The sequence below is a fragment of the Methylobacterium terricola genome, from assembly GCF_006151805.1.
Taxonomy (GTDB): Bacteria; Pseudomonadota; Alphaproteobacteria; order Rhizobiales; family Beijerinckiaceae; genus Methylobacterium; species Methylobacterium terricola.
Map to the genome: position 1 here is coordinate 172805 of NZ_VDDA01000008.1, position 56002 is coordinate 228806.

51 protein-coding genes and 1 pseudogene (2 of these 52 cut by a window edge) are annotated in these 56002 nt (G+C 68.9%); 31 read left to right on the plus strand and 21 right to left on the minus strand.

All coding sequences use genetic code 11. From position 1 onward, the window contains the following. Positions 1-806: the 3' portion of an HWE histidine kinase domain-containing protein gene (locus FF100_RS18770; protein ID WP_246102161.1), read on the plus strand. Its footprint begins 211 nt before the window's first position; the window shows 806 of its 1017 coding nt (coding positions 212-1017); its start codon lies off the left edge, out of view; its stop codon occupies positions 804-806. 321 nt (positions 807-1127) lie between these two features. Further along, positions 1128-1676: a metallophosphoesterase gene (locus FF100_RS18775; RefSeq protein ID WP_139037201.1), complete on the plus strand. Its 549-nt coding sequence runs from the start codon at positions 1128-1130 to the stop codon at positions 1674-1676. Here FF100_RS18775 and FF100_RS18780 read toward each other — a convergent pair whose 3' ends face one another. Together FF100_RS18780 and FF100_RS18785 are read right to left on the minus strand one after the other, a co-directional pair. Beyond that, positions 1677-2324, minus strand: coding sequence for an Nmad2 family putative nucleotide modification protein (locus tag FF100_RS18780; protein ID WP_139037202.1), 648 nt, complete (start codon positions 2322-2324; stop codon positions 1677-1679). 16 nt (positions 2325-2340) lie between these two features. After that, positions 2341-2844: a TIR domain-containing protein gene (locus tag FF100_RS18785; protein WP_342779013.1), complete on the minus strand. Its 504-nt coding sequence runs from the start codon at positions 2842-2844 to the stop codon at positions 2341-2343. Between the two features lie 264 nt (positions 2845-3108). On the opposite strand from FF100_RS18785, the gene FF100_RS18790 reads away from it, so the two are divergent. From FF100_RS18790 to FF100_RS18810, 5 genes are all read left to right on the plus strand, one after another. Next, entirely contained in the window at positions 3109-4302 is a 1194-nt protein-coding gene (locus FF100_RS18790; RefSeq protein WP_139037204.1) for a toll/interleukin-1 receptor domain-containing protein, read from the plus strand. Beyond that, positions 4299-5141: a hypothetical protein gene (locus tag FF100_RS18795; protein ID WP_139037205.1), complete on the plus strand. Its 843-nt coding sequence runs from the start codon at positions 4299-4301 to the stop codon at positions 5139-5141. Before FF100_RS18790 ends, FF100_RS18795 begins: the two co-directional genes overlap by 4 nt. A gap of 249 nt (positions 5142-5390) precedes the next feature. After that, entirely contained in the window at positions 5391-7019 is a 1629-nt protein-coding gene (locus FF100_RS18800; RefSeq protein ID WP_139037206.1) for a thymidylate synthase, read from the plus strand. Then, a complete protein-coding gene (locus FF100_RS18805) occupies positions 7016-7984 on the plus strand; it encodes a class I SAM-dependent methyltransferase (RefSeq protein ID WP_139037207.1) in 969 nt (322 codons plus the stop codon). The genes FF100_RS18800 and FF100_RS18805 overlap by 4 nt, the downstream gene beginning before the upstream one ends. Positions 7985-7998: 14 nt before the next feature. Beyond that, entirely contained in the window at positions 7999-9147 is a 1149-nt protein-coding gene (locus FF100_RS18810) for a nucleotide kinase domain-containing protein (RefSeq protein ID WP_171070246.1), read from the plus strand. Between the two features lie 42 nt (positions 9148-9189). Here FF100_RS18810 and FF100_RS18815 read toward each other — a convergent pair whose 3' ends face one another. Then, positions 9190-11739: a patatin-like phospholipase domain-containing protein gene (locus FF100_RS18815; protein ID WP_246102163.1), complete on the minus strand. Its 2550-nt coding sequence runs from the start codon at positions 11737-11739 to the stop codon at positions 9190-9192. Positions 11740-12046: 307 nt separating this feature from the next. Between FF100_RS18815 and FF100_RS18820 the strand changes: the two genes are divergently transcribed. From FF100_RS18820 to FF100_RS18850, 7 genes are all read left to right on the plus strand, one after another. Further along, complete coding sequence (locus FF100_RS18820; protein WP_139037208.1) at positions 12047-12625, plus strand: hypothetical protein; 579 nt, start codon at positions 12047-12049, stop codon at positions 12623-12625. 533 nt (positions 12626-13158) lie between these two features. After that, entirely contained in the window at positions 13159-15183 is a 2025-nt protein-coding gene (locus FF100_RS18825; RefSeq protein ID WP_171070247.1) for an AAA family ATPase, read from the plus strand. Continuing rightward, the gene (locus FF100_RS18830; RefSeq protein ID WP_139037210.1) at positions 15173-15445 is read left to right on the plus strand and encodes a hypothetical protein; all 273 of its coding nucleotides are present in this window, start codon (positions 15173-15175) and stop codon (positions 15443-15445) included. The genes FF100_RS18825 and FF100_RS18830 overlap by 11 nt, the downstream gene beginning before the upstream one ends. Before the next feature lie 698 nt (positions 15446-16143). Next, a complete protein-coding gene (locus FF100_RS18835) occupies positions 16144-16635 on the plus strand; it encodes a hypothetical protein (RefSeq protein WP_139037211.1) in 492 nt (163 codons plus the stop codon). A 76-nt stretch (positions 16636-16711) separates the two neighbouring features. Further along, positions 16712-18952 carry a transposase family protein gene (locus FF100_RS18840; RefSeq protein WP_139037212.1) on the plus strand — a complete coding sequence of 747 codons (2241 nt, stop codon included), beginning with the start codon at positions 16712-16714 and terminating at the stop codon, positions 18950-18952. Further along, positions 18949-20019 carry an ATP-binding protein gene (locus FF100_RS18845; protein WP_139037213.1) on the plus strand — a complete coding sequence of 357 codons (1071 nt, stop codon included), beginning with the start codon at positions 18949-18951 and terminating at the stop codon, positions 20017-20019. Before FF100_RS18840 ends, FF100_RS18845 begins: the two co-directional genes overlap by 4 nt. Further along, positions 20016-21908, plus strand: a complete 1893-nt coding sequence (locus FF100_RS18850; RefSeq protein ID WP_139037214.1) for a TniQ family protein — start codon at positions 20016-20018, stop codon at positions 21906-21908. The genes FF100_RS18845 and FF100_RS18850 overlap by 4 nt, the downstream gene beginning before the upstream one ends. A 48-nt stretch (positions 21909-21956) precedes the next feature. Here FF100_RS18850 and FF100_RS18855 read toward each other — a convergent pair whose 3' ends face one another. Beyond that, on the minus strand, positions 21957-22619 hold the full coding sequence (locus FF100_RS18855) for a hypothetical protein (protein ID WP_139037215.1): 663 nt from the start codon (positions 22617-22619) through the stop codon (positions 21957-21959). Positions 22620-22860: 241 nt separating this feature from the next. Continuing rightward, positions 22861-23307 carry a type II 3-dehydroquinate dehydratase gene (aroQ, locus tag FF100_RS18860; RefSeq protein ID WP_139037216.1) on the minus strand — a complete coding sequence of 149 codons (447 nt, stop codon included), beginning with the start codon at positions 23305-23307 and terminating at the stop codon, positions 22861-22863. 221 nt (positions 23308-23528) lie between these two features. Here aroQ and FF100_RS18865 point away from each other — a divergent pair, with 221 nt between their 5' ends. Then, a complete protein-coding gene (locus FF100_RS18865; protein WP_139037217.1) occupies positions 23529-23780 on the plus strand; it encodes a hypothetical protein in 252 nt (83 codons plus the stop codon). A 123-nt stretch (positions 23781-23903) separates the two neighbouring features. Further along, positions 23904-24836 carry a LysR family transcriptional regulator gene (locus FF100_RS18870; RefSeq protein WP_139037218.1) on the plus strand — a complete coding sequence of 311 codons (933 nt, stop codon included), beginning with the start codon at positions 23904-23906 and terminating at the stop codon, positions 24834-24836. Between the two features lie 104 nt (positions 24837-24940). On the opposite strand, the gene FF100_RS37175 is transcribed toward FF100_RS18870, so the two are convergent. From FF100_RS37175 to FF100_RS18890, 5 genes are all read right to left on the minus strand, one after another. Continuing rightward, on the minus strand, positions 24941-25111 hold the full coding sequence (locus tag FF100_RS37175; RefSeq protein ID WP_171070248.1) for a hypothetical protein: 171 nt from the start codon (positions 25109-25111) through the stop codon (positions 24941-24943). A 300-nt stretch (positions 25112-25411) separates the two neighbouring features. Beyond that, positions 25412-26617, minus strand: coding sequence for a multiple monosaccharide ABC transporter permease (gene mmsB / locus FF100_RS18875; protein WP_139037219.1), 1206 nt, complete (start codon positions 26615-26617; stop codon positions 25412-25414). A gap of 8 nt (positions 26618-26625) precedes the next feature. After that, a complete protein-coding gene (gene mmsA / locus FF100_RS18880) occupies positions 26626-28209 on the minus strand; it encodes a multiple monosaccharide ABC transporter ATP-binding protein (RefSeq protein ID WP_139037220.1) in 1584 nt (527 codons plus the stop codon). Beyond that, positions 28209-29273, minus strand: coding sequence for a multiple monosaccharide ABC transporter substrate-binding protein (gene chvE / locus FF100_RS18885; protein WP_139037221.1), 1065 nt, complete (start codon positions 29271-29273; stop codon positions 28209-28211). Before chvE ends, mmsA begins: the two co-directional genes overlap by 1 nt. A gap of 269 nt (positions 29274-29542) precedes the next feature. Then, complete coding sequence (locus FF100_RS18890) at positions 29543-30301, minus strand: SDR family NAD(P)-dependent oxidoreductase (RefSeq protein WP_139037222.1); 759 nt, start codon at positions 30299-30301, stop codon at positions 29543-29545. A gap of 248 nt (positions 30302-30549) precedes the next feature. Here FF100_RS18890 and FF100_RS18895 point away from each other — a divergent pair, with 248 nt between their 5' ends. From FF100_RS18895 to FF100_RS18905, 3 genes are read left to right on the plus strand one after another with little or no spacing between them, the layout of a single operon-like run. Next, on the plus strand, positions 30550-31269 hold the full coding sequence (locus FF100_RS18895; protein WP_246102164.1) for a FadR/GntR family transcriptional regulator: 720 nt from the start codon (positions 30550-30552) through the stop codon (positions 31267-31269). Next, positions 31266-32276, plus strand: coding sequence for an aldose epimerase family protein (locus FF100_RS18900; protein WP_139037224.1), 1011 nt, complete (start codon positions 31266-31268; stop codon positions 32274-32276). The genes FF100_RS18895 and FF100_RS18900 overlap by 4 nt, the downstream gene beginning before the upstream one ends. Further along, positions 32273-33148 (plus strand): SMP-30/gluconolactonase/LRE family protein, encoded by an 876-nt coding sequence (locus FF100_RS18905; RefSeq protein ID WP_139037225.1) that lies wholly within the window; start codon positions 32273-32275, stop codon positions 33146-33148. The genes FF100_RS18900 and FF100_RS18905 overlap by 4 nt, the downstream gene beginning before the upstream one ends. Before the next feature lie 50 nt (positions 33149-33198). On the opposite strand, the gene FF100_RS18910 is transcribed toward FF100_RS18905, so the two are convergent. From FF100_RS18910 to FF100_RS18920, 3 genes are all read right to left on the minus strand, one after another. After that, positions 33199-33573: a hypothetical protein gene (locus FF100_RS18910; RefSeq protein ID WP_139037226.1), complete on the minus strand. Its 375-nt coding sequence runs from the start codon at positions 33571-33573 to the stop codon at positions 33199-33201. A 270-nt stretch (positions 33574-33843) separates the two neighbouring features. Next, on the minus strand, positions 33844-34230 hold the full coding sequence (locus FF100_RS18915; RefSeq protein WP_139037227.1) for a hypothetical protein: 387 nt from the start codon (positions 34228-34230) through the stop codon (positions 33844-33846). A gap of 51 nt (positions 34231-34281) precedes the next feature. Then, a complete protein-coding gene (locus FF100_RS18920; RefSeq protein ID WP_139037228.1) occupies positions 34282-34962 on the minus strand; it encodes a nitroreductase in 681 nt (226 codons plus the stop codon). Between the two features lie 104 nt (positions 34963-35066). On the opposite strand from FF100_RS18920, the pseudogene FF100_RS18925 reads away from it, so the two are divergent. From FF100_RS18925 to FF100_RS18950, 6 genes and pseudogenes are all read left to right on the plus strand, one after another. Then, a pseudogene (locus FF100_RS18925) lies at positions 35067-36338 on the plus strand (NAD(P)/FAD-dependent oxidoreductase); the annotation flags it as partial. A gap of 169 nt (positions 36339-36507) precedes the next feature. Further along, positions 36508-37371, plus strand: a complete 864-nt coding sequence (locus tag FF100_RS18930; protein WP_139037230.1) for a transporter substrate-binding domain-containing protein — start codon at positions 36508-36510, stop codon at positions 37369-37371. 27 nt (positions 37372-37398) lie between these two features. Further along, positions 37399-38061: an amino acid ABC transporter permease gene (locus FF100_RS18935; RefSeq protein ID WP_139037231.1), complete on the plus strand. Its 663-nt coding sequence runs from the start codon at positions 37399-37401 to the stop codon at positions 38059-38061. Between the two features lie 11 nt (positions 38062-38072). Then, positions 38073-38864, plus strand: coding sequence for an amino acid ABC transporter ATP-binding protein (locus FF100_RS18940; protein ID WP_139037232.1), 792 nt, complete (start codon positions 38073-38075; stop codon positions 38862-38864). After that, entirely contained in the window at positions 38861-39607 is a 747-nt protein-coding gene (locus tag FF100_RS18945; protein WP_139037233.1) for an SDR family NAD(P)-dependent oxidoreductase, read from the plus strand. The genes FF100_RS18940 and FF100_RS18945 overlap by 4 nt, the downstream gene beginning before the upstream one ends. 56 nt (positions 39608-39663) lie before the next feature. Next, on the plus strand, positions 39664-40734 hold the full coding sequence (locus FF100_RS18950; protein ID WP_139037292.1) for an enolase C-terminal domain-like protein: 1071 nt from the start codon (positions 39664-39666) through the stop codon (positions 40732-40734). A gap of 115 nt (positions 40735-40849) precedes the next feature. On the opposite strand, the gene FF100_RS18955 is transcribed toward FF100_RS18950, so the two are convergent. The 7 genes from FF100_RS18955 to FF100_RS18985 form a co-directional block, all read right to left on the minus strand. Further along, positions 40850-41743 (minus strand): SGNH/GDSL hydrolase family protein, encoded by an 894-nt coding sequence (locus FF100_RS18955; RefSeq protein WP_139037234.1) that lies wholly within the window; start codon positions 41741-41743, stop codon positions 40850-40852. Next, a complete protein-coding gene (locus tag FF100_RS18960) occupies positions 41704-42801 on the minus strand; it encodes an OpgC family protein (protein ID WP_139037235.1) in 1098 nt (365 codons plus the stop codon). Before FF100_RS18960 ends, FF100_RS18955 begins: the two co-directional genes overlap by 40 nt. 154 nt (positions 42802-42955) lie before the next feature. After that, positions 42956-43339: a hypothetical protein gene (locus tag FF100_RS18965; protein ID WP_139037236.1), complete on the minus strand. Its 384-nt coding sequence runs from the start codon at positions 43337-43339 to the stop codon at positions 42956-42958. Next, the gene (locus FF100_RS18970; protein WP_171070249.1) at positions 43336-44892 is read right to left on the minus strand and encodes a S10 family peptidase; all 1557 of its coding nucleotides are present in this window, start codon (positions 44890-44892) and stop codon (positions 43336-43338) included. Before FF100_RS18970 ends, FF100_RS18965 begins: the two co-directional genes overlap by 4 nt. A gap of 158 nt (positions 44893-45050) precedes the next feature. Next, entirely contained in the window at positions 45051-45503 is a 453-nt protein-coding gene (locus tag FF100_RS18975; protein ID WP_139037238.1) for a DNA polymerase III subunit chi, read from the minus strand. A 52-nt stretch (positions 45504-45555) separates the two neighbouring features. After that, complete coding sequence (locus FF100_RS18980) at positions 45556-47385, minus strand: methylmalonyl-CoA mutase family protein (RefSeq protein WP_139037239.1); 1830 nt, start codon at positions 47383-47385, stop codon at positions 45556-45558. A gap of 102 nt (positions 47386-47487) precedes the next feature. Next, positions 47488-48291 carry an undecaprenyl-diphosphate phosphatase gene (locus FF100_RS18985; protein WP_139037240.1) on the minus strand — a complete coding sequence of 268 codons (804 nt, stop codon included), beginning with the start codon at positions 48289-48291 and terminating at the stop codon, positions 47488-47490. Positions 48292-48706: 415 nt separating this feature from the next. Here FF100_RS18985 and FF100_RS18990 point away from each other — a divergent pair, with 415 nt between their 5' ends. The 5 genes from FF100_RS18990 to FF100_RS19010 all read left to right on the plus strand — a co-directional run bounded on the left by FF100_RS18990 (position 48707) and on the right by FF100_RS19010 (position 52986). Further along, a complete protein-coding gene (locus FF100_RS18990) occupies positions 48707-49399 on the plus strand; it encodes a glutathione S-transferase family protein (protein WP_139037241.1) in 693 nt (230 codons plus the stop codon). A gap of 100 nt (positions 49400-49499) precedes the next feature. After that, a complete protein-coding gene (gene queG / locus FF100_RS18995; protein ID WP_139037242.1) occupies positions 49500-50654 on the plus strand; it encodes a tRNA epoxyqueuosine(34) reductase QueG in 1155 nt (384 codons plus the stop codon). A gap of 33 nt (positions 50655-50687) precedes the next feature. Continuing rightward, positions 50688-51524, plus strand: a complete 837-nt coding sequence (locus tag FF100_RS19000) for an SDR family oxidoreductase (protein ID WP_139037243.1) — start codon at positions 50688-50690, stop codon at positions 51522-51524. 302 nt (positions 51525-51826) lie between these two features. Next, positions 51827-52285, plus strand: a complete 459-nt coding sequence (locus FF100_RS19005) for a GNAT family N-acetyltransferase (RefSeq protein ID WP_139037244.1) — start codon at positions 51827-51829, stop codon at positions 52283-52285. 62 nt (positions 52286-52347) lie between these two features. Beyond that, complete coding sequence (locus FF100_RS19010; RefSeq protein WP_171070250.1) at positions 52348-52986, plus strand: NeuD/PglB/VioB family sugar acetyltransferase; 639 nt, start codon at positions 52348-52350, stop codon at positions 52984-52986. Between the two features lie 70 nt (positions 52987-53056). On the opposite strand, the gene olsB is transcribed toward FF100_RS19010, so the two are convergent. Further along, positions 53057-54058, minus strand: coding sequence for a l-ornithine N(alpha)-acyltransferase (olsB, locus tag FF100_RS19015; RefSeq protein ID WP_139037246.1), 1002 nt, complete (start codon positions 54056-54058; stop codon positions 53057-53059). A gap of 358 nt (positions 54059-54416) precedes the next feature. Between olsB and FF100_RS19020 the strand changes: the two genes are divergently transcribed. Then, positions 54417-56002 carry the 5' portion of a DUF4153 domain-containing protein gene (locus tag FF100_RS19020; protein WP_139037247.1) on the plus strand. 223 nt of this gene lie beyond the right edge of the window, so 1586 of the gene's 1809 nt are visible here — the first part of the coding sequence; its start codon is at positions 54417-54419; the stop codon falls past the right edge of the window.

Here is a 56002-nt window from a genome sequence, read left to right on the forward strand (position 1 = left end):
CGCTCGATCGGCTGCGCGCGTCCCTCGAAGCCGGCGAGGCCGCCCAGGGCGAGGCGCTCAACTATCGGAAGGACGGCACGACCTACGTGGTCGAATGGCTGATCACCCCGGTGCGGGACGCAGGAGGCCGCATCGTGCGCTGGGTCTCGGCGCAGCGCGACGTCACCGAGCGCCATGCGTCGGAGGAGCGCCAGAACCTGCTGGTCCGCGAGCTCCACCATCGCGTGAAGAACACCCTCGCCACCGTTCAGGCGGTCCTCAACGCCAGCCTTCGCTCCTCCCTTGGCCTGGCCGAGTTCCGGCAGGCGTTCACGGGCCGCATTGCCTCGCTCGCCAACACGCACGCCCTGATCACGGAGGACCGCACGCAGGTCGTTTCGTTCGAGGGGCTTCTGACCGCCGAACTCAAAGCCTACGACGAGCCGGGGAGAAGGCGTGTGTTCCTGACCGGGCCACCGGTCGTGCTCGCCTCGGACCTCGCGGTGCCGGTCGGCATGGCGCTGCACGAGCTGGCCACGAATGCCATCCGCCATGGCGCGCTCGGCGACCCGGAGGGACGCCTGGAGGTAACCTGGTCGGTGGAGGATGGAGCCGAGGGGCGGATGCTGCACTGGACCTGGAACGAGCACGACGGTCCGCCCATCGCGCTGCCGACGCGCGAGGGCTTCGGCTCGCAGCTCCTGAAAAGGGTGCTCACGCTTCAGGTGGGCGCCAAGGTCGACATCGCCTTCGACCCGGACGGCCTCAGGGTCAGCGTCGCGGTCCCGCTGCCCGGCCCTGCTCGGCAGGCTTCCGGCGCGGCCTGATACCGAGCTCCGCAGGCTTCAAGCCTGGCCGGACGATGGACCTCCAGCGCGGCCCGCTCCGCCACCGGCTCCGCCGCCTCGAAGGCCTCCTGCCGCGTCGCCATCGCCACACCCTCCCGATCCACAGGATCCTCGGCGCCGAGGGTTAAGGCCCACGCTTCTTTCGGGTAACGGTCGCACAGTATCGCTTCCCGCGTTCCGCGCCTCGGAGTCGCGCGCCCCATGCCCGGAAGGTCTCCATGAAACCCCACGGATCGCCCGCAACCCGCTGACCCGGAGCGCTCGATCCGCGCGATCGCGAGCCTCCGCCCTGGAGGCCCCATGCCCAGAACCCTCTTCACCGCCGATACGCACTGGTCCCACCGGGCCGTCCTAGGCCCGCGCCTCGGCCTGAACCGACCCTTCGCCACGATCGACGAGCACGACGAGGTCCTCGTCGCGAACTGGAACGCGGCCGTCGGCCCAGAGGACACCGTCTGGCACCTCGGTGACTTCTGCCATCGCTGCCCCGAGGAGCGCGCCCGTGCGATCTTCGCGCGCCTCAGCGGCCGCCGACGCTACCTCGTCCGGGGCAACCACGACCGCATCGGCGCGCGCCTGCCCTGGGACGCCGTCGTCGATGTCGCCCGCGTCGTCGTCCCGCAACCGGGCGGCACCGTCCAGGGCATCTGGTGCAGCCACTACGCCCACCGCGCATGGCCGCGCCAGCACCGGGGCGACCTGCATCTCTACGGCCACTCGCACGGCCGGCTGCCCGGCGCCGCCACAAGCACTGACGTCGGGGTCGACTGCTTCGGCTTCCGCCCGGTGAGCCTCGACGGCATCCGCCTCCGCCTAGCCGAGAACGCCCGGCGCGGCCCGATTGCCTGATTATAATAGCCGGTTTTTTTCTCGGGAGAACCGCCTATCACTTTGCCTCAATTGAAATGGATCACCGACTACGCGGTTCATCTCTCCGTTTGCTTGTTCAACGATCCAATTGAGAAACGTTGAACTGCGTTCGGCGGAGTACACGCGGTGCCCTCGGCCGTTCCTGTAACCGATCGACGCGATGACGTCTTGGGGGACTGTAGGAGCCAAGCTGCCAAAGTAGATGAAGTTCGTGGAAATCAAAACCCTATCCACGCTAACGTCATGAGTCGTGTTAAGTAGATCTTGGCTTCCGTCAGGCATGCTATGGATCGAGTTTTCCTGAAGCCAACCGCCGCCACCTGGAGCGTGCCTGTAGATATTGTCACCAACCATAGCGACACGCGAGCCGTTGCGCTTTGGCCGCTTTCGGATGTAATCCTCGTGACTCCAATATTCGTCGAATTTCATGGCAGACGAGACTTGCATTGCGTAGATGCACCTGCCCGTCGCTTTGAGGTCTCGGCCTCCCATACCAACAATCCAGTCGCCGACCTGTGCTACCCTCCGAATGATGGGCATGCAGCAAGCCAATGTGCATGTTCCCTGAAAAGGATTGGGAGCAAAGCCGAAATCGTACTTTACCACATATACATAGACGCGGGCCATTGACTCTTTAGCCCAGTTAGCAGCGTGAAGTAGACGAGCCGTGAACTGGCTCTCGCTCTCCCCCGCTAGGATCCTCGAAGGGATTGTCTTTCCCTGCGATCGCGTCCATCAGGCTTTTTGAATTCCAGTTGACGATGGCGCTCTGATAATCTTCGAGGGCAGGTGGAATGTCAGCCTTCGTGCCTCCGCGAGTGTAAATGCCAACAATTATTTTACCAAGCTCCTTTGCCTTCCTGATCTCCCAGTCAACCCAAGGCCGAGCGTGTGTATTGGCTCCCACCAGCACTACGACGGTAGACGCCCATGACATCTTTCTCCGCAGCAGACGCTTGAGAACCTCGTCCTTGATGAGGCCGTTCTTGAGCCGCTCCTTGTTGGCCGGCTTAGCGCGAATGGAGCTGTTTCGGATATCGTAGCCATTCCGCTGCAGCATGCCGGTCAGTCTGGTCACGTGGTCGTCATCCGCGTGATGGTGACTGATGAATACGTGAGTTCTCTTGCTCATCGAGCGGGCATCCATGGTTGGGGCGCCCCTGGTTTCGGGCAAGATTCAACCGATGTGAATGTGGCGATGAGGAGTTGTTGGATCAAGCTCCCATGCACAATCCTATCAAGCCCAGCGCGGCCTAGGTTCGGCCTCCCGGTAGCCCTGCAATCCGTGGTATGAAGCCCTCCTAGTGGAGCCTTGGGCCATGCCTCTCCGGGCGGTAGGGCCGACGCGCCTGTGACCCATAATGCAGCGGCGATTCTCCGGATTTCTCCTCTCATTGACGGCCTTAGATCCTTGCCGCACTCCACCCGACCTTTCCTCGCCGTCTACGTCGTCTGGCACCCCGCGTTCGCGGCTGGTCGGTCGATTGCCAAGAGCCTGTACGAACATTTCCGGCGCGAACTTTACGAGAACGTTGCGGGCGGAACCGGCTTGAGCGTCCTGTATCGCTCGGAGATCGACCCTCACATCGGCAATCTTCGGGACATTGACCTCGACGAGAGCGAAACCACTGCGATTGTGCCGCTTATTGACGCCCGCTTCGCGCAGGATGCGGCTTACATGGCATGGATCCGGGACCTGGCCTTCAGGACCGATCTGGCCGGTCTGCGATCGCGGATATTCCCGGTCGCGATCGATGGTGCCTTCGGAAGGACTGGATTGATGCAGCAGGCCGTGCGCTGGGACGGCTGGCGGCGGATGAGGCAGGCTGATCGGCGCCGGCGCCTCGTCTCCGACCTCACCTACCAGTTCGGTAGGATGCTCCGGGCCTACCTTGAGCGGCTGCGGCGGCCGGACGAGCCCGAGGACGAGCTGGACCGTTACTTACGCAAGGTCCAGATCTTCCTTAGCCATTCCAAGCACGATCCCGATGGCGCGCGCATTGCGCGCGCTGTCCGCGACGCTCTTTACAACGGGGACGGCCTCTCGACGTTCTTCGATGTCCACGACATCCCGACCGGCGTCCGCTTTGACGACGTCATCCTGCGGCAGGTGCGAGTTAGCGCGGTGGTGGCCATTCACACCGACGGCTACTCGTCCCGGGAATGGTGCCGTCGGGAGATCATCGAAGCCAAGCGCTGGAACGTGCCTCTGGTCGTGGCGAACTGTATATCCGAGGGCGACGAGCGCGGCTTTCCCTACATGGGCAACGTGCCCATCGTCCGGCTGGACCCGCACGCCCTCGACAGGATCGACCACGTCGTCGGACGGCTGCTCGACGAGGTCCTGAAGGACTTCCTTTGGCGTTGCCGGATCGAGCTCGCCCGGACCGATGCTGAGGACAGCGCGGTCTTCCTTCCCAGACCGCCCGAGCTCATCTCGCTCGCAGGGCTCGAAGATCGCGCTGATGCCGACGTCACGCTGATCTATCCGGATCCCCCCATCGGGGCGGAGGAGAGGCGCCTGTTCGAGGTGATTGCCCCGAGGGTACGGTTGCGTACTCTCACGGAGTGGCTTGCAGGCTGGGACGGCGAGGTGACGGGATGAGCCATCTTACCCCATTGAGTGCGCGGACCGTCGCCATCTCGATTTCCGAGAGTGCAGACATGGCGATCCTCGGACTCGCCGAAGAGCACCTGCGCGACGCGATGGCCGAGGTGGTTCGGCATCTTCTGGCCATGGGTGCCCGGCTCGCCTACGCAGGAGACCTGCGGGACGAGGGCTTCACTGCGCTTTTGGTCGAGCTCGTTGCCCGGCATCGCCGTGCCGCGCCGACCGACGACGAGCCCGCCGGCGTCGTCAGCTACCTGTCGTGGCCCGTTCACGCCGGGTGTCGGGGCCAGGATATCCAGAAGGTAGCACGGGAGTTGAAAGGCGTGGCGGAGGTGCGCTGCCTAGATCTCGACGGCCGAGACATACCCCTCGATACACTTGCCCCGGAGCCTTACGACGCCACCAGCGAACAGTGGGGTACCGGGCTCACTGCCATGCGCTCGGCCTTGACCAAAGCCACTGATGCGAGGGTCGTGCTCGGAGGCCGCGTGGCCGGCTACAAGGGGCGCATGCCCGGCATCGCTGAGGAAACGCTGTTCGCGCTCCATGCCAACCAGCCGATATTCATACTCGGAGGCTTCGGCGGTTGCGCACGGGACATCGCGGTGGACCTCGGATTGGTCCCAGCCGAAGGAGGTTCGTGCGAATGGGCCGGCCGCGAGGCTTTCAAGCGCATGACGCCGTCCTCACTGAACAACGGCCTCACCGAGGACGAGAACCGAACGTTGGCGCGGACTGCTCATATCGACCAGGCGGTGACGTTGGTGCTTCGAGGGATGCTCAAGCAGGCGCAGGTCCTTCACAATCAAAGCGTCTCGGTGGCGCAAGCCTAGCCCCAAGCCACGGCACGTAGGTATCAACCTCCGCCACACGCCAGCCGCTCCTGCAACACGCTCCTAGGGGGCGGTTCTGCCTGCACGTAAATGGCCGTGTGCCGCATGCGTGGCGCCGCTACGGTTCGACGCCACCTGCAAACCGTAATGAAGGCTGTCCAACGCGCTGGACGCCGCGCCTGCGGCATGTATTCTCGGTTCACCGTATGTTCCGATGCACCGGCCATGCGAGGAATTTAGGGGTCAGCCATGTCGCGCCCGTCGCGAAACGTCAGCTTCGCGACCGTCGATGGCCTTGAGGCCGTGATGCGGACCGGCTCCCCGGTCACAGTCGCCGGCAAGGCTACGCGGGAGATCCTTCACCGGGTCACGATCCTGGAACGGCCCCTGGAGCGGTTCGTATTTGTACCGGAGCGGCGCAATGATGCCTTCGCCCAAATGGCCGAGGCAGTCTGGGTCATAGCGGGACGCAATGACGTCGAGTGGCTCGGCCGGTACCTTCCCAGGGCCACCGATTTTTCGAACGACGGTGGATCGACGTGGCGTGGAGCCTACGGACCGCGCCTTCGCCGCTGGAACGGGTCCGTCGATCAGTTCGAGCACGTGCGGCGCCTGCTGATGCAGGACCGCTCAAGTCGCCGGGCGGTCATGAACCTATTCGACCCTGCGATCGACCTCTCCGCCGTCGACGACATCCCATGCAACAACTGGCTGAGCTGGATCCTGCGCAACGGCCATCTCCATCTCGCGGTGGCCGTCCGAAGCAACGACGCGGTCTGGGGGTTCTCTGGCGCCAACGCCTTCGAGTGGAGCCTGCTCCATGAGATCATGGCGCACTGGCTCGGCGCCAAGGTCGGTCGACAGACCTGGCTCGCGACCTCTTTCCACGTCTACGAACAGCACTGGCCGCGCGCAGAACGGATCCTGCGCTCCTTCCACGGTCTGTCGCCGTACGATTATGGCCTCGAAACGCCGCGCTTCGCCACGCCTTGGGAGACCTTCGCCGAAGTCCTTGGGGAATGGTTCGAGGTCGAGGCGTCGGTCAGCGCCGATCCGGAGGCGCCCCTTCCGGCATGTGCCGCGACGGCTGACCCCCTCCTGGCCTCGTGGCTCGCGGCGATCCGGATCCGCTGGGGAGCCCAGGGATGGCCCGAGGGCAGGCTGCGGCGTGAGCTGGCGGCGCTGCCGGCGACTGACGCCGCAGCCGCGGTCTGGGAGCATCAGTGCCGGGCTTTTCCGGAGCGCCTCGAAGCCCTCACGGATCCTCGGCTGGCCGCCTATTTCGCCGCGACCGCGGCCTCCGCCCCTGCCGCCGACCTGTTCAAGCAGGCCGTGAAGAGCCTCCACGCCCGCAAGGACCGCGCATACGGCGCTGCCTGGAAGCGCCGAGGCGAGCTTGTTAGCGTGCTGCCAAACATCGCCCGCAAGGTCGACCGGCTGCAGGTCGTCCTCGACCGGGGAAACGGGCCTGGCGAGGAGGCCGCGCTCGATACGGCGCTCGATCTCTATGTCTACGCCACGAAGTATCGGCTGCTCCTCGCTGAACAAGAGCCTTCCTCGGCCCTTCTGCCGGCCGACGCCCCACGACCGCTCAGCAATCACGAAGCGAATTTCGACGCGCTGGTGGACGCCGATCCGTTCCACGCGCCCGATGCAGATCCGGCCCTTTCCATACGAAACGTCGTGGACATCTTCGAACGCCTCTGGCCCTTGGCCGGCGACGGTGGGAACCTCCCGGCCGTGATCGAACTCGTGAACGACCTACGCGACGCGGCAAGGGCGGCCCTGGCGGCGATCGCCTCCAGCCAGCCGCGCGACGTCGCTGCCCTCATTGCCGAAGAGGCAGCGCTCTCGGCGGTCGGGAAAGGCGCGCCGTGAAGGCCGAGGACCTCGACAAGCTTCTCGACCAGTTGGCCGAGGCTCTCGCCGCGCAGCCGAACGCCCGCGTCGCGATCGTCGGCCGTGCGCCTGCGACCGCCCGCATCATCGGCTTCCTGGCATCGCTCGGCCTCAGCGACCGGTTGATCGGCCTGTACGCCCCTGACGGGAGTGACGCCCCGGACGCACCCGGGAAAGGTTACGCCGCACTAGGGCGCCTCGCGTCGGACCGCCCGGACGTCGTCATCGTGTCGGAGGACGCTGGCAAGGAGGACCTGCTGGTCGCTCTCGTCGCGCACGTCGCCCCGGGCGTCCGGATCCTGATAGGTGGCTACGGCCATCTGGCGTTCCGCGATCCGGTCTTTCACGAGGTGGTCCGGAACGCGCTCGTGCCTTCGCTCGCCAACGGCTACCCGAACTGCCTGATACACCTCTACCAGTGCCTCCAGCTGGCCGCACGGCTGGGACTGAGTGGCGTGGTCGCGGAGTTCGGATCCTTCCGCGGCGGGACCACGATGCTGCTTTCCCGCTTCGTCGAGACCGTGGGGGCCCGCTGGAAGGTCATCGGCTTCGACACCTTCGACGGGTTTCCGAAGGCTCGAAGCATCCTCGACATGTATGCCCATCATGATTGCGTGTTCCGTGACGAATCGGCGGTGCGGTCGTACCTTCGGGACCGCGATGTTGAGCTCGTGGTGGGGGACGTGGTGGATACCGTTGCACGCCTATCCGGGGAGGATGTCGTGCTGGCCTTCGTCGACACGGACAACCACACATCCGCCTCGGCCATTCTCGATGTCGTCGCCGACAGGGTCGTGGTCGGAGGGGCCATCGTCTTCGACCATTGGGCCGGCCGGAACCGGCACCTCTACACGGTCGGCGAGCGCATCGCCGCGAAGCGCCTGGCCGATGACCGGCGCTATTTCAACCTGCACGATACCGGCGTCTTCCTCAGGCTAGCGTGACGAGGCACAGAACCATGCAGGTCCATATCCGCCGCGCGCCGCCCGTAGCCCGCAAGGGTGTCTACGAGCTCTACTGGACGTTCGCATCGAGACGGCAGCGGATCTTCGAGCGACGCCTTGCCGCCGACGCTTTCCCTTGGTGCGAAGATGCCATCCTGAACACGTACAAGTTCTGCAACGTCTTCCGTGCGGCGGACCGGGTGTCGCAATACCTGATCCGAGATGTCGCCTACGCGTCGGATGCCGGAAGTTATGCCGATCGCGTGTTTCAGATCGTGGCATTTCGTACGTTCAGTAATATACGCACGTGGGACGGCATCCGGGCCGCCTTGGGGCGTCCGCCCACGATCGACGACCTCAGGTCCGGCCGTTTCGAGAAGGCCCTGGACCGCGTCAAGGCGGCCAATTCAGGCCTGTACACCGGCGCCTTCATCCTATGCGCCAACAAAGCCTACGGCTTCGACGAGAAACACCGCAACCATGTCGGGCTGTTCCGGCACATGTTCGTAGAAGGCCGCCTCGCCGAAATCATCCGAGGGGCGAACTCCTTGGAAGGCGTCGTCGGGGCACTCCAAGCCTTTCCGCTGATGGGGCCGTTCATGGCCTATCAGACTGCCATCGACCTGAATTACTCTGACCTTCTCGGTTTCGACGAGGACGACTACACCCAGGCCGGCCCTGGGGCCCTGCGCGGATTGAGCAAGGCCTTCACTAGCCTTGGAGATTACTCCCCGTCCGACGCCATCCTCTGGATGGTCGAGCGACAGGAAGAGGAGTTCCGACGCCTTGCGCTTCCGTTCGACGGTCTCTTCGGGCGCAGGCTGCACGCCATCGACTGCCAGGGCCTGTTCTGTGAGCTGGACAAGTATTGCCGCGAGGCCGTCCCCGAGCTCGCCAGCAACCGGTCGCGCATCAAGGCGCGTTTCGCCGCGTCGCCGGACCCCATCGCCTTGTTCTTCCCGCCCAAATGGAAGCTCGCCCTGCCGGCCGATGCTTCCGTTCCAGCTGCCGCGAAGCAGCCAGCGTCGAAGCAGATCGTGCTCGACCTCGGCGGGGCAACTTCGGGCGACGGTGACGACCGAGCCGTGGCCAGGGCCGCCCGGCGCCGGCGACCGTCCATGGGCCGCCCCAGCGGGCAAGCGGAGACGTTGCACCTCATCTGAGCGTGCCGGCGCCGCGCATCGAGCCGAGGCGCGGCCGTGGTATCAGAGCATGGCCCGCCCAAGAGCCTTCACCCAGTTCTCCAGGTCGACGTCGCCCGGCTCGCCGGCCGCTCCCACGATGGCCTTCAGGAACAGCTTTTCGCCGATGTGCTCGCCCAGCGCTCTGTAGGCCTCGAATTGCGGCTCCGTGAAGAATTGGTCCGCGGTCGGATGATGGGGGAATTCCGGCTCGTCATGCCGATACCGTCGGATGAACTCGTCCTCGTTCCCAGTCAGGGACAGCTTGAGATAGACGAGGTATCCAATCTCTTCTTCGCCATCAGCCGGGCCGGGATACTTGATCCGGCAGAACCGGAAGTGAGACCGGCTGAGCCCCTCTTCCCCCAATCGAAGGTCGTCAAGATCGATGTCCAGGACGACGCCGAAGTCGATGTAGGCCAGCCGCTGCAGGTTGGTCAGCGCATGGAAGGTCATCGAGGGGTCGTTCTCGCCGTCGACGGCGACGATGTACCGGCAGCGGCGCCGCAGCAGCTCGTAGACCCCCAGGTTCTCGATATGCCCCCCGTCCGAGACATGGGCGAAGGGGAGCGTCTCGTCGGCGGTCGAGGCGAACTCATGAAGGAGGTACCATAGGCGCGGGCGCTCCCAACCATTCTTATCCGGCCTCTTCAGCCAAGCGCCGAGCCTGATGTTCAAAAGGGTGAGCCAGAAGCCGGCCAGCCGCGTCGTGCGTAGCCCCATCTGAGGCGACACCGCGGCCCCGGAGAGGGCCATGGTGGTGGCCAGATCCAGGTCCGGATTGACGGCTTCCCAATCTCGGGTGGGTCGATGGCCCACGAGATTGGACCCTGTCGCCACCGGCGTGAACGAAAATACCTCGCAGAGCCGACCGCGCACCGCTGGGTTCCGGGATCCGGGAACGTTGAGGGCACAGTTGAGGATCGGGAAAGGCGTCCGGCTCGTGTTGATGGCGCTCAGCTTGGTCGGAGCCACGCTCGCCCCTTTCGGGTCAACGAGGAAGGCCGCGGCGAGCTTCGCTCGATAGTAGCGGTGCAGGGACGTCAGGTTCACGTCGATGAACGCGACCGAGCCGAGACCGACGGCCGTGAACGCGAGGAACGCGAACGTGCGCCATCCCAGTGACAGGCCGGCGAGCCAGGCGTACATCGCGTTCTCAGCGATGAGAGCGACCACGATCGTCGCGACCGCGACGGTGACGCTCCTGAGGCGCACGAAGGCCGTGATCAGCGACACGCCGACGGCGAGCGCCGATGCGAGAGCGATGGGGACCGTGAAGAGAGGATCCCATGCCCCTTCGATGGTCGACGACAGTAGGTGCCCCAGGCCGGCCCAGACCAAATGCGTCACGCCCAGAAAATACCAGAGCGGCGGCACAACGAAGAGGAGGCCGATCGCGATCTGGACGCGGCCGGGCTTCTCTCCCACGGGCTCCAGCCACTTTCCGACCAAGGCGAGGATACCCACGGCGAGGGCCGGGAGGGCGAGGGCCAGGATCGCCGTCGTCCATGCCGGGATCCACGGCCGGACCATGGTCTCGGCGAAGGCGAACCACCCGGTCGCGAGTAAGAGGATGACGGCGTTCACAAAGAGCCCGTGCGACTGCCTTAGGGCAACGGAGACACGCTCCCAGAAGGAACCGGTAAGGTAACGGGCCTTCTGGCGAAGGGTCTTGAGGATCGCCGATTCCCCTTCGGCCCTCAGGAACGGCTCCTGTTTCCGGCCCAACCCGATGCCGTCGTCCGTGGCCGAGCCGACGAGCTGGGTCAGGAAGGCCCCGGCATAGCCGCCGCCGGAGACCGTGGACAGATAATCGAATTGGGGAAGCAAGTTTCGCCTCGCCAGCGCTGCGAGCACCCCCGTCGCGAAGGTCGCGCTCCGTATCCCGCCTCCCGACAAGGCGATCCCTGCGGCCCAGTCCCGCGACGGGATGCCGTGTCGGGCCTGCCTTGCCCTCACGGCCTCCTTCTCCATCGCGCCCATCGAGCCGGGTGGAAGGGTCCCTGCCACGATCCCCATCGGACGCCACGTGACCGATCGAGCAAACTCGCTTTCGAGTTCGTCAGCGTCCGGTCCGGGATCGTCCGACGGTACGTAGCCTTCCGTTTCGAGAATGAGCCGCAGCGCAGCGTCCAACGCTCGCAAGGCCTCCTGCACCTTGCCGAGCTCCTCGCGAAACTCGTCCCCCTCGTCGAGCGCCCGGAGCAGTCCCGCCTCGCTGCGGGAGTGCCACTTCGCCGTGAACGGGGCGACGTGCACATTCAGAACATGCCAGACGAAGGTCTCGGTCGTCGCCGCCGCGCCATTGATGCGACTGATGTCCCTCGCCCGCTCGAAGAGGACATGCAAGCTTCGCAGGGCGCTCGCCTCCACCCCCTGCGTGTAGCCAAGACGACGTGTCGCCACCCGCGACATGAGCTCGACCCTGAAAAGGTGGGCTGCGACGCGATCGGGCTCCGTTGGCGACCATGATCGGTCGCCATAACGCGCAAGGAAATTCTGTCCGAGCGAGTCGAGCTCAGGCGTTCCGGACAGCGCTTCCTGCCACGATGGTGCCGCCGCGGTTTCTACCATAGGCGGTCATCCAGAGCCGAAGCACTACCGGACCGCTCCTCCTGGCGTGGACATGAGCGATTGCTTTGAGGGACCAAGAGCAGCTGGCCGATCGGCAATCGCCGTTCAAACCGCGAACCTCGCCACGAATTGCTCAAGCCACACCACCTTCGAGGCGCAATGATTGCGGGATCCAGACTCGATGAACAGATAAGGTTGGCCGTACGGGTCGGGAAGGGAGGCTTGGCTTTTTACAGCCGACCGAGCCGGTCCTCCGAGGATGTCTCAGACGTGCCGCGAGCGGTCACGAACGCGATGGAGAAGCACCTTGCCGCTGTTAACGGAAGCTGAGGTCGTGGCCGAGGCGAGACGCACTATCTTAGATAGGAGAGAAACAGCCCGCGAAATCCTTGTGGAAGCCAAGGCCCCGGAGGACACGTTTGACGTGTTCCTGAGCCATTCATCGCACGAGCCCGAACGCATCATACTGGGCATCAAAAGCTTTTTAGAAAAAGATGGTCTTAGCGTCTATGTAGATAAGTACACGGACCCGCAGATATCGCCGGACAAAGTCACCGTTGCGACAGCTGAGCTTCTACGACATCGCCTGAATTCTTCAAGCTCATTGATTTACATTTATAGTAGTCATTCGCAGCTGTCTCGATGGATGCCCTGGGAACTAGGGTTTATGGACGGACTAGGCCGCAAGGTTGGCGTCGCTCCGGTCCTGAAGGTGCGACGGAATGCGTTCGTGGGCGAAGATTTCCTTGGTCTTTACCCATACCTGAGTCGGTCAACAATAAAGGGAACGGAACGGGAAACGTTTTGGATTAAAAGAAGTCCTAAGAATTACGCGATGTTTTCTAAATGGATTAACGGAACCAGTGAAATAAGGCTTCGGCCATAGGGCTGCGCTGCGATGCAGCGATACATGGAGATATCTCTATTCGGATCGCATAAAATATCGGCAAAAGGAGCATACACCATCCTCAGAGCTAGACCCCAATTTGAGTCGGGCTACCCCCCAAAGGAACTGTGATGCCAATGATCGAAGGTTAACAGGCGATAAACATCAGCAGGCCGTCCCCGCTATCCACCGATCCCGAAAATCTGCTGTGAAGGCAGCAGTTTTCGTTGACCGCGATTCCTGCCGTTCTGTATGTGTTTCGTACGCCTCGACGGCGCCCCATGCGCTACCGGTCCGGTGCCGGAGCCCCATCCCGCCCTCGTAGCTGACGCTCGGGCGGACCCAGCCTGGAAAGCTCTCCCGATGCCCCTGCGCGCCCCGCGAAAACGGGTGATCCGCCGGCGTTTCGACCGGCCCGTGACGCATGTCGCCAAACCTGGCCCGCGTCGCGTCTCCCGCACCGAACCGAAACCTCCCGGGGTCTGACCGGGCCGCAATCGCGGCCGGCTGCCTCGCGCATGGAGGCAGCCGAAATGTCCAACTCCCAGAACGGGCGAAAGCCGAGCCACGGCAACGACGCCTTCGTCCCAGAGCTGATGCCGCGCGACGAAGCGGGATTTCCCGCCGATGACGCGCAGACGCCCTACGTCAGGCACGGCCTCGCCGGCCTGCGCGCCGCGCGGGAGGTGCTGCCCGGCGCCGCGCTCCTCGAAGCCCTCGGCCCGGCCGGCCTGCGCCGCCTGCGCGGCCCGGGAGGCCTGGCGGTCGTCGTCGAGGTTCCCACGGCCGACTGGTGCCAGCACGTCGGCAGCGCCCTCCGCGACATCGTCCCCTTCGTCCACGTCGAGGTTAGAGACGGTTCCTCGAAGACCCAGCACAAGCCGAGCGAGGGCAACGACAAGGTCGCGCGGCTCCTCTGCGAGGGGGCCCGCGTCGCCGGGGTCTCGCACGCGCCGGAGCGCTACCTGCCCGAGGCCCTCGTCGCCGCAGCCGACCTCGTCATCCGCATCGGCCCGCCTTCGAACCGTGTCGTCGCGGAGACGATCCGCGCCGCCACAGGCAAGCGCGCCCGCCGCATGCCTGTGGCGGTCGCAGGGTCGCTCAACTTCGATGCGCTGACCTCGCAGATCCGGATCGGCTCGACGCCCCGCGAGTGCATCGCGCGGATCCGCTCGATCGCCGAGGCGCGCTCGGGCATCGATCCCCAGCTCGGCGAGGTGCCGGACTTGGAGACGCTGCATGGCTACGGCAGCCCTGCGATGGAGTGGGCGAGGGATCTCGTCCGGGACCTGGACGCCTGGCGCGAGGGTCGCCTCGACTGGTCCGCGGTGCAGCGGACCGCGCTGCTCTACGGCCCGCCCGGGACGGGAAAGACCTCCTTCGTCCGGAGCGTCGCGAAGGCGGCGCGCATCCCGCTCATCGCAACGTCCGTGAGCGGGTGGTTCACCGGCTCGAACGGGTACCTCGACGGCGTCCTCAAGGCCTTCGAAGGCAAGCTCGCCCTTGCCGCGGCCCAGGCGCCAGCCCTGCTCTTCCTCGACGAGGTCGATGCGATCCCGAGCCGCGATGGCTTGAGCGCCCGCGGGCGGGACTGGTGGACCCCCGTCATCACCGGGGTGCTCGCCGCCCTCGACAGCACAACATCCGGAGACGCCTCGCGGCTCATCGTGGTCGGCGCGACGAACCACCTGTCGGCCCTCGATCCGGCGATGATCCGGCCCGGCCGGCTGTTCCCGCCGATCGAGATCGCGCGCCCCTCGGTCGAGGACCTCGCGGGCATCCTCCGGCAGCACCTCGGTGCCGACCTGCCCGGCGAGGACCTGATGCCGGTGGCGATGCTCGGCACAGGCGCCACCGGGGCGGAAGCGGTCGGGTGGATCAAGGCCGCGCGCTCCGCGGCCCGTGCCGAGGGCCGTCGCATGGTCGTCGCGGACCTCGCCCGTGCGGTCGCGCCCGAGGACGACCGGACGCCCGAGGAACTCGCGGTCTGCGCCCGTCACGAGGCGGCCCATGCGGTCGCGGCCCGGATCCGTGACATCGGCACGCTTCGCTCGGTGAGCCTCGCCATGAGCACCGGGACGGCCGGGTCGGTCCGCGCCCTGCTCCACGGTCGAACACTGATGACGCGGGCGCAGATCGAGGACCTCGTGATCGTTGCCCTCGCAGGCCGGGCGATGGACGCCTCCAGCGGGGCGGCGAACACCGGCGCCGGTGGTGGATCGGGCAGCGACCTGGCGAAGGCGACCGAACTCGTTGCCTCCATCCACGCGACGTTCGGACTTGGTGACGAACTCGCGATCCGCGGCGGCCCCGACGCGGCGGTCGCCGCGATGCGGGACGACCCCGCTTTGCGCCGGGTCGTCGAGCGGGATCTTCAGGCGCTCTACGCCCGGGCCGTAGCCTTCGTGCGCGACCACCGTCCGGCGATCGAGGCGGTGGCCGAGCGGCTCGTCGCGACCCGGGTCCTGTCGGGGGAGGAGGTCGAGCGCCTGATCCGAAGCCACGCCGGAACCCCGGCGCGGTCGAACCGTAACGGGAGGGCTCGCGATGCGCGATGACATGAACCCCGACGCCCAGGTCGGGCAGCTGTTCCGCCGGCTCTCCACAATGCGGGTCGAGCTCGGCGAGCCCGCCTTCGAGCGGACGATCAGGGACCTGCTACAGACGCTCGGCAGTTCCGCCATGCGCGAGGCCGAGGCTCGCGCCAGGGCTCTGGCCAGCCGCGGGGGACGGCACCCCAGTGACGTTTGGGTCCGTCCCTTCGCCGATCGCCGATCGTCCGAGGGCTGGTTGGACGAGGGGGCGTCCGACCTCACCTGACCGATGAACCCGGCTCCGCATGGTCTCAGATCGGGCTTTGCGGAGCCGATATTCGAACAGGTTGTCCACAGGGTCCTATCGGGTCCAGGGAAAAATTAACCTCCGTGTAGGTGTCCGCCGGCACTCTCCCCGGGCCGCCTGGATTTCCCGCGACGGCTCACGCCCAAGCCAAGATCGGAGGAAGACCGCCATGTCCTGCATGACCCTCTCCGCCTTCCGGTCGGGCGCCCTATCGACGGCGATCTCTCCCAGCCGGAAATGACCTTGGGCGTCCGCGGACGCCCATTCCTTCACCGAGATCGAAGGCGCGCCCGATCGCGAGGCGCGACGTCATGCCTGTCATCCAGGAGCATCGCCATGCCCGCACGCCACAGCATCATCGCGTCCAATATTCGAGCCCGTCGGGCCGAGCGCCTCGGGCACCGGGGCGTCATTCCCGCCAAAGGGTGACAGGCTGACCCTGCCCAAAGGGGGAGACCGGGCAAGCCGCGCAGTCGGCCACCGGCCTCGTCGGGTACGATGCCAGCGACACCAATCCGGACCGCTTCCCCAGGCCGAAGTGGTTCAGGTCGTCCGTCGGCACCGTACCCGACCCCTTCCGAGGTGTCTGGTACTACTACGAGAGCGAGGTCGAACGCGCGGTCCTGACCGTGCTGGCATCGCTGCCCGGAGTGGTCCGGATCCGCGAGCAGAGATCGGTGCGGTACCACCTCGACGGCGATCCGCGCGTCCACTTCATCGACTTCATCGTCGAGTGGGCGGACGGCAGGCGGGAAGCCTTCGCGGTCAAGCACTCCGAGGCGGCGGTGGCAGCCGACGGGGTCGAGGCTGTCCTGCGGGCGATCTGCGCCGAGCATGGGGCGGAGATCGCGGACGACTTTCGCACGGTCACCTACGAGACCCTCGATCCGGTCGCGGTCCTCAACGGGCGCCTCATCCTCCGATGCGGGCGGGATCGTGACCATGCCGCGCTGAAGGCGGTCCAAGCCGCGCTCACGCGGCTCGGACCGGGAACCACCTTCCGCGAGGTCGCCCTCGCCTCTGGCCTCGGCCAGCGGGGCGTCCGTGCGGCGGTGGCGCTCCTGCAGTCCGGGATCCTGGCCAGTCCACCCGGGGAGAGGCTCCACCTCGACTTGCCGCTGACGAACCGGGCCGCGAACGCGAACGAGAACGGTAACCATCGCCCTTAACGAGGCCGACAACTCGGCGCGCGAAGATCGACGCAAACGTCATCTTCGCGCTGCCGCACGTCCCGGAGAACATGAGATGGCGGTCGAACGCTATGCACTCGGGCTCAACGACCGCGTCACCATCGCGGGCGTGCGGTACCGTCCCGCGGGCAGGGAGGGCAAGGCCAACCTCCTGCGCCAGGTCGTCGACGACGCCGTGGTCGAAACGGCTCTCTCTCCCCTCACCGACGAGGAGTACGCCCGCCTCCGGGAGGCGAAGCGCATCCGGATTGAGGAAGGGTACTTTTCGCACGCCTACCAATTGCTCCGTGATCGCGCCGATGGCGGGGACCTGTCCGACCTCCACGACCTGACCGACGCCGAGCTCCGCGATATCGCGTGGAAGGTCGAGTGGTGCGTCCGCTTCCGGCATGCCTGGAAGGGGATCGCCGGACGGGCCAGCCGACTGAACAAGACGCCGAAGGACATCTCCAACTTCATCGCCGCCGAGAAGCACGCGATGCTTCAGTGGTATGTCGACACCTTCGGGACGACGCGGCCACCTGGCAGGAGAGAGGCCGGCGGAAGCCGCAAGACCTTCGACTATCCTGGAGCGACAACGCTCCTCGGCTGGCTCAATATGCTCGACGCGGGGGACGATCGACCCGGTGTCCTGCGGAGACAATACCATAAGTGCGGGAATCGCGAGCAGCTCGACCCGCGCGCACGCGGCATCGTCGACAAGCATGTGCGCGCCTTCGCCAGCGCGGCTCGGCCGAAGGTCACGGACATCCACCTCCGCATCGCGGCCGACCTCAAGCTACTCAACGATCGGCTGTCGCCGGCGGAGCGGGTCTCGGTGAGCGAACGCACGGTCCGCCGGCGCATCGCCAAGCTGCCGCCGATCCTCGTCGACCTGGCCCATCTCGGACACAAGCGAGCGCTGTTGAAGTACGCGCCGGTGGGCAACGGCCTCGTGTCCCTGGACGGGCTCACCAAGCTCGAACGGATGGACCGGGTCGAGATGGACGACTGGGAGATGGATCTCTTCGCCGTCCTGCAGAACAAGCACGTGCGGGCGACGCTGGGAGCCAACGCGAAGGCCGAGGAACGCAGGCTCCGAAAGAACCGCGTCGCGGTCCGTTGCACCGTCACCGTCGCGATCGACGTGGTCACGAAGTGCGTCGTCGGCCTGCAGGTGACGCCCTTCGCTCCCTCGGCCGCGGGGTCAAAGTCGGCACTGCGCAGCATCGTGGTCGACAAGGGGCCGCTTGTCGCCCTCGCCGGAGCTAAGAGCGACTGGCCGATGACCGCGCGGCCGACGGAGATCGCGACGGATGGCGGGCCCGCCTTCCAGGGCGATTTCCACAGCACCCTAGGCCGCCTTGACATCGAGCACCGCCTGCCCGGACCCGACCCCCGGCAGCGCGGGACGATCGAGTCGTTCTTCCGAAACATCAAGAGACTCTGCCGTCTCTACACCGGGCAGTCGTTCTCGAACGTCGTGGAGCGGGGCGAGTACCGGTCCGAGGAACTCGCGAGCTTGCTCGCCGAGGACGTCTACCTGCATCTGGTGCGGTTCATCGTCGACGACTACCACCACACCTCACACGCGGGGCTCAACGGGAAGCGCCCCTACCAGGCGTGGCATCAGGCGGAGAACAACCTCGCCCCACCGCCCGACCACTTCAAGCGCATGCTGAGTTTCGGCCTGGCTGTACCGAACAGGTTCCTCGCCGCCGACGGCGTCACCTACCTCAATTCACAGTACGTCCATCCCCTCATGGGGAAGCTTCGGGGACTGGTCGGCGGCAAGCCGCTGGTGATCGTCACGGACCCCGACGACATGGGCACCATCCTGGTGCGGGTGCCGAGCGAGTTCCGGGAGCAGTTCCCGGGTGACGGCTCCTACCTCCCCTTCGAGTGCCAGGACCTCCACGATCTCACGCTCGCGGAGGTCCTACAGGAGAACCGCGAGGCTCGGCGGTTCGCCCGGCAGGAGCGCCTGGCGGGCTACCCGTTCAAGCTCAATGCCCTCCACGACCTCATGAAGGAAGCCGAGGCCGCTCGCCGAAGGGCGGGCGTGCCGTCGGACGTCATATCCGAGGAGCAGTTCAACCGCTTGGTCAAGGCGGTCGAGCGCCGTGGGCTCGTGGCCGTCTCCAAGCAAGCGGCGCCAAGCGGCCCTCCGGCCCCGGCCGGATACGGGCCTGGCAACCTCGGTACGTCGGTCGCCGCACCGCCGGGGCGGCTGCCGCCGGCCGCCGTGACGCGCGTCGTCCCGGGTGCGGAGGAGCTCCTCAGGCCGAGCGACATGGACGACGAGGACGGACTATGAGCACCGACGGTAAGCGGCTCGGGCGCGGCCCCGCCTTCGACATTCCCACCGTCGACGATGACGCGGCCTACCGCCGCGCTCTCAGGGCACGCCTCCCCGAGAAGAGCCGGCAAGTCGTCGAACGCCTTGACCGCGTGCTGGCCGTCCACGTGGAGAGCCGCCGCGATACGCTGCTCGAAGGGCTGTTCTCCCGATACGTCGAGCACGTGGTCGCGACCCGTGAGGTGTCTCGCAAGGAGCCGGACATCTTCTTCGTCACGGGCGATAGTGGCGCGGGGAAGTCGGAATCGGTCCAGCGGGTCATGAGCAGGCATCCGATCCTCCAGCCGATCGAGACCTCGTTCGGCACCATCGAGCCTTACGTCTCGGTCAAGCTATCGGGCTACTCCCTCCCCCGCATCATCGCGAGGCAGATCATCGCCGCGGCAGGCCATCCGATGAAGCCCGACCGGGGGCAAGGCGACCTCTGGAGCGAGATGCCAGAAGCGCTGCGACGCAGGCGCGTGATGTTCGTCCACATCGACGAGATCTCGCACATCACCGAGAGGGAGAATAACGAGGTCGCGCTGAGGGAGCTGTCCACCGCGATCAAGGCGGTCTCGATCTCCAACGTGTGGCCCGTCGCCTTCGTGCTGTCCGGCTTGCCCAGCATCAGGAGGATCGGCATGGCCGACCGCCAGTACGAGCGCCGCGGGCGTTGGGTCCACCTGCCGCGCCTGAGAATTCCAGGTCAGCGCAACCAGGTCATTCGCATCATGAGGGACCTGTCGGAAGCCGCGGGCCTCGGCCTCGGGTCGCTGCCCGAAACCGACATGCCGGAGCGTGTGGCCCACGCCGCGGACTATGCGTTCGGCCGGATCTGCAAGGTCGTCGTGAACGCCATCCATGAGGCGCTGCACGCCCCGAACTGCAACGAGCTCCTCCCCGGCCACTTCGCATTGGCCTATGCGAATTGCTCGCGCACACGGGACCGCAACGAGCTGAACCCGTTCATGGTGGATGCCTGGGCGTCCTTGCCCTCTGGGCTCTACCTCGACGTGGAGGAGAACGAGGGCGCCGGACGATGACCTCCGCACCGATCGAGCCTTTGCGCTGGAAGTTGCCGCCGCATCCGCGGGAGCCAGCAGTCGGCTACGCTGCACGATTGGCGGCGCTGAACGGCCTCGACATGAACTTCTTGGTGCGCGCGAACGGTCTGTACCCACGCGGTATCTACAACGGGCACGATCGCGAAATCGACGGTGTGGCCGCGCTCGGTAGCCTCGACCAGTTGCAACTGGATGCGCTTCGACATCACACGCCTCGGCGACAATCCGATGGTCTTTTCACCGATCTCCAAGACGTGAGGCTCGCTCGGGGAACGCTCCTCTCGGGTTACTATCGCTTCTGTCCCCACTGCATCCGCCAGGACCTCGTCGAACCTCCGCATGACGTGCCGGCGGTGGCCCGACCTTGGCTCCGTGTCGAGTGGATGGTGGATCAGGTTCGTTCCTGCCCGGAGCACGGCGTTTACCTCGCTGAAACCAGCCGGGCCGACTGTCGCGGCTCCGTCGCGGATTTCTCGCAGGACATGCGGATCGAGGTTCTGCCGAACATCCGGCGCCTATGCTCCGTGGCGGAGCCCGCGGACCCAAACGCCTTCGAGGAATGGGTCCTGCGTCGCATCGGCGGCGAGTTGGATGCATCGAACTGGCTGAACGAGATGCCGTTGCACGCCGCGATGGTGGTCTGCGAGGCCATCGGCATCGAGTTTGCGGGGGTTGCCCGCAGCCGGTTGAGGTCACTCGCAGGCAAGGAGCGGGCGGCCGTGTGGCTGACAGGCTACCACATAGCTGCCGAGGGTAGGCCGGCGATCGAGCGGTTCCTTTCAACGTTAGTCGAGAGAAGCCATGGGGTCGGCCAGGTCGGGATGATGGGCATCTATGGCCACATCCTCAGGATCCTGGAAAGGAACGCCGAGGATCCCGGCTTCGACGCGTTCCGGGAGGTGGTGCGCGGGCATATCATAGAGAACGTGCCGCTTCCGGGAGGGTCCCTGGTTCTAGGCCAAGTCTTGGAGCGTAGGCGCCTGCACACGGCAACCTCCGCCGCCGCGGCGTCCCGGACCACCCGCCCCACCCTCAAGGTGATCTTTGCGAGGGCCGGACTTGGGTCAGCATTGTCCGCACCCGGTCGTAGTCGTTTGACCATTCGGGTCGACGAGTTCGATCACCTGTTACGGGATTTCGGTGAGGCAATGTCCTTCAGCGAGGTGCAGGCTGCGACCGGGATCCCGAAGAAGCATCTCGTCGAGTTTGTCGCTCAGGGACTTCTGCCGACGCTCTTCGCATCCACGACCGTTCGAAGGGCAAGGCACCGTGTGCCACGCGCCAAGCTCGCTGGATTTATGGAAACCCTGTTGGAAGGTTCGGTTTCGATCGAACGCCCGCATAGGGGCCAGCGCACCATCGGACGCGCCTGCTTCGCGGCGTCCACGAACTGCGCGGATTTGGTTCGAATGATCCTGGAGGGGCAGCTCACATGGAAGGGACGATTGAGAGATGGTCGCCGATACGACGACCTGCTCGTGGATGTCGATGAGGTGATATCGCATCTGCAACGCGACGCTCGGCCCCGGACTGGCTTGATGCTGAAGGAGTTGGCCACCGAGGTGCGGGGGCTGAGCTTCCCGACGATGCGCGCTTTGATCGCGACCGGGCATCTGACCGTCGCCCAGGAGTTTTGCCCGGTCTTCCGGCGCCATATCCCGGTCGTTACACGCGATAGCGTCGAGGCGTTCAGGGCGCGCTACGTAACCTTGAGCGAGCTCGGCCGCCTGCAAGGCCGCGATCCCCGGCTGGTACGCTCCGATCTAAAGCGGGCTGGCCGCAAGCCCGCCTTCGAGGTCAGCGAGATTGATACCTGGATCTACCTGCGTGAGGACCTCTCCCATGAAGAGGCAAGCACGAAGGAGTGAAACGCCGATAGGCAAACCCCTCTAGTTCGCGGGCGAAGGCGCCCTGCCTCAGCGCATCGGTGCGATCGCGGCAAGCTCATAATCGGCCATGACGCCGTCGGCGAGGGTGAACTGCCTCAAGCCCTGGGTACAGGCGTAGGCACACATCAGCCGCGTGAAGTCCTGAAGCTTGGCAGGCGCGGTCGCCAGCCTCGCGGCCGTCATGGGCTCGTCGTCGCAGATCACGAGGCGAAGCGAGGCGAGCTTGCCCTTCGCGATCTCGACCTTCTCCTCGTGAGGAAGGGCGCTGGCGGCGAGGGTCGGCAGGTGATTCGGGTCGACCCGCACGTCGAGGAGGTCAAACTTGAACCAGAGCTCCTCGGCACCTCCAGGCGGTAGGGGCAGCTTCTCGCGCCCGTCGCACAGCCTCAGCTGCCCTATGGCTTCGCGCACGGCGTCGACCCGGAGATGGAATGGCTTCGGAGTGGGAATCATCGACGGGACGCCATCGGGCAGCCCCTCGAAGACGAGGTCGGCGCACCAGCCATCGGGCGTCTCGTGGAGATGGACGCCGACGACGTTCGACAGCCGCCAGTGTGCCGACGATGTCGAAGCCGTGCGCGCCAACGTCGCGTCGAGCGCGCCCTCGGCGTAGGGGACCCGCCCCTTCAGCGTCGCCAGTAGCTCTGCGGCTCGCCGACGGTTCGCGGCGGCCTCGTAGTCGTAGTGCATCGAACCAGGCCCGAAACGGCCACGATGGCCTCTCCCAGCAGGATCGGCGCCGGTTGTGAAACCCACAATTGAGGGGCGGATCCTCGGTGCCGCTTGCCGTCCGAGGGAAAACGGAACTTCGCGTCCGTCGAACCCAGAACTTTGCGTCTCACAAGCGGCTATCCCGAGGGACGCGAAACAGAACTTTGGGCCGCGGGGCAAGAGGACCGGAGGCGGGCGACCGCCTCCGGTCCACCTGATTCTACGCCGTCTCGCCGATCAGCTGCGCGACCCGGCGCAACGCCAGCCCATACCCTTGCGTGCCCAGCCCCGCGATCACGCCATCGGCACGCAGCGAGACGTAGGAGTGATGGCGGAAGGCCTCGCGCTTGTGGACGTTCGAGATGTGCACCTCGATCACCGGGGCCTCGAAGGTGTTGAGCGCGTCGAGGATCGCCACCGAGGTATGGGTGAAGGCCGCCGGGTTGATGACGATGCCGCCGGCGGTCTCGCGCGCCTCGTGGATCCAGTCGATGATCTCGTATTCGCGGTTCGACTGGTGGAAGCGGACCTCCAGTCCCAGCTCGCCCGCGAGCGCCCGGCACGACGCCTCGACATCGGCGAGCGTCTCGCTGCCGTAGATGTGCGGCTGGCGCTTGCCGAGCAGGTTCAGGTTCGGGCCGTTCAGCACGTAGACGAGGCGGCTCATGGGGGCTCTCCAGGATGGGGCGCGCCGGGCGCGGATGCATGTCGCGAGGCCCCGTTTAGGCGCCCGTCCGCGTCGGTCCGTCAACCGCCGCGCCGGGGACGAGAGCCGGACGGCATCGCCACGATAGGCGAACGGCATTGGCCCGCTCAGGGGCGCGGGAGCGAGGATCCGGTCATCGAGCGGGACATTCCGCCTCCGCTGTCCGGAAAAGGGTTCCTCCGATGCGCAGCCTCCTCCTCGCCGGCGCCGTACTCGCGACCGTCTCGACCAGTCCCGCCGATGCCTGGACCCAGTCGCTCCTGCACCCCGAGAACCGGGACGCCGTCGCGACCGCGATGCCTGTGCCGCCGCGCACCACCGGCACCGGCGGCGGCCCACGGAGGCTGCCGCTCCGCACGACCCGCCCTCTCCGCCAGGCCGAGCCGACGCGCCCCTCGGATCCGCCGGCCTGGCCCTCCTGCCCATGGTGCTGACGGGGCGTCCCTGCCGACCCGTCCCGGCATCCGCGTTCCCGGCCGGCCCTCGCGGTGTTAGCCTCGCGACCGTCCCAGGTGGCGGGGCCCTTCGGTCCAAGGCCGATGCTGCGGAGGGCGGCGATGGAGATGCACCAGGTCCGCTACTTCCTGGCCCTGTGCGAGGAGCACAACTTCACCCGCGCCGCCCAGGCCTGCCACGTGACCCAGCCCTCGCTCACCCGGGCGATCCACTTCCTGGAACAGGAACTGGGCGGGGCGCTGTTCCATCGCGAGCGTACCGGCACGCAGCTCTCCGAACTCGGACGCACCGTGCGGCCCTATCTCGAGGAGGTCTACGCCAAGGCGCAGGCCGCGCAGGCCGAGGCCCGCGCCTTCGGCCGGCAGCGCCGCACCCGCCTGACCCTCGGGGTGATGTGCACGATCCAGCCCGACGCCCTGATCGGGCTGATCGGCGGTCTCCGGAGGCGGCACGCCGACCTGGAGCTCGACATCGTCGATGCCAGCGCCGGCACCCTCGAGGAGCGTCTGCTCGCCGGCAGCCTGGAGGTGGCGCTCTACTGCCTGCCGGGCCGGGATCCCGATCCGCGGCTCCATCCCGTCGCCCTGTTCCGCGAGCCGATGGTGATCGCCGTGGCGGCCGGGCACCCGCTGGCGGCGCGAGACGCGATCCGCCCGGAGGACCTCAGCGGCCAGCATTACGTCCACCGCCTCAGCTGCGAGTTCCGCGGCGTCGCCGGCCCGATCTGGGAGGCGCAGGGCTGCACCGATTGCGAGACGATCTACCGGAGCGAGCGCGACGACTGGATCCTGGCGATGATCGCGGCCGGGCTCGGATTCGGGTTCATGCCGCGCTCCTGCGTCACGCATCCCGGGGTGGTCGCGCGCCCGCTGGTCGACCCGGAATTCTGGCGCGAGGTCAACCTCGTCACCGTCCGCGGCCGGCCGCACGCCCCGGCGGTCGGCGCGCTGCTGCGCGAAGCGATGCGGGCGGAGTGGTTCGGCGCCCCGGCCCTGGCCGCCGAGCGCGAGCGCGCCCGGACAGCGGCGCCGTGAGGCCTCGAGCATTTTCCGACGAAGTGGATCCCGGTTCGTCGAAGAAAATGCGGCAAACCAAGGACTTAGAGAGCGTCGCGATGGCCACGCGATCGTGACGTGCTCTAGCCCTCCGCCTTGTCGCCCTGCCCCTGCTTGGCGCCGCCCGCCGGATCGGTGGCGTCCTCGCCCCCGGCCTCCGGCGCGTCGCGCCCCTGCGGGGTGAGCCGCGGCCGGCTGATCGCGTCCTCGTCGACGCCGGGCGGCTGGGTCTTGGTCGGGTTCGGGTCAGCCATGGAGTACTCCTGGGTAGTTCTTCCCGGGAGCAACGTCTGGCGGGCGATGGGGTTCGCACCACGATCGACCCGCGTCCCTCGCGGCGGGATCGCGGTTCTCGACGTCATCCTGGGGCCGCGCAGCGGAACCCGGGATGTCGTCGATGGCCTCATACCCTCGCGCTTTGGCATCGACACGTCGATGCCAAAGCGTCCGGCGCATCAGCGCCGACGCCCGTTCGGGCTTGCCTTGCGCCTTCGAACGGATCCGTTCGAAGGCGCGGCGGTATCAGACGCGTCCCTTCGACGAATCCCGGGCCCTCACCGCTTGCGATAATACTGGTCGATGCTCACCGCCCCGAGCAGCACCAGCCCCTTGATGACCTGCTGGTAATCGATGCCGATGCCGAGGATCGACATGCCGTTGTTCATGACCCCCATGATCAGCGCGCCGACCACCGCGCCCGTCACCTTGCCGACGCCGCCGGAGGCCGAGGCTCCGCCGATGAAGCAGGCGGCGATCACGTCGAGCTCGAAGCCGAGGCCGGCCTTCGGGGTCGCGGTGTTGAGGCGGGCGGCGAAGATCAGGCCGGCGAGCGCCGCCAGCACCCCCATGTTGACGAAGGTGAGGAAGGTCAGGCGCTCGGTGTTGATCCCTGAGAGCTTCGCCGCCTTCTCGTTGCCGCCGAGCGCGTAGACGCGACGGCCGATCACCGTGCGGCTCGTCACGAAGCGGTAGAGCAGGATCAGCGCGAACATCACGATCAGCACGTTCGGCAGGCCGCGATAGGTGGCGAGCCAGGTGCTGAAGGCGACGATCACCGCGGCGACCAGCGCGTTCTTGAGCGCGAAGGTGGCCATCGGCTCCGGCGTGAAGCCCTGGCGCTGCTGGCCCAGCCGCCGGCGCAGGTTCGAGCCGACGAGGATCAGCGCCAGGGCGACGCCGACGAGCACCGAGGTGATCCGCAGCGAGCCGCCGGTGACGATGTCCGGGATGAAGCCGGAGCTGAGCTTCTGGAAATCGGGCGGGAACGGCCCGACCGACTGGCCGGCGAGCAGCGCCAGGGTCAGGCCCTTGAACACCAGCATCCCGGCGAGCGTCACGATGAAGGACGGGATGCGCAGGTACGCCACCCACCAGCCCTGCGCCGCGCCGATGAGCCCGCCGGCGACGAGGCACAGCAAGGTGGCGAAGAGCGGGTGCAGGCCCATCTGCACCATCAGCACCGCGGCGAGCGCGCCGATGAAGCCGGCGGTCGAGCCGACCGACAGGTCGATGTGGCCCGCCACGATGACCAGCAGCATCCCGAGCGCCATCACCACGATGTAGCTGTTCTGCAGCACCAGGTTGGTGAGGTTGAGCGGGCGGAGCAGCGCCCCGTCGGTGAAGAACTGGAAGAAGATCACGATGCCGACGAGGCACAGGATCATGCCGTAATCGCGCAGCGAGCCGGTAAAGGCTTTCGGGTTGAAACCGGCGAAGGCCGCCGGGCGCGGGGCGGTGGCGGGAGTGGCGGTGTCGCTCATGGGTGTCTCTAGCCTCCCGAGGTGACGATGGCCCGCATGATCGCCTCCTGCGAGGCCTCATCGGCGGAGAGTTCGCCGACGATGCGGCCGCGGTTCATGACCAGGATGCGGTCGCACATCCCGAGCAGTTCCGGCATCTCGGACGAGATGATCAGCACGCCCTTCCCCTGCCGGGCGAGGTCGTTGATGATCGCGTAGATCTCGTACTTGGCGCCGACATCGATTCCGCGGGTCGGCTCGTCGAGGATCAGCACGTCCGGATCGGCGAAGAGCCACTTGCTCAGCACGACCTTCTGCTGGTTGCCGCCCGACAGGTTGACCGTGACCTGGTCGATGCCCGACGAGCGGATGCGCAGGCGCTCGCGGTAGCGCTCGGCCACCGCCCGTTCGCGGTCCTCGTCGATGACGCCCTTCGCGGCGACGCCCGGGAGGTTGGCCAGCGACACGTTGGTGCGGATGTCCTCGTGCAGGACGAGGCCGTAGCCCTTGCGGTCCTCGGTGGCGTAGGCGAGGCCGGCGCGGATCGCCTTCTCGACGCTGCCGAGATCGGTGGGCTGGCCCCGCAGGCGCGCCTCGCCGGCGACGCGCTGGCCGTAGGCGCCGCCGAACAGGCTCATGGCGAACTCGGTCCGCCCGGCGCCGAGCAGGCCCGCCATGCCGACGACCTCGCCGCGACGGACCGTCAGGCTCACGTCCTCGACCGCCAGCCGGCCGGGATGGAGCGGGTGGCGCACGCTCCAGCCCGTCACCTCCAGCAGCGGCTCGCCGATCGCGACGCCCTCCCGCGGCGGATAGCGGTGGGCGAGGTCGCGCCCGACCATGCCCTTGATGATCCGGTCCTCGTCGAGCCGGCCGTCCGGCCCCAGCATCGCCGCGCGCGGCAGGGTCTCGACGCTGGCGCCGTCGCGCAGGATCGTGACGCTGTCGGCGACCCGGGCGATCTCGTTGAGCTTGTGCGAGATCAGGATCGAGGTGATGCCCTGCTCGCGAAACGCCTCGAGCAGGGTGAGGAGCGCGGCGCTGTCGCCCTCGTTGAGCGAGGCGGTCGGCTCGTCGAGGATGAGGAGCCGCACCCGCTTCGACAAAGCCTTGGCGATCTCGACGAGCTGCTGCTTGCCGACGCCGAGATCGGTGACCAGGGTCTCGGGCGCCTCGTCGAGGCCGACGCGGGCGAGGAGGTCGCGGGTGCGCGCCATGACCACCGGCCAGTCGATCACCCCGAAGCGCGACGCCGCCTCGTTGCCCAGAAAGATGTTCTCGGCGATCGACAACAGCGGCACCAGGGCGAGTTCCTGGTGGATGATGATGATGCCGAGCGCCTCGCTGTCGGGAATCCCGGAGAAGCGCCGCTCCTCGCCGTCGAACAGGATGCTGCCGTCGTAGGAGCCGGCGGGGTAGACCCCGCTCAGCACCTTCATCAGGGTCGACTTCCCGGCCCCGTTCTCGCCGCAGACGGCGTGGATCTCGCCGGCACGGACGGCGAGGGTGACGTTGTCGAGCGCCTTCACGCCCGGGAACGCCTTGGTGATGCCGCGCATCTCCAGGATCGGGGACGCGGCCGGCGTCACCGCCAAGGCCGGGGACGCCGCCATCACTTGACCTGCTGGGCCTTGTAGTAGCCGCTCTCGACCAGGGTCTTCTCCCAGTTCGACTTGTCGACCGCCACCGGCTTCAGGAGGTAGGACGGCACCACCTTGACGCCGTTGTTGTAGGTCTTGGTGTCGTTGACCTGGACCTGGCCGCCGGTCGAGATCGCGTCGACCATGTCGCTGGTCACCTTGGCGAGTTCGCGGGTGTCCTTGAACACCGTCATGCTCTGGTCGCCGCGGATGATCGCCTTGACGGAAGGGATTTCGGCGTCCTGGCCGGTGATCACCGGCATCGGCTGGTCGCCGGAGCCGTAGCCGACGCCCTTCAGCGACGAGATGATGCCGATCGAGATGCCGTCATAGGGCGACAAGACCGCGTCGAGGCGCTTGTTGCCGTAGAAGGCCGAGAGAAGGTTGTCCATCCGGGCCTGGGCCGCCGCGCCATCCCAGCGCAGGGTCGAGACCTTGTCCATCCCGAGCTGCTTGCTCGGCACGGTCAGCTTGCCGGAATCGATGTACGGCTTCAGCACCGACATCGCGCCGTCGTAAAAGAAGTAGGCGTTGTTGTCGTCCGGCGAGCCGCCGAACAGCTCGACGGTGAACGGCCCCTTGCCGTCCTTCAGCCCGAGCTTGTCGACGATGTAGCTGCCTTGCAGCACGCCGACCTGGAAGTTGTCGAAGGTGGCGTAGTAATCGACGTTCTTCGAGCCGCGGATCAGGCGGTCATAGGCGATGACCTTGATGCCGCGGTCGCTCGCCTGCTGCAGCACGTCCGACAGGGTGGTCCCGTCGATCGCCGCGATCACCAGCACCTTGGCGCCGGTGGTGATCATGTTCTCGATCTGCGACAGCTGGTTGGGGATCTCGTCCTCGGCGTATTGCAGGTCGGGGGTGTAGCCCTTGGCCTTCAGCGCCTGGACGAGGCCCTGGCCGTCGGCGATCCAGCGCGCCGACGACTTGGTCGGCATCGAGACGCCGATCTTGCCCTTCTGCTGGGCAGACGCGGGAGTTGCGAGCATCGCGGCAGCCATCAGGGCTCCGCCGACGAGGGCGACGAACGACTTCATGATTCCTCCCAAATCCCCGCATCTTCGTCGTGCGGGGCTGCCGGTGAGTAATGTCCGACAGGATTGCGTCCTGCCATTCTGCCGGATTTGATGTTTCTGTGGTGTGGCTGCCGGGCTGACGCAGCCTAGACTTTCAGACCGGGAGCCGCAGGGGCCGTCCGGGACAAGATGACGGCTCGGGCTTTACCCCTCCCCCCTCTGCGGGGGAGGGGAAACCCGCGCCATGTTCAGCTGCGGATCTCTTTACGAGGGCCGGCATGCCGCCCCCCTCACACCCAGCCGCCATCCACCACGTAATGCTGGTTGGTGCAGGCCCCGGCCTCCTCCGAGGCGAGGAACACCGCGAAGCGGGCGACGTCCGCCGGCACCAGCTTGCGCTTGAGGCACTGGCGGGCATTGATCTCGGCGTCGGATTCCGGCGTGACCCAGAGGGCGAGCTGGCGCTCGGTCATGATCCAGCCCGGCGCCAGCGCGTTGACCCGGATGTTGTAGGGGCCGAAGTCGCGCGCGAGCGAGCGGGTGAGCCCGATCACCCCCGACTTGCAGGCGGTGTAGGCCGCCATGCCGCCCTGGCCGATCATCCACGACACCGAGCCGAAATTCACGATCGCGCCGCCGCCCGTCGCCTTCATGTCGGGCAGGACGGCTTGCGCGGCGAAGAACTGGTGCTTGAGGTTCACGGCGATGCGGCCGTCCCAGTAGGCCTCGGTCACCTCCTCGGTGGCGTGGCGCTCGTCATGGGCGGCGTTGTTCATCAGCACGTCGACCGGGCCGAAACGGTCGCGGATGCGGCCGATCGCGGCCTTGAGCGCCGGAATGTCGGTGACGTCGGCGTGCTCGAAGGCGACCGCGAGGCCCTGCCCCTCCAGCTCGGCGGCCAGGGCCCGCGACGGCGCGTCCGCGATGTCCAGGAAGCCGACCCGGGATTTCTGTCGGGCGAAGTGCCGGACCAGCTCCGCCCCGATGCCGGAACCGCCGCCCGTCACCACCACGACCTTGCCCGCAAGGTCCGGATAGATTGCCGCCACCGCTTCCTCCCTGAAGCCCGTCGGTCCGCTCGACGCACTGAAAATCATTTAATATGACTATTCCAGTGGCCCGGCCGTTATCGCGGAATCCTGACCCGCGGGCAAGAGGCGAAACGCGGTGGGAGGATGCAACCTTGGATGAGATCGGCGCCGGAATCGTGCCACCGACGGGTCCGGGCCAGGGAGATCTGGGCAGAGGGGATCGAGGCCAAGGGGATCGGGTCCGGGGGGGTCCTGGCCATGCCCGGGTGGCGCGGGCGCTCGGCACCGGCATCGTCGGCGGGTGCTTTCCCGAGGGCGCCGTGCTGCCGGGCGAGGCGGTGCTGCTCGCCCGCTTCGGCGTGTCGCGCACGGTGCTCCGCGAGGCGGTCAAGACGCTGTCGGGCAAGGGGATGCTGGAGGCCCGCACCCGGGTCGGCACCCGGGTGCGCGAGCGCGCGGCCTGGAACCTGTTCGACCGCGACGTGCTGGCTTGGTCCCTCGACGCGGGCATCGACCGGCGCTTCCTGCGCGACCTCGCCGAGATCCGCCTGGCGATCGAGCCGGCGGCGGCGGCGCTCGCGGCCGAGCGCCGGACCGACGACGACATTGCGCGCCTCGACTCCTGCGTCGCCGCGATGCGGGACGCCGCCGGCCTCGACCCGGCCTTCGCGAGCGCCGACCTCGCCTTCCACCTCGCCCTGGCGGATGCCTCCGGCAACGTCTTCATGCATTCCGTCGGCGCCGTGACCGAGGCCGCCCTCGACGTGGTGTTCCGCATGAGCCGGCCGACCGACCCCGAGGCGCACGAGACCTCCTGGCGCGCCCACGCGGCGATCGCCGCGGCGATCCGCGCCGGCGATCCGGCGGCGGCGGCCCGGACGACCGAGGTGGTGGTTCGCGATGGGCTCCGGAACGGCGCTGCGGCGGTGGAGGCGGCGAGCCCGCGCCCTACCCTTGTCCCGGTTCCCCGAGGAGCCCGACCATGAGCGACAGAGCCCCCGTCCCCGTCGGCACGATGCCGGACGGCAGCCCGATCCTCGAGGCGCGGCTGGAGGGCGACGGCCTCTCGGTCGCGATCCTGAGTGTCGGGGCGGTGATCCGCCGGCTCGACTTTCACGGCCACCCGATGGTGCTCGGCCGCGACGACCCGCACGACTACGTGGACAAGACCCCGCAATGCGGCGCCATCGTCGGGCGCTTCGCCAATCGCATCGCCGGCGGACGCTTCGCCCTCGACGGCACCGCTTACGCGCTGGCCCGCAACGAGGGCGGCCGCAACCACCTGCATGGCGGCGCGACGGGCTTCTCGCGGCGCAACTGGACCTTCACCGAGGTGGACGCGCGCAGCCTGACCCTGGCCTATCGGTCCGCGGACGGCGAGGAGGGCTATCCGGGGGCGCTCGACGTCACCTGCACCTACGCCATCACCGGCCCCGGCACCCTGCGCGCCACCCTTGTCGCCACGACCGACCGGCCGACGATCGTCAACCTGACGAACCACACCTACTTCAACCTGCTGTTGCCCCCGGAGGGCTTCCCGGCGCCGGTGGTCGACGACCACGTCATCGAGATCCCGGCCGAGGCGTATCTCCCGGTCGATGACGGCCAGATCCCGACCGGCGCCATCGCCCCGGTCGCCGGCACGCGCTTCGACCTGCGCCGCCCGACGCGCATCGGCACCCAGGCCTTCGACCACGCCTTCGTGCTCGGGCGCGAGACCGTGGCCGAGCCGCGCCCGGTCGGGCGGATCACCGCGGCGGGCAGCGACGTGGCGCTGACGGTCCTGGCGACGGCCCCGGCGGTGCAGTTCTACGACGGCACCAACCTGCCCAAGGCGGGCCTGGGCTACGACGCCCGCACCGCGCTCTGCCTCGAGCCCGAGGCCTTCCCGGATGCGCCGAACCATCCGGGCTTCCCGAGCGCGACCTTGCGCCCGGGCGAGACCTACCGCCAGATCATCGCGTATCGTTTCACCAAGGAGGACGCCCGATGAGCGGCTGGGCCGGCATCTTCTGCGACCGCGCCTGCATCCTCGGCGAGGGACCGGCGGCGCATCCCGGCCTCGGCCGGCTCTACTGGCTCGACATCCTCGGCAAGCACCTGTGCGAGCGGCCGTTCTCGGGCGGCAGCACCACCCTGCACGACCTGCCGGTGATGGCCTCGATGGTGGCGCGGGTCGACGACGCCACCCTGCTGCTCGGGGCCGAGGACGGGCTGTACCTGCGCGACATCGCGAGCGGCCGGATGCGGCTCCTCACGGCCCTGGAGGCCGACCGGCCCGAGACACGCTCCAACGATGGACGGGTTCATCCGAGCGGGGCGCTGTGGCTCGGCACGATGGGCAAGCACGCCGAGCACGGGCTCGGCGCGATCCACTGGTTCTTCCGCGGCGAGGTGCGGACGCTGTTCACCGGCCTCACCATCCCGAACGCCATCGCGTTCACCGCCGACGGCGGGAGCGCGGTCTTCGCCGATTCGGACGTGGGCACGATCTGGCGCGTCGCCACCGATCCCGCCACCGGCCTGCCCACCGGCGACCGGCAGGTCTTCGTGACGATCCCCGCCTCCGAGGGCGCGCCGGACGGGGCGGTGATCGATGCCGACGGCCTGGTCTGGAACGCCCGCTGGGGCGGCGCCAGCCTCGACGCCTACGCCCCCGACGGCACGCGGGTGCGCAGCATCGCGATGCCGGCGCGCCAGGTGACCTGCCCGGCCTTCATCGGGCCGGACGCCGACACCCTGGTGGTCACCTCGGCGACGGAGGGCCTCGACCCGGACCGGAGCGACGACCGCTTCGCCGGGCGGACCTTCACGGTGCCGGTGAAGGTGAAGGGGCGGTTCGAGCCGGCGGTCAGGGTGGAGTAGCAGGCCGATGGCCCGCCGCGTTCTGGTCACCGGCACCCGCATCGCTGGCATTACCGCCGAGTGTCGGGCGTTCCGCTCCGTCGCGCAGAGGCACCGGCCCCCGCCCGGTACGCGCCCGCCGCGGCGACCCGGATGACGATCGCGACCAGGAAGATCGCCTGATCGGATCCCGCCTGCCGCAGCAGCCCGAACGCGGCCGGCGCGAAGGCGTAGGCCCCTTGGGAGATGGCGACGATGAGCGCCACGACCCGCGGCGCTTCGGCCGGCGTGAACTCGACCTGCGCGATGAGCGGCGGCAGCGACGTGGCGTTGCCGATGCCGAGGCCGACGAGAACCGCGCCCAGCAGCAGCAGGGAGGCGGTCGCATCCGCCAGGATGAGGACCCCGCACCCGACCGCCTGGACCAGAAGGCTCAGCACCGCCATGCGGCGACGATCCGTACCGGGCGGCATCATCCATCCGACCACGAGGCGTCCGACGATCGATGGCCGCCGGTCGGCCATGCAACGTGGAAGCCTGCTTGACTCGTTGCGCCGGCGACTTGGAAGCAGCGACTTGGCACCGACGCCGGCAACTTTCCAAGTCCTCGTGTGTCTAGGTCATCCCGGGGGATCGCCGCAGACGAGAACCGGGGGACCTACGATCGCTGACGATCGAGGACGACGCGAACGCGCCTCCTGCGTGCTGGTCCGGCTCTATCCGACGAGCAGACTGACGGCGTGGACGCGCATCAAGGTCGCTGTGACGAAGACACATGCCAGCGCCAGAGCAACCATCATCGCGACAGCGAAACCGGGCTCCGATTGAGGCGAGCGACGCAGCATGTAACCAGGGGCGACCCAGTTGGCAATGGTTGCCAGCACCAGCATGCCCGGGAACGAGAACAAATACTGGATCGTTCCCTCGCCCTTGTTAGGTCTATCTCCCGGATTGATCAAGTGATATAAATCGTCAACATATCGCGCCCTCTGATAACCCCAGAACGCACTCGCCAGCGAGATTGCAGCCATAAGCGTCAGCAAGCAAGTATAATATCGATGATAAAGACGTCGCCGATCCTCATCGTCGGAGTCTTGCTGCATGGATCGTCCTGAGGTTCGCGTCTCCTATATCACCAGATCGTTCGACCCCTGTCACCCGTCGTGGAACACCGTGTAGGCTTCCACGGGCTCCCGCTCCGCCCGCAAAGCATTCACCGGCTCGTCCGGATCCGCGAATCCCAGCGCCATCCCGCACACGATCGTCTCGCTCTCCGGGATGCCGAGTTCGCCCCGCACCACCCCCGGATAGCTGGCGATCGCCGCCTGAGGGCAGGTGTCGAGGCCGCGGCCGCGGGCGGCGAGCATCAGGGTCTGCAGGAACATCCCGTAATCGAGCCAGCTGCCCTGCTCCAAGTCGCGGTCGATGGTGAAGACGAGGCCGACCGGGGCGCCGAAGAACGTGAAGTTACGGCCCATCTGGCGCTTCGCGCCGTCGCGGTCGCCCTTCTCGATCCCGGCGAGGCCGTAGAGCTGCCAGCCGAGCGCCCGGCGGCGGCCGAGATACGGGTCGCGCCAATGGACCGGATAATACTCGTAGTCCCGCGCCTCGGGCGTATCGCTCTCGTGGGCAGCCGTGAGGGCGTCGGTGAGGCGCGCGAGCGCCGCACCGGTGACAACATGAACCTTCCAGGGCTGGATGTTGCTGCCGCTCGGCGCCCGGCCGGCCAGCGCGATCAGGTCGCGGACCGTCGCGATCGGCACCGGATCGGGCCGGAAGCCCCGGACGCTGCGCCGGCTGGTGATCGCGGCGTCGACGGCGTTGCACTCGGTCATGCGGACCTCCCTGGCCGCCCTGAGTGCCATGCCGCACGCCCTGCTTCCAGCCGCGGCGCCGATCGGGCATGGTGCCGGACCCGTCTGAGAAACCCGGCACACCCGTGAACAACGATCCCCGCTCGCACGGCCTCTGGGAGAGAACCGCTCCGCCCGCCCCCGAGACCGCCCCCTTGCGCGGCGACGCGATAGCCGACGTGGCGGTGGTCGGGGCCGGCTATACCGGCCTTTCGGCGGCCCTCCACCTCGCGGAAACGGGCGCCCGGGTCGTGGTGCTGGAGGGCGAGGCGGTGGGGTTCGGCGGGTCGGGGCGCAATGTCGGCCTCGTCAATGCCGGCCTGTGGGTGAAGCCCGACCTCGTGCCGGCGGCCTTGGGGCCCGAGCGCGGCGAGCGGCTGCTGGCCCTCCTCGGCGATGCGCCGCGACGCGTCTTCGATCTCGTCGCCACCCACGGCATCGCCTGCGAGGCGGAAGGCGCGGGCACGCTGCATTGCGCGGTCGGGCCTAAGGGCCTGGCCGATCTCGAGGACCGGGCGCGGCAATGGCAGGCCCGCGGGGCGCCGGTGCGCCTCCTCGATGCCGCGGAGGCCGCCCGGCTCACCGGCACGCCGGCTTACGCGGGCGCGCTCCTCGACGAGCGCGCCGGTACGATCCAGCCCCTGGCCTATGCCCGCGGCCTCGCCCGGGCGGCGCTCGCGGCAGGCGCCGCGATCCATACCGGCAGCCCTGTCCTCGGCGTCGCGGACGAGGGCGGGCGCTGGCGCCTCGCGACGCCGGGCGGGTGCGTGAGCGCCGAGTGGGTCGTCGTCGCCACCAACGCCTATACGCGGGCGCCCTGGCCGGAGATCCGGGCCGAGATCGCCCGCCTGCCGTATTTCAACATCGCAACCGCGCCGCTCTCCGACAATCTGCGCGGCACGGTCCTGCCCGGGCGCCAGGGCGCCTGGGACACCAAGGCGGTGCTGACCTCGTTCCGCCTCGACGCCGCCGGCCGGCTGGTGATCGGCAGCGTCGGCGCCTTGCGCGGCACGGGCGGGCCGGTGCACCGGGCCTGGGCACGACGCACCCTGCGCCAGCTGTTTCCGCAGGCCGGCGACGTGCCGTTCGAGGCCGAGTGGTACGGACAGATCGGCATGACGACGGATGCCCTGCCGCGCTTCCATCGGCTGGCGCGCCGGGTGGTGGCGTTCAGCGGCTACAACGGCCGCGGCATCGCCCCCGGCACCGCCTTCGGGCGGGTGCTCGCCGACCTCGTCGCCGGCACGATCACCGAGGACGCGCTGCCGCTCCCGGTGACGGCCCCGGTGCCGATCGGCTTCCAAGCCGTGCGGGAACTCGCCTACGAGGTCGGGGCGCAGGCGGTGCATCTCGGCGAGGCGCGGCTTCCGGGGCGGAGGGCGGAGGGGCGAGGCGACCTCATCTCCCGATCGGGGCGAAACGGCACACGCCCGGAGTAACATCACGCAAACCCTGACAGCCCTTCCTTCTGGCCCGCCACGTGCAAAGCGCGGCCTCGGGAAGGCGCCCGAGAAGGAGTTTTTCGTGATGCTGTCGCGCAGATCGCTGGCAGGCCTTGTTGGGGCTGGCACCCTGGTGGCGGGAGCCGCCTCCGTCGTCTCCTCCCCGGTCCTCTCCTCACAGGCCCTGGCGCAAGACGCCACCGAGAGCGCCTTCGACCGGATCCGGCGCACCAAGAAGCTGCGCACCGCGGCGGTGGCCGGCGGCGCGCCGTACTACCAGAAGGACTTGGCCACCGGGCAGTGGCGCGGCTTCTACGTCGACATGGCGAAGGCGCTGGCCGCCGAGCTCGAGGCGGAGCTGGAACTGTCCGAGACCACCTGGGGTAATGCGGTGCTCGACCTCCAGGCCAACAAGATCGACATGTTCTTCGGCCTGAACCCGACCCCGAAGCGGGCTTTGGTGGTCGATTTCTCGGTCCCGGTCTTCAGCAACGCCTTCACGGTGATCGCCAAGAAGGGCTTCGCCCCCAAGACCTGGGCCGAGCTGAACAGCCCGGACGTCAAGCTCGCGGTCGATGTCGGCTCCTCGCACGATGCCGTCGTGACGCGACTGTGCCCGAAGGCCCAGATCATGCGCTTCAAGTCCGCCGACGAGGCGACGCTGGCGCTCTCGACCGGTCGCGTCGACGCGCAATGCCTGATCCTGATGCTGGCGATGACCGTGCTGAAGAAGAACCCGGCGCTCGGACAATTGGTGGTGCCGAACCCGGTCTTCGCCACCACCTCGAATGCTGGCTTCCGGCGCGAGCGCGACAAGACGCTGCGCGATTTCGTCAATACCTGGATCGACTACAACAAGGGGCTGGGCTTCATCCGCCAGACCATCGTGTCGAACATGGAGCTGGTCGGCGTCACCGAGGCCGACATGCCGGCCGGCATCTCGCTGTGAGTCGGTGAGGCCGCGGAGCGACCTGAGATGTATACGTGGGATTTCGGTTCGCTCTGGACCTACCGCTGGCTGTTCGTCCAGGGGCTCGGCGTCACCGTGGCCTTCACGGTCGCGATCGTGGTGATCGGGCTCTTGGTCGGCCTCGCGGCCGCCCTCGCCAAGCTGTCCGGCTTCGCGCCCCTGCGCTGGCTCAGCGACGCCTATATCGAGGTCTTCCGCTGCACCCCGCTGCTGGTGCAGCTGGTGTGGTTCTACTACGCCCTGCCGATCCTCGCCGGGATCGAGATCTCGGCGGTCGGCGCCTCTGTGCTGGCCTTGTCGCTCTATGGCGGCTCGTTCTACGCCGAGATCATCCGCGGCGGCATCGTGTCGATCGACCGCGGCCAGGGCGAGGCGGCGGCGGCCCTCGGGATGACACCGGCCCAGAGCCTGCGCCGGATCATCCTGCCCCAGGCTCTCAAGCGCATGGTGCCGCCGCTGATGAACCAGTCGATCATCCAGTTCAAGAACACCTCGCTGGTCTCGGTGCTGGCGGTGCCGGACCTGCTCTACCAGGGCCAAGTGGCAGCCCACGACAGCTACCGGCCGCTGGAGATCTACACGCTCGTGGCGGTTCTGTACTTCGCGGCTTTGTACCCGCTCACCTGGATCGTGCGCCGGGGCGAGAAGCGCCTCGCCACCAGCGATTGAGGCTTCATGCCATGACGGATGCTCCCGCCGGGGCGAAGATCGAGATCGCGCATCTCGCCAAGAGCTTCGGCACCCACGCGGTGCTCAAGGACGTGTCGCTGACGGTACCCGCCGGCGGCGTGGTCGCGCTCATCGGGCCGTCGGGCTCCGGCAAGTCGACGCTGCTCCGCTGCATCAACCTCCTGGTGGTGCCGGATGCCGGCGAGGTCCGGGTCGGCAACGACGCCTTCCGGTTCGGCCCCGGCACCAGGCTGCCCGGAACGACGGCGCTCGCGCGGTTTCGCGCCACGACCGGCATGGTGTTCCAGCACTTCAACCTGTTTCCGCACCTGACGGCGCTTCAGAACGTCATGGAGGGCCCGCGCACCGTGCAGCGTCTGCCCAAGCCTGAGGCCGAGGCGCGGGCCCGGGCGCTGCTCGCCAAGGTCGGCCTCGCCGACAAGGCGGAGCAGTATCCGAGCCGCCTGTCGGGTGGGCAGAAGCAGCGCGTCGCCATCGCGCGGGCGCTCGCCATGGAACCCGCGGTGATGCTGTTCGACGAGGCGACCTCGGCCCTCGACCCCGAGCTCGTCGGCGAGGTACTCGGCGTGATGCGGGCGCTTGCCGCCGACGGCATGACCATGGTGATCGTCACCCACGAGATCGCCTTCGCCCGCGAGGTCGCCGACCGGGTGGCGTTCCTGCGCGACGGCGTCGTGGTCGAGGAGGGCCCCGCCCGCACCCTGATCGACGCGCCGCGGCACCCCGACACGCAGGCCTTCCTGGCCCATTTCCATCGCCGGGGCGAGGCTCTGACATCATGACCCGCGTCACCCTGGTCACCGGTGCGGGCAGCGGCATCGGCCGCGCCACGGCGCTCGCGCTCGCCGCCCCTGGACATGCCCTCGTGCTGCATAGCGGCAGCAACGCCTCCGGCCTGGCGGAGGTCGCGGAGGCGGCTCGCGCCCAGGGCGCGTCCGTCGCGACCTGGCTCGGCGACCTCGCCGATCCGGAGACCGGCCCGCGCGGCGTGGCGCTCGCCGCCGAGACGTTCGGGCGCCTCGACGCCCTGGTGGCCGCCGCCGGCAAGGCGCAGCGGGGCGGCGCCCTCGCGCTCGACGCGGCGGGCCTGCGCCTTGCGCTGGCGTTGTCGGCCGAGTCGTTCCTGCATCTCGCGCAGGCCGCCGCGCCGCTGCTGCGGGCGGGCCACGCGCCGCGGATCGTCGCGGTGTCGTCCTACGTCGCCCATCTCTACCGGGCCGATCTCGGCCTGTTCGCCGCTTCCGCCGCCGGCCGCGCCGCCCTGGAAGCCCTGGTGCGCAGCCTCGCCCGCGAGCTGGCGCCCGACGGCATCACCGTCAACGCGGTGGCGCCGGGCCTGACCCGCAAGGATCCGGGCCGCGGCGGCGCCCTGTCGGCGGAGGCGATCGCGACGCTGGAGGCCGCCATTCCCCTACGGAGGCGGGCCGATCCGGCGGAGATCGCCGCGCTCGTCGCGTTCCTGGCCTCGCCGGCCGCCTCCTACGTCACCGGCCAGGTCGTCCACGCCGATGGAGGGCTGACGTGAGCCGCGACCTGATCATCGAGAACCTGCGCGTCGTCCTGATCGAGAGCCCGATCAGGATGGCGCGCCGCCAGGGCGTCGGCGACGTCAAGGGCAGCGTCAAGCGGGTGCTGCTCCGCCTGACCACCCGCGAGGGCGTGGTCGGCTGGGGCGAGGCGGCGCCGTGGCAGGTGTTCACCGGCACCGCCGAGGGCGCCTTCGCGGCCCTCGACGTCTACCTGCGCCCGCTGATCCTCGGCCGCTCGGCGAAGGCGGTGCGGGCGCTCGCCGCCGATCTCGACCGGGCGCTCACCGGCCACACCGACGCCAAGGCAGCGGTCGAGATGGCGCTGCTCGACATCCTCGGCCACGCCGCCGGGCTCTCCGTCGCCGAGCTGCTGGGCGGCCGGGTGCGGGACACGATCCCGCTGTCGTTCTCGATCGCCGATCCCGATTTCGAGGCCGACCTCGCCCGCATGCACGCCATGACGGCGGAAGGCCAGCGGCTGTTCAAGGTGAAGACCGGGGTGACGTCGCATGACCAGGACCTCGCCCATCTCGAGGCGATGCGGGCCGCCTTCGGCGACCGCATCGACCTGCGGGTCGACTACAACCAGGCCCTCGCGCCGTTCGGGGCCTTGCGGATTCTTCGCGACGTCGAGGCGTTCCGGCCGACCTTCATCGAGCAGCCGGTCGCCCGCCGCCACCTCGACGCCATGGCGGCCCTGACCGAGGCCCTCGACACCCCGATCCTCGCCGACGAGAGCTGCTTCGACGCCGCCGACGCCCTGGAGGTGGTCCGGCGCCGGGCGGCCGACGCGGTCTCGGTGAAGCTGATGAAGTGCGGCGGGATGCTGAAGGCACAGAGCCTGATGGCGATCGCCGAGACCGCGGGGCTGCCCGGCTACGGCGGCACCCTGTGGGAAGGCGGGATCGCGCTCGCCGCCGGCACCCAGCTCATCGCCGCCACGCCCGGCATCTCGCTCGGCTGCGAGTTCTACATGCCCCACCACGTCCTGACCGAGGACGTGCTGGAGGCGCGGGTGCCGGTCGAGGCCGGGGCGGTGGTGGTGCCGCGCGGGCCAGGGCTCGGGATCGCGGTGAGCGAATCCGCGATCCGGGGGAATGCGCGGGTGCTGGCGGAGGCGTGAGGCAGGGCGTCGAATCCAGCCGCCCATCACACCCGCGACGTCGTCCCGGGTTCTCGGCCGCGCCGAGCCCCGGGACGACGAGGATTCGCCATCGTGCGACTGGGTCGCGAAGCGCTCAATGCGCCGCCGGCGGCACCATCGGCCCGGCGATGTCCGGCTGGAGCAGCGAGACGGTGATCGCCCGGGTGACGTGCTCGGCCATGCAGCGATAGCCGAGATCGGCGAGGCGGAAGCCGGCGCCGGCCTGGGCCGTGTCGCCCTTGAGGGCGCTGATCGCCCGGGTGGCGAGGTAGCGCATCGCCTCGTAGCGCTGGACCAGCGGCACCTGCTCGCGCTCGGCCACCTTCTGGATCGCCTGGACGAACTGGCGGTAATAATCGTCCTTGGCGAGGCTCGCGGTGTATTGCGGGTCGACCAGCACCACGTCGATGCCGTGCGACTTGATCCAGGCCACGGTCTCGGCGAGGGACTGGGAAAAGTCCTCGATGTCGACGCGGGCCAGCGCGTCGTTGCCGCCGACCTGCCAGACCACCAGGTCGGGCTCGATCTCTGCCACCTGGTTGCGCAGGCGCTCGGCCGCCCCGAAGGCGATCTCGCCCGAGACGCCGCGGCTCTCCACCGTCACCTCGATGTCGGGCAGGGAGCGGGTGAGCGCATCCTCCAGGCGCACCGGATAGGTGGCGGCGGTGCCGATGCCGCCGGAATTCGAGCCGATCGTCAGGACCTGGACGGCGCGGTGCTCGAGCAGGGCCTTCTTGACCGCCTTGAGCTTGGCGAGCGTGTAGAGCTTGGAGCCCGGCACCCGGCATTCGGGGGACAGGCTGGGATCCGGCGCGTCCGGGCTCGGGGCGGTGGCCTGGAGCGCCGGGATCTCGGCGAGGGCCGGCTGGGGCTGGGCCTGGACGGGAGGCGTCGGCGTCGTCGACTGGGCCTGCACGGCAAAGCCGAGGCAGGCGAGCATGGCGAGGCTCACGCCGCCGAGGAGGGCCGGGGGGAGCGAGAGCGCCATTCGACGAACCATGCCGTGAAGGAGAGTGAAGCCAATCCGCACCCTACGACAAAGACGTCGGTCGCGAAACCTCCCCCGGTCCAGAAACGAATCAGCTGTGCACCGAGGCTGGCGACCGAGCCGACCGAGAACACCGCCAGCGAGTTGCGCCCGAGCCCGGCGAGCTGCCGGGTCAGCCAGCCCGCCCGCGGCTGGACCAGGCCGAACACCGCCTGGAAGGCGAGCATCACGCCGAGGAAATGCACCAGCCGGGCGGGCGACAGGTAGGACTTGTCGAAGATGAACAGGAGCCGCGGCTCCGGCACCGCCAGCGGGTCGGGCCGAAGGTTGAACCAGGACAGGACCGCGCCGACGATGACGATGACCACCCCGAGCGGCATCAGCCGGCGGCGCCAGGCCAGGAACCGCTCGGAGCTGCGCCGCCACTCGTGGGCGGCAAAGCCCAGCACCAGCAGCAATTGCCAGCACAGCGGATTGAAGAACCAGTGCCCCTCCACCGGCCAGCTCGGAATGTTGATCTCGAACACCAGGCTGACGGCGTAGACAAGGACCGAGATCCCGATCGCCAGGCCGAGATGCAGCCGCGACAGCAGCACGAAAGCCGGGGCAAGGCCGAGCAGCACGACATAGAGCGGCAGGATGTTGAAGAAGCCGAGCTGGTGTAGCAGGGTCACCCAGCCGACGGTGGCCTGGATCGGGTCGCTGAAGATCGGCCCGGCATTGTGCCACTCCACCAGCAGCGGGTTGTCGAGGTAGAGCGCCGCGCCCGCCAGCATGGCGAGCGCGATCGCCGTGATCACGAGCTGTGCCCGGTACACCTCGACCATCCGCGAGAGCAGCCGCAGGACCGTGCGCAGGGCCGGCTCGGGCACTCCGTCGCGCCCGCGGGTCGCGATGCCGATCGACCAGCCGGCCAGGAACACGAACAGCTCGGCGGCGTCCGAGATCCCGTACTGGGAATAGGTATAGTTCTGGAAGACGTTGCCCGGGATGTGGTTGATGAAGATCGTGATCAGGGCGATGCCGCGCCAGAAATCGACCGCATTCGGTTCACGCATGGTGGTCGTGGTCCCTACTTGGGGTCTCTCGTCTCGCGCGCGGGTCCCCGCGACAGGCCGCGTGATCCCGGCACGGTCGCGCATCCCAATGAGCGCATGGCCCGGCCGCCGCGCGACCCGGCGGGCCGCGGCGGGAGGGCCGGAGGTCCCGGCCCTACTTCACGATCCGGTCGAGGCGGTTGTTGACGAAGAAGTACAGCTCCTTCGCGCCGGGCTCGGTGTAGAGCACCTGCACCTCGCGCTGGCCCCGCCCGCTCTCGCCGACCAGCACGTCGGTCGGCGGCTTGCCCTTGAGCCGCACCAGCTCGCATTCGGCGATGCCGGGAGCGATCTCGGTGGCCGCGGCCGGGACCGCGCCGGTGCACGTACCGTCGGAGGCCAGGACCGGGCCCCAGGGCGAGGCCGCCGGCGGCGGGGGCGGCTTCGGGGCCGCGATGCTCACCGGCGGGGCGGCCCGATCGGTGCTGCTGCACCCTGCCAGCGCCATTCCCGCCAGAGCGATCCCCGCGAGGGCGATCCCGTTCACCGTCGGCCTCATCGTCCCTCGTCCGTCCTCGTCCCCTGCCCGCTTCGCCGCGCGGCCAGGGCCGTCTCGTAGAGGCGGAGCGCGTCGCCGCGCAAGGCCGCCCGCGAGCCTTGGCGGAAATAGAACATGTGCCCGCCGGGATAGACCGAAAGGGAGAGGCGCGTCTCCGTCCCGTAGGCCGGCATCTGGTCGAGGATCAGCTTCGAGGCGAAGTAGGGCGTGACGAGGTCGGTGTAGCCGTGGGCGACCAGCACCCGCAGGTTGCCGTCGAGGGAGAGCGCCTGACGCAGGTCGCTCACCACCTCCGGCGACGAGCGGCCGCCGCCCCAGTTCCAGCTGGCGTTGACCGCGTTGTTGAGGAGTTCGTAGCGCAGGTTCGGCACGCGCCAGTTCAGGGTGCGGGCGGTGAGATCGACGATGGCGCTCGTCAGCGGTGCCACCATGGCGGTGAGGATCGGGTCGGCGAAGCGCCCCTGCGCCGCGCTCGGATCCGGGTCCCAGCCGGTGACGCCGGTGTCGTAGGCGCTCGCCACCCGGCCGGAGTCGCGGTCGGCCTCGCGCTGGTAGCTCGATCCGGCGACCCGGCCGGCCTGGCGCCGCACCAGGGCGGGGTCGAGCCCGGTGAGCGCCGCCACCCGCCCGGTCATCCGGTCGGTCGCGGCCGTGTCGGCGGGCCCGCGCAGGAGATCGGCGAGGTAGGGACCGGTGGCGTACGTCTCGGCCTCCGCCATCCGGGCGGGATCGGGCGTCTGCCCGCGCTTCTCGAGGCCGGCGGCGGCGAGCGAGGGCAGCCGCGTCACGGCACCGAGCGGGTTGTGGCGCGGCGGCTGCAGATAGGCGAAATCGAGCACCGGCGAGAGCAGCACCAGGCCCGACAGCCCGATCCCGACATCGTCCTGGAGCTTGCGGGCGATCAGCGGCCCGCGGAAGCCGCCATAGCTCTCGCCGAGGAAGAACTTCGGAGAAGTGAGCCGGTCGTTGGTGCGGAGCCAGCGGGCGATCGCCGCCGACAGGACGGCCGCGTCGCTCTCGATCGCGTAATAGCGCTTCCCGTCGTCGCCGGCGGCGCGGCTGTAGCCGGTGCCGACGGGATCGATGAAGACGAGGTCGGTGAAGTCGAGCCAGGTTTCGTCGTTCGGCACCGCCACAGGCACCCGCGAGGGACTGATGCTCGGCCCGTCGAGCGGCAGGCGCCAGGGCCCGACCGCCGCGAGGTTGAGATAGGCCGAGGCCGCCCCGGGGCCGCCATTGACCGCGAAGGTGACGGGGCGCGTCGTCGCGTCGCCGCCCGGCAGGGAGAAGGCCGTGAAGGCGATCTCGGCCTGGAGCTTTCCGGACTCGTCGACGAGCGGCAGGCTGCCGGCGACCGCGGTGAAGCTCAGGGTGCGGCCGCCCGCCAGGGTCAGGCTGTGCTGCGTCGTCGCGTCGGGCGGCAGGCGCCGGCCCTCGGGCTGGCGGGCTTCCTGGGGGCGGTTCTCGCGGGGTGCCGGCTGGGCCAGCAGCGGGGCAGGCCCGAGCAGCAGGATCGTCGCGACGGCGAGGATCCGGGTCGTGATGCGCGTCATGGCGTCTCCTCGCGGGCCGGGGGCCTGGGTCTGTTTCGGGTCTGCGCTCAACCCCATTCCGAGGATCGAGCGCAGGCTTCTCCTCGGACAGCCCTGCCCGCTGGGGAGAAGGGAGATGTGCGGCGCCCGTCGCCGACCATTTCAAGCCGGAGCCTGCATCACGCCTTCTTCTGCCAGCGGCCGCGCTCGTCCTGCTGCCAATAGGCCACGCTGTGGCCGGCCTCCTTGGCGCCGCGCCACTGCTCGCGGGCCTGCAGCAGCGCAGCCTGGTCGGTGCCGTCGAACAGGATGCAGATGCGCTGGTACTCCGCCGCGTCGTCCGGCAGGGGTGCCCCCTCGACCAGGAAGCGGATCGAGGCGGCGTTCGGGTTGGCGTCGCGCAGGGTGAGCACCACCGGCTGGGTGGCGCAATCGGGGTCGCGGTCGGTGCCGTGGGGCAGGAAGCTCTCGTCGGAGAAGATCCAGAGGTGGTCGTCGAGGGCTTGCAGCCGCTCCTCGCTCGTCGCCTGCACGGCGACGCGCCATTGCCGCTCCAGGGATTTCTCCAGGAGGCTCGGCAGCACCTGCTCCAGGGGCTGGCGCTGCATGTGGTAGAACAGGATCTCGGTCACGGCTCTCAGAGATAGGGCGCCCGGGGCCGGACGGCACCGGGCGCGGTGGACCTCACGCCCTTGCCGCCTCTTGCGCCGCCTCTTGCGCCTGCGCCAGCAGCTTCACCAGGTCGCAGCCGGCATAGAGGTCGTGGGCGACGCCGGCGGCCCGCAGAGCGGGTTCGAGATCACCGGGCTTTCCGGCGATGAAGAGGGTCGCCGCACCGGCCGCCCGCAGCGCCTCCGCGGCCGGCACCGCCTCCTCGGCGTAGACCGCATCCGACGAGCACAGGCAGGCGAGCGGCGTGCCGGATGCCCGGAAGGCGTCCACCATCGCGGCGTGATCCGAAAAGCCCTCGTTCGTCACCGCCTCGATGCCGCCGGCCTCGAAGGCGTTGCGGGCGAAGGTGGCGCGGGTGTTGAAGGCGCTCAAGGGACCGAGATTGGCGAGGAAGACCCGCGGGCGCCGGCCCGTCCGGTCGAGGATCGCGTCGGAGGCGTCGCGCAAGCGCTCGTAGGGCTCGGCGAGGCGGCGGGACGGCAGGGCGCCCTCCCCTGCCGGCGCAGCCGCCGGGGCGGGGGCCAGCACCGCGACCGGCGCCTCGTGCAGGTCGGGGAACTCGCTGGTGCCGGTGATCGGCTGGCGGCGGGTGGCAAGCTCCGCGTCGCGGGTCTTGCGCAGGGCGGCGAGGCGGTCGGCGAGCGCACCGGAGCGCAGGCTCCCACTGATGCCCCCGTCCCGCTCGATCGCCTGGAACAGCGCCCAGGCCTCGGTGCAGAGCGATTCCGTCAGGGTCTCGAAGCCGCCGGCGCCGGCGGCCGGGTCGGCGACGCGCCAGAGATTGGCCTCGTCGAGCAGGACGTGCTGGGTGTTGCGGGCGCAGCGACGCGCGAAGGCGTCGGGCAGGCCGATCGCCGCGGTAAAGGGCAGCACCGTGACCGCATCGGCCCCGCCGAGGCCGGCCGAGAACACCGCGGTGGTGGCCCGCAGCATGTTGACCCACGGATCGCGCGTCGTGGTGCTGCGCCAGGCGGTCTCGGCGTGGAGGCGGATCGGCGCCGGGGTCAGGCCGCAGGCCTCCTCGATCCGGGCCCAGAGCCGGCGCAGCGCCCGGACCTTCGCCACCGTCAGGAACTCGTCGGCCTCGGCGACCAGCAGGAAGGCCAGGGCGGCGCGGGCGTGCTCGAGCGGGTGCCCGCCGGCCTCGAGCGCCCGCAGCGTCGCCAGCGCCCCGGAGAGCACGCAGGCGAGTTCCAGCGCCTCGCCCGCCCCGGCCTCGTGGAACGGGCGGGCATCGGCCAGGAAGGCGCGGCCGGCGAAGCCTTGGGCGTCGAGGTCGCGCAGGATCGCGGCGAGGTCGGGCCAGGACGGCGGGGTGCCGGTGGCGGCCTGCACGGCGACCGGATCGAGGCCGAGATCGATGTCGAGGGCGGAGAGGTCGTCGCCGCGGGCCTTGGCCAGCGCGAGGAGCGCCGTCGCGGCGTCCGGCCCCGCCGCGCCGGCATCGAGCCGCAGTCCGATCAGCGGCAGCATCACCCCGTCGAGGGCCGCCGCGATGACCCCCGGGCCGCTCAAGCCGAAGCCGCGGGCGGCGGGGGCGCCGGCGATCACCAGGGTCAGGGCGTCGGCGCCGCCTTCGAGGTCGGTGAGCGCCAGCGCGTTGGCCTCCGCCGCGTCGGGATGGTCGACCCGCTGGCTCACCCGCCAGCGGCCGGGGACGGCGCGGCCCGGCTGGGAGGCGGCCTCGGCCGGAGGATAGAGCGGCGCGACCTTGATCCCGTCCGGCGTGCGGCGCACCAGCCGCTTGTCGAAATCGGCACCTTTCAGCACCCCGTCGACCAGGGCACGCCACTGCGCCTCGGTGGCGGCCGGAAACGCGGCGGCGAGCGTCGTATCGTCCATGGCGGGGTCCTCTGGCGCTGGGTGTTCTCCCTAGCGCCAGGACATAGCCGCGCCACCGGCCATTGGTCGAGGTCCCCCGGAGGCCGGACCTCCGACACCGGCTCAGCCGAACACGATCAACCCGGCGAAGCCCGCGGCGCCGACCAGGATGCGCCACCAGGCGAACAGCGAGAAGCCGTGACGGGAGACGTAGTTGAGCAGCTTGCGGACCACGAACAACGCCGACAGGAACGCCACCACGAAGCCGATGGCGATCAGCCCGACATCGTCCTTCGACAGGTTCTTGTAGTTGTCGAGCAGGTCCTTGGCGAAGGCGCCGGCCATGGTCGGCATCGCGAGGTAGAACGAGAACTCGGTGGCGGCGCGCTTGCCCGAGCCCATCAGCATGGCACCCACGATGGTGGCGCCGGAGCGCGACACGCCGGGGATCATCGCCAGGCACTGGAACAGGCCGATCTTCAGCGCCATCGGCAGCGAGAACTGGTGCACGTCGTCGTATTTCTGCTCGATCTCGGTCTCGTCGATGACGAGCAGCACCAGGCCGCCGGCGACCAGGGTCGAGCAGATGATCCAGGGGTTGAACAGGTAGAACTTGATGTACTTCGAGAACAGGCCGCCGATGATCGCGGCGGGCAGGAACGCGATCAGGATCGCCAGGATGAAGCGGCGGGCGTTGGGGTCGTGGGGCGCGCGCCGCAGCAGGTCGAGGAGCTGACGGAAATAGACCCCGACGATCGCCAGGATGGCGCCGAGCTGGATCAGCACCTCGAAGGTGTTGTTGGGCGATTCGAAGCCGATGAAGTGGCCGACGAGGAGCTGGTGCCCCGTGGAGGAGACCGGGATGAACTCGGTGGCACCCTCGACGAGGGCGAGCACCACGGCCTTGCCGATGCTGGCGACGTCCATCACCGCGCTCCTCGCCCGGAACCCGTGCCGCGGGCGGGCCCGCCCGCCTTGCCTGTCGCCGTCGTCATGTCGCCTGCTCTCGTGGTCGCGCCGCGGGCGGTCACGCGACCGCGGGGTTGAGGAAACGGGGCGCAGGCCTTGGCGCCGCCCCCGCATCGTGCGCGCCGGTACGGCGCCCGCTCTGTGGCAAGTCTGTGGTGGGGGGCTCCGGACCGGACCGGCCTCATGGCCTATCCTGGTCCCCCCATGGTTGAGGCTCGGTTACCAGCCACGATCACCCGTGTTAAGGATGCCGAAAGATATCCATGTCTCGGTGACCAGACGTTAATCCTGCGGCGGTCAATTCGGACACACACGACCCACCGCGAGCCGACCTTCCAGGCCAGCCGACACACGAAGCGCGAAACGGCCCCGCATGGCGACGCTCCACCACTCCCCGTTCTGCCCGCATTCCCGTTTCGTGCGCCTGGTCATGGCCGAGATGGGCATGGAGCCCCACCTCGTCGAGGAACGCCCCTGGGAGCGCCGGGACGAGTTCCTGATGATGAACCCCGCCGGCACCACCCCGGTTCTGGTGGAGGAGGGCGGGCTCGCCGTGCCGGGGAGCGGCGTGATCGCCGAGTACCTCGACGAGACGCGGGGACTGGGCTTGAGCGGGATCCGGCTGCTGCCGGAATCCCCGGCCGCCCGGGTCGAGGTGCGCCGCCTGCTCGACTGGTTCCTGCAGAAGTTCGACCAGGAGGTCACGGGCTACCTCGTCACGGAGAAGATCCACAAGCGCTTCATGACCTCGCAGTACGGCGGCGGCCCGCCGGACATGAACGCGATCCGAGCGGCGCGCAGCAACGTGCGCTACCACCTGAAATATATCGGCTATCTGATCTCGCGGCGGAACTGGCTGGCCGGCGGCAGCTTGACCTACGCCGATCTGGCGGCGGCGGCCCATCTGTCGTGCGTGGATTACCTCGGCGACGTGCCGTGGGACGAGGACGAGATGGCGAGGAACTGGTACGCCCGGGTGAAATCCCGCCCGTCCTTCCGCAGCCTGCTCGCCGACCGGGTGGCCGGGATGGCACCGGCCGACCATTACGCGGATCTCGACTTCTGATACGGTTTCCGGAAGATCCCTTCCGGAAACCGTATCAAAGCCCGCGCGGCGCCTGAGCGACGCCGGTTTCCGCATCGCGAAGCGATCAACCGGAAACCGTATGACACCCGACGCCCTTCGACGATTCCTGGAGACCCGCGCCCGGGCCCTCGGCTTCGACGCGCTGGCGGTGACGCGGCCCGACGCGGTGCCGGCGCTGCCCGAGCGCCTCGCCGCCTGGCTCGCGGCCGGGCACCATGGCGACATGGCCTGGATGGAGGAGCGCACGGGGGAGCGGGCGGATCCGGCACGGCTGTGGCCGGAGGTGCGCAGCATCGTGATGCTCGGGGTCAATGCCGGGCCCGACGGCGACCCGCTGGCGGCCCTGAGCCGGCCGGAGCGGGCTGCGATCTCGGTCTATGCCCGGCGGCGCGACTACCACGACGTGATCAAGGGCAAGCTGAAGGAGCTCGGCGGCGCCTTCGCGGCCAAGGCGGGAGCCGCGGTCAAGGTCTTCGTCGATACCGCGCCGGTGATGGAGAAGCCGCTCGCCGCCGCCGCCGGCCTCGGCTGGCAGGGCAAGCACAGCGTCCTGGTGTCGCGGTCCTTCGGCAACTGGCTGCTGCTCGGGGCGATCTACACCACCGCCGCGCTGCCGGCCGACGCGCCGGAGGGCGACCATTGCGGCCGCTGCCGCCGCTGCCTCGACGCCTGCCCGACCGACGCGCTGCCGGCGCCCTACCAGCTCGATGCGCGGCGTTGCCTCGCCTACCTGACGATCGAGCATCCCGGGCCGATCCCGGCGGAGTTCCGGGCGCCGATGGGCAACCGGGTGTTCGGCTGCGACGATTGCCTGGCGGCCTGCCCGTGGAACAAGTTCGCCGCCGCCACCCGCGAGGCGCGGCTTTCCGCCCGCGCAGACCTGGCGGCCCCTCCCCTCGCCGAGCTGGCGCGCCTCGACGACGCGGCCTTCCGCGCGCGCTTCGCCGGCACGCCGGTCAAGCGCACCGGGCGCGACCGCTTCCTGCGCAACGTGCTGATCGCGATCGGCAATTCGGGCGACGAGGGTCTCGCCGGGGAGGCCCTGCGGCTCCTCGACGATCCGTCCCCACTGGTGCGGGGCATGGCGGTGTGGGCGCTCGCCCGCCTCGGGCGCCTGCCCCCGGCTCCACCGGACGAGCGGGACCCCGACGTGCTCGCCGAATGGGCGCTCGCGAAAAATCCGGGTGTCCAGAGGGCGAGCCCTCTGGCGGGTGCAGGGCGGCGCCCTGCATAAGACCGCACATCCCGCGGGGTAAGGCTCGGTCGCATGAACCTGTTCGTCTTCGGGCTCGGCTACACGGCCGGCCACTTCGTGGCGCGCGAGCGCGCCCGCTTCGCCTCGGTCACCGCCACCCGCCAGTCGCCGGCGGCGATCGACGGCGTCACCGTGCGGGTGCTCTCGCCCGAGGAGACCGATCCGCTTCTCGCCGACGACCTCGCGCGGGCCGACGCGATCCTGGTGTCGATCCCGCCGGATTCCGGCCACGACCCGGCGCTCCACGCCTTCGGCGACGCCATCGCGGCGAGCCCGGCGCGGTGGATCGGCTATCTCTCGACCATCGGGATCTACGGCGATCAGGCCGGCGCCTGGATCGACGAGACGACCCCCCCGTCCCCGAGCCACCCGCGCACCCGCGACCGGGTGGCGGCGGAGGATGCGTGGCTCGCCCTCGGGGCGCGGACGGGCAAGGCCGTGCAGGTGTTCCGGCTGTCGGGCATCTACGGGCCGGGGCGCAACGCCTTCGAGAAGCTGCGGCAGGGCAAGGCGCAGCGCATCGTCAAGCCCGGCCAGGTGTTCAACCGCATCCATGTCGACGACATCGCGACCACGCTCGCCGCGTCCCTCGACCGCCCGCGGCCGGGGGCGATCTACAACGTCACCGACGACGAACCGGCCCCGCCGCAGGACGTGACGGCCTTCGCCGCCGACCTCGCCGGGCTGCCGTTGCCGCCGGCGGTCGATTTCGACACCGCCACGTTGAGCCCGATGGCGCGCAGCTTCTACGGCGAGAACAAGCGGGTGCGGAACCGGCTGATCCGGGAGGAGCTGGGGGTCGAATTGGCCTACCCGACGTATCGGGAAGGGCTGCGGGGGTTGGTATAGAAAACGCGCGGGTTGCAAGGCCCCAACGGCTTGCGGCCCTCTCTCCTCGGGGAGAGGGCCGCTTACGACACATCACCAGAGACTCTTATCTGTTATCGATGAGCCGTCTTTCACAATATGCCAATCAATATTCCACATCCATGGGCGCTTGCCACCTAGCATTTGCTTGATTTTACCCATCCGGATGAAGACTGCCAACGCAAGGGCAGAACCCTGCTCCCGGCCGCCGTTCATGGCTCTTATTGTGCAATCTTTGCCCTTCCGCCGAATTGCCCACATCCTGTCGTTCGGGAGCGCACGCGATGGCGACGACCATACAGATCGAAGATCCCGGGGCACCTGAAATCCTTGCGATGCTGGAGGATGGAGAGGCCTTCGCGGCATCGCTCTACCCGGCCGAGAGCAACCACTTTCCGTCCATCGACGCACTTCGATCGTCGCAGATTCGATTTTTTGTCGCCCGCGACCGGCATGGCCAGCCTTTGGGCACCGGCGCTGTCGCGCTGAACGATGGATGGGCCGAGATCAAGCGGATGTGGGTGATTCCTGCCGCCCGGGGCCGAGGCCTGTCGCGGGCGATCCTCGAACATCTCGAAACCGAGGTCCGAAGCGCGGGAATATCCCTGATCAGACTGGAAACCGGGATCAGCAACCGTGACGCGCTCGCTCTCTACGAGAGAGCGGGATTCGAGCGCCGTCCCCCGTTCGCCGATTACCGCCCCGACCCCCTCAGTGTCTTCATGGAAAAACGATTGCCGTGACCGGCCGCACACGGGGATCCGGGTCGGCCGCACTCCCGCGAACCGACCGGCCTTCACGAGCCTTGCCCGTCCCCCTGATCATCGCGGTCGGCGGGTCTGGTCGACATGCGCGCGTCGTGCTGGAGGCTGCGGATCTCGCCGGGCTTCCGGTTCGAGGCGTGCTGGCGGATGCCGTCCCGCCGGGTGCGGCGTTCCTCGGATCGCATCGCGTTCTCGGCGGGCTCGACCGCCTCCGTGATCGGAGCCTCCTGCACAGCTGCCACGTTCACCTCGGAGCCGGAGATCAGGCAGTCCGGCGATCGATGGCGAGGACGATCTGGGAGAATGGCGGACAGCTGGGCACCATCATCCACCCGGCCAGCATCGTCTCACCGAGCGCCACGGTCGGCGCAGGGACCTTCCTGGCCGCTGGCGCGATCGTGGGCGTCGGCGCCGTCTTGGCGGAAGCCTGCCTCGTCAACACGGGCGCGAGCATCGACCACGATTGCAGGCTCGACTTCGGGGTGTCCGCTGGTCCGGGAGCCCGCCTCGCGGGCAGTGTCCGGTGCGAGGACGACGCCCTGATCGGCCTCAATGCCAGCGTCCTGCAGGGACTGAGGATCGGTCGCGGGGCGATCGTCGGCGCGGGTGCGGTCGTCACGCGGGATGTGCCGGCCGGGTCGACCGTCGTCGGCTGCCCGGCCCGCCCCTTGGAGCGGTGACCCGATGCAGGCGGCGCGAAGGCCGGCGTGGCCGGGATCCGGGACGCGGCCCCGGCCGCGCCGCCTTTCCTCACGCCGCGTGCCGCCCCGCCTCCGCACCGAAATAGCCGATATACCGCTTGGCGATCGCCTCCACCGGCAGCACCACGAACACGTCCGTCGTGCCGAACTGGTAGTCCACCACTGCGCCGTCGCCGAAGGTGGCGCCGACCCGCAGATACCCCTTGATCAACGGCGGCAGGGCCTGGAGGGCGGCCTTCGGGTCGATCGCCTCGCGGCTGAGGCGGTCCATGGCGACGTGGCGGCCGGGAAGCGCCCGGGCACGCCAGCCCTCGGGCGCGCGGGCGAAGTGGTGCAGGAAGCTCAGGGGAAGCGCGAGCCGGTCGGGATCGGTGCCCTCGAGGCTGGCGCAGCCCAGCATCGCGTCGATGCGGTGGTGGAGCACGTAGGCCCAGATGCCGTGCCAGAGCAGCTCGACGGTGCGCTTGGTGCGGTAGGGCTTGAGCACGCAGGAGCGGCCGAGCTCCAGTACCCGCTTGCCGGCATTGGCGTCGAGGACCGGGGCGAGATCGTACTCGCCGGCGGTGTAGAAGCCGAAATGGCGGTCGGCCTGCTCCTGGCGCAGCAGCCGGTAGGTGCCGACGACCTGGGGCCTGGGCTTGCGGAAGGGCTTCTGTTCCTGGGCGGCGTGGTCGATGACCAGGAGGTGGTCGCAGACCGCGTCGTACTCGTCGGCGTCGCGGCGCTTGAAGAGGGCCAGGCCGGTCGGGATCGCCGCCATCTCCTCGTAGAACACGCGGTAGCGCAGGCGCTGGGCCCGCTTGACCTCCTTCGGCGTCGTCGCGAGGCGCACCTCGAGCGAGCCGATGCGGCCGAGCACCGGATCGAGGCCGGGGGTCTCGAACGCCTTCAGGCGCGGGAACAGCCGCGAGGAGTGCCCCAAGCCCTTCTGGCCGAACCCCTTGAGGTGGATGCCGCCCTCGGCGGCACGGCCGAGGAGGCGGGCCAGGGGAATGCCGGGCGGAGCATCGCGGCCGTCGCCGGCCGGGCCGCGGGTGAGGAACGGAACCATGGTCGAGGCATCCCGTGCGGCGCCGACCGATCCGGCGCCCGTCGGCGCGGTCGCCGCGACCGCCCCGCGTGCCGACAAGACACCACGAAGCCAGTACGGGAATATGACAGGGGTTCACAAGCCGGACCAATGCCTTGACGCGATGGCGGGGGAGGCCGGCGGCCGGCTCTCCGTCATGGGCCCCGCCCCACGGCCCGCACCGGCCCGCTGACCTTGCGGGAGGGCCGACGGCGCGCTACGCCGTCCGGACCGGGACCCGATCGTCCCGACGATCTCGGATCCGCCGCGCCGGCGCGTCGCGCCCCAGCGGGCCGCGAGCGGGGCCGACCGGCGGCTCACGCGACAGTTGGAGAACCCCGTGAGCATCGAGAGCGCGGAAGCGCGGCAGCCGACGGGGCGGTGGGTCGGTGCCGTCCGGCTCGCCCTCGGAGCGGCGCAGGGGCTCGGTCTCTGGTTCTTCTTCACGAAGTCGGAGGCGATCTGGGGCGTGGGCCCGCACAGGACCGTGATGGCCTACGCGCTGCCGCTCCTGCTGATCGCGCCGACAATCCCGCTCTTCGGCATCGGGCGCCTGCGGCCCGGCACCCTGCTCGCCTGGCTGGGCGCGGCCTGCACCCTGCTGGTCCTGCTCGTCGCCTACGACCTGTGGCGAGCGGGGCCGCCGACCGGCGCGGCGCGATCCGACGGTGAGCTCGGTCCGTTCCTGATCCTGGCGGCCCTCGCGGTGGTCTACATCCTTCATCACCTGATCGAGCCGGCCGATGCGGCGCGGCGCTGGCGCCCGCCCTATGCGGCCTATGTCGGCGGGTCCTGGCGGCACGGGCTCCAGATCGGCCTGGGGCTCGGCTTCGCAGCGGCGGTCTGGGGCGTGCTCCGCCTCAGCGGGGCCCTGTTCGGCGCCCTCGGGCTCGCCGGGATGGACACGCTGCTGACCGCCCCGGCGGTCATGCTGCCGGGCCTCGGCCTCGCCTTCGCGGGGGCCGTGCACGCGACGGATACCCGGCTCGGCTCGCTCGCGGGCCGGTTTCCGGCCGCGACCGTGCTCGTCACCGCGCTCGCCGTCCTGGCGACCGGCCTCCTCTCGGCCTTCCTGGGCGCGCTGCTGGTCACGGGGCTCGGGCCGCTCTGGGCGACGGGCCACGCCACCGCCCTGCTCCTGACCGGCACCGCGCTGCTGATCGTGATCGTCAACGCCGCGTACGGCGACGGCACGGCGCCGGAGGCGCGGTCGCCCCTGCTGCGGGCCGCGGTGCGGCTGGCCGGCCTGCTCCTGGCGCCTCTCCTGGCCCTCGCGCTCACGGCGCTCTGCTTGCGGATCGCGCAGCACGGGCTGACGCCGATCCGGGTCTGGGGCGTCGCCGCCTGTGCAGTCGGCGCGATCTACGCCGCCGGCTACGGCTGGGCCGCGCTTCGGGCACGCCCCTGGATGGGGGCGCTCGGCACCACCAACGTGATCGGCGCGGTCGCGATCGTGCTGGCGCTGCTGCTCCTGCTCTCGCCGGTGGCCGATCCGGCCCGTCTCTCGACCGCCGACCAGATCGCGCGCCTGGAGAGCGGACGGACCGGACCGGAGAGCCTCGACGTCACCGCGCTCCGCTTCCGCTTCGCACGTTACGGCCGGGAGGCGCTGGCACAGCTCGCGGCGTCGAAGGATCCGGTCGTCGCCGACCTCGCCCGGGAGGCCCGGAACCGGGACACGCTCCGCGGCAACGACATCGCCCCCCGCGGCCCGGCCTTCGCGGGGGCGACGATCGCGCCGCCCGGAGCCTCCCTGCCGGAGGGCTTCCGCGAGCAGGCCTGGCCGCGCGGTCGAACGAACTGGGATCCGTCGGCCTGCCTGTCCTCCGCCCGCCCCTGCATCCTGCTGGTCGTCGACCTCGACGGGGACGGCACGCCGGAGGTCGTCGCCTTCCCGGACCCTGCCTTCTCGGACCGCGTGCGCGT

Excerpts from the sequence above, each read along its gene's own strand:
- FF100_RS18905 (WP_139037225.1), top strand. The coding sequence starts at position 32,273 with ATGAGCGGCTGGGCCGGCATCTTCTGCGACCGCGCCTGCATCCTCGGC.
- FF100_RS18900 (WP_139037224.1), top strand. The coding sequence starts at position 31,266 with ATGAGCGACAGAGCCCCCGTCCCCGTCGGCACGATGCCGGACGGCAGC.
- FF100_RS18970 (WP_171070249.1), bottom strand. The coding sequence starts at position 44,892 with ATGACGCGCATCACGACCCGGATCCTCGCCGTCGCGACGATCCTGCTG.
- FF100_RS18955 (WP_139037234.1), bottom strand. The coding sequence starts at position 41,743 with ATGGCGCTCTCGCTCCCCCCGGCCCTCCTCGGCGGCGTGAGCCTCGCC.
- FF100_RS18960 (WP_139037235.1), bottom strand. The coding sequence starts at position 42,801 with ATGCGTGAACCGAATGCGGTCGATTTCTGGCGCGGCATCGCCCTGATC.
- FF100_RS18945 (WP_139037233.1), top strand. The coding sequence starts at position 38,861 with ATGACCCGCGTCACCCTGGTCACCGGTGCGGGCAGCGGCATCGGCCGC.
- FF100_RS19000 (WP_139037243.1), top strand. The coding sequence starts at position 50,688 with ATGAACCTGTTCGTCTTCGGGCTCGGCTACACGGCCGGCCACTTCGTG.
- mmsB (WP_139037219.1), bottom strand. The coding sequence starts at position 26,617 with ATGAGCGACACCGCCACTCCCGCCACCGCCCCGCGCCCGGCGGCCTTC.
- mmsA (WP_139037220.1), bottom strand. The coding sequence starts at position 28,209 with ATGGCGGCGTCCCCGGCCTTGGCGGTGACGCCGGCCGCGTCCCCGATC.
- FF100_RS18920 (WP_139037228.1), bottom strand. The coding sequence starts at position 34,962 with ATGACCGAGTGCAACGCCGTCGACGCCGCGATCACCAGCCGGCGCAGC.
- chvE (WP_139037221.1), bottom strand. The coding sequence starts at position 29,273 with ATGAAGTCGTTCGTCGCCCTCGTCGGCGGAGCCCTGATGGCTGCCGCG.
- FF100_RS18785 (WP_342779013.1), bottom strand. The coding sequence starts at position 2,844 with ATGGATGCCCGCTCGATGAGCAAGAGAACTCACGTATTCATCAGTCAC.
- FF100_RS18985 (WP_139037240.1), bottom strand. The coding sequence starts at position 48,291 with ATGGACGTCGCCAGCATCGGCAAGGCCGTGGTGCTCGCCCTCGTCGAG.
- FF100_RS37175 (WP_171070248.1), bottom strand. The coding sequence starts at position 25,111 with ATGGCTGACCCGAACCCGACCAAGACCCAGCCGCCCGGCGTCGACGAG.
- FF100_RS18855 (WP_139037215.1), bottom strand. The coding sequence starts at position 22,619 with ATGCACTACGACTACGAGGCCGCCGCGAACCGTCGGCGAGCCGCAGAG.
- FF100_RS18815 (WP_246102163.1), bottom strand. The coding sequence starts at position 11,739 with ATGGTAGAAACCGCGGCGGCACCATCGTGGCAGGAAGCGCTGTCCGGA.
- FF100_RS18950 (WP_139037292.1), top strand. The coding sequence starts at position 39,664 with ATGGCGCGCCGCCAGGGCGTCGGCGACGTCAAGGGCAGCGTCAAGCGG.
- FF100_RS18965 (WP_139037236.1), bottom strand. The coding sequence starts at position 43,339 with ATGAGGCCGACGGTGAACGGGATCGCCCTCGCGGGGATCGCTCTGGCG.
- FF100_RS18930 (WP_139037230.1), top strand. The coding sequence starts at position 36,508 with ATGCTGTCGCGCAGATCGCTGGCAGGCCTTGTTGGGGCTGGCACCCTG.
- FF100_RS18940 (WP_139037232.1), top strand. The coding sequence starts at position 38,073 with ATGACGGATGCTCCCGCCGGGGCGAAGATCGAGATCGCGCATCTCGCC.
- FF100_RS18795 (WP_139037205.1), top strand. The coding sequence starts at position 4,299 with ATGAGCCATCTTACCCCATTGAGTGCGCGGACCGTCGCCATCTCGATT.
- FF100_RS18775 (WP_139037201.1), top strand. The coding sequence starts at position 1,128 with ATGCCCAGAACCCTCTTCACCGCCGATACGCACTGGTCCCACCGGGCC.
- FF100_RS18830 (WP_139037210.1), top strand. The coding sequence starts at position 15,173 with ATGCGCGATGACATGAACCCCGACGCCCAGGTCGGGCAGCTGTTCCGC.
- queG (WP_139037242.1), top strand. The coding sequence starts at position 49,500 with ATGACACCCGACGCCCTTCGACGATTCCTGGAGACCCGCGCCCGGGCC.
- FF100_RS18865 (WP_139037217.1), top strand. The coding sequence starts at position 23,529 with ATGCGCAGCCTCCTCCTCGCCGGCGCCGTACTCGCGACCGTCTCGACC.
- FF100_RS18915 (WP_139037227.1), bottom strand. The coding sequence starts at position 34,230 with ATGCAGCAAGACTCCGACGATGAGGATCGGCGACGTCTTTATCATCGA.
- FF100_RS18980 (WP_139037239.1), bottom strand. The coding sequence starts at position 47,385 with ATGGACGATACGACGCTCGCCGCCGCGTTTCCGGCCGCCACCGAGGCG.
- FF100_RS18845 (WP_139037213.1), top strand. The coding sequence starts at position 18,949 with ATGAGCACCGACGGTAAGCGGCTCGGGCGCGGCCCCGCCTTCGACATT.
- FF100_RS18800 (WP_139037206.1), top strand. The coding sequence starts at position 5,391 with ATGTCGCGCCCGTCGCGAAACGTCAGCTTCGCGACCGTCGATGGCCTT.
- FF100_RS18850 (WP_139037214.1), top strand. The coding sequence starts at position 20,016 with ATGACCTCCGCACCGATCGAGCCTTTGCGCTGGAAGTTGCCGCCGCAT.
- FF100_RS18825 (WP_171070247.1), top strand. The coding sequence starts at position 13,159 with ATGTCCAACTCCCAGAACGGGCGAAAGCCGAGCCACGGCAACGACGCC.
- aroQ (WP_139037216.1), bottom strand. The coding sequence starts at position 23,307 with ATGAGCCGCCTCGTCTACGTGCTGAACGGCCCGAACCTGAACCTGCTC.
- FF100_RS18780 (WP_139037202.1), bottom strand. The coding sequence starts at position 2,324 with ATGGCCCGCGTCTATGTATATGTGGTAAAGTACGATTTCGGCTTTGCT.
- FF100_RS18910 (WP_139037226.1), bottom strand. The coding sequence starts at position 33,573 with ATGGCGGTGCTGAGCCTTCTGGTCCAGGCGGTCGGGTGCGGGGTCCTC.
- FF100_RS19005 (WP_139037244.1), top strand. The coding sequence starts at position 51,827 with ATGGCGACGACCATACAGATCGAAGATCCCGGGGCACCTGAAATCCTT.
- FF100_RS18990 (WP_139037241.1), top strand. The coding sequence starts at position 48,707 with ATGGCGACGCTCCACCACTCCCCGTTCTGCCCGCATTCCCGTTTCGTG.
- FF100_RS18810 (WP_171070246.1), top strand. The coding sequence starts at position 7,999 with ATGCAGGTCCATATCCGCCGCGCGCCGCCCGTAGCCCGCAAGGGTGTC.
- FF100_RS18840 (WP_139037212.1), top strand. The coding sequence starts at position 16,712 with ATGGCGGTCGAACGCTATGCACTCGGGCTCAACGACCGCGTCACCATC.
- olsB (WP_139037246.1), bottom strand. The coding sequence starts at position 54,058 with ATGGTTCCGTTCCTCACCCGCGGCCCGGCCGGCGACGGCCGCGATGCT.
- FF100_RS18870 (WP_139037218.1), top strand. The coding sequence starts at position 23,904 with ATGGAGATGCACCAGGTCCGCTACTTCCTGGCCCTGTGCGAGGAGCAC.
- FF100_RS18935 (WP_139037231.1), top strand. The coding sequence starts at position 37,399 with ATGTATACGTGGGATTTCGGTTCGCTCTGGACCTACCGCTGGCTGTTC.